Source organism: Sphingobacterium sp. BIGb0165, from assembly GCF_024810095.1.
Classification (GTDB): Bacteria; Bacteroidota; Bacteroidia; order Sphingobacteriales; family Sphingobacteriaceae; genus Sphingobacterium; species Sphingobacterium detergens.
This window is the reverse complement of record NZ_JANUEB010000002.1, coordinates 634,386-692,056: the sequence shown is the minus strand read 5'-3', so window position 1 is coordinate 692,056 and position 57,671 is coordinate 634,386. Positions and strand designations below refer to the sequence as shown.

General features: G+C 38.9%; 47 protein-coding genes (2 of these 47 cut by a window edge). 23 read left to right on the top strand and 24 right to left on the bottom strand.

The annotated features are described in order from the left end of the window. The 4 genes from M2408_RS06550 to M2408_RS06535 all read right to left on the bottom strand — a co-directional run. Positions 1 to 948 carry the 5' portion of a MutS-related protein gene (locus M2408_RS06550; protein ID WP_259180312.1) on the bottom strand. The gene continues 876 nt to the left of window position 1, outside the view, so the window shows 948 of its 1,824 coding nt (coding positions 1-948); the start codon lies at positions 946 to 948; the stop codon falls past the left edge of the window. 192 nt (positions 949 to 1,140) lie between these two features. After that, positions 1,141 to 1,797 (bottom strand): protein-L-isoaspartate(D-aspartate) O-methyltransferase, encoded by a 657-nt coding sequence (locus tag M2408_RS06545; RefSeq protein WP_259180311.1) that lies wholly within the window; start codon positions 1,795 to 1,797, stop codon positions 1,141 to 1,143. Between the two features lie 225 nt (positions 1,798 to 2,022). Continuing rightward, the gene (priA, locus tag M2408_RS06540) at positions 2,023 to 4,506 is read right to left on the bottom strand and encodes a primosomal protein N' (RefSeq protein WP_259180310.1); all 2,484 of its coding nucleotides are present in this window, start codon (positions 4,504 to 4,506) and stop codon (positions 2,023 to 2,025) included. Positions 4,507 to 4,657: 151 nt separating this feature from the next. Then, on the bottom strand, positions 4,658 to 5,047 hold the full coding sequence (locus tag M2408_RS06535; protein ID WP_120260053.1) for a DUF423 domain-containing protein: 390 nt from the start codon (positions 5,045 to 5,047) through the stop codon (positions 4,658 to 4,660). Positions 5,048 to 5,316: 269 nt separating this feature from the next. Here M2408_RS06535 and M2408_RS06530 point away from each other — a divergent pair, with 269 nt between their 5' ends. The 3 genes from M2408_RS06530 (at position 5,317) to M2408_RS06520 (ending at position 10,118) form a co-directional block, all read left to right on the top strand. Then, on the top strand, positions 5,317 to 7,956 hold the full coding sequence (locus M2408_RS06530; protein WP_259180309.1) for a hypothetical protein: 2,640 nt from the start codon (positions 5,317 to 5,319) through the stop codon (positions 7,954 to 7,956). A gap of 117 nt (positions 7,957 to 8,073) precedes the next feature. Further along, entirely contained in the window at positions 8,074 to 9,084 is a 1,011-nt protein-coding gene (locus tag M2408_RS06525; protein ID WP_259180326.1) for a bifunctional oligoribonuclease/PAP phosphatase NrnA, read from the top strand. 23 nt (positions 9,085 to 9,107) lie between these two features. Next, positions 9,108 to 10,118, top strand: coding sequence for an FKBP-type peptidyl-prolyl cis-trans isomerase (locus M2408_RS06520; protein ID WP_259180308.1), 1,011 nt, complete (start codon positions 9,108 to 9,110; stop codon positions 10,116 to 10,118). A gap of 78 nt (positions 10,119 to 10,196) precedes the next feature. On the opposite strand, the gene M2408_RS06515 is transcribed toward M2408_RS06520, so the two are convergent. From M2408_RS06515 to M2408_RS06505, 3 genes are read right to left on the bottom strand one after another with little or no spacing between them, the layout of a single operon-like run. Further along, positions 10,197 to 11,375, bottom strand: a complete 1,179-nt coding sequence (locus M2408_RS06515; protein WP_259180307.1) for an ABC transporter permease — start codon at positions 11,373 to 11,375, stop codon at positions 10,197 to 10,199. 11 nt (positions 11,376 to 11,386) lie between these two features. Beyond that, positions 11,387 to 12,343, bottom strand: coding sequence for an HlyD family secretion protein (locus M2408_RS06510; protein WP_259180306.1), 957 nt, complete (start codon positions 12,341 to 12,343; stop codon positions 11,387 to 11,389). 1 nt (position 12,344) lies between these two features. Next, positions 12,345 to 13,739 carry a TolC family protein gene (locus M2408_RS06505; RefSeq protein WP_259180305.1) on the bottom strand — a complete coding sequence of 465 codons (1,395 nt, stop codon included), beginning with the start codon at positions 13,737 to 13,739 and terminating at the stop codon, positions 12,345 to 12,347. 321 nt (positions 13,740 to 14,060) lie between these two features. On the opposite strand from M2408_RS06505, the gene M2408_RS06500 reads away from it, so the two are divergent. Beyond that, positions 14,061 to 14,828 (top strand): TatD family hydrolase, encoded by a 768-nt coding sequence (locus M2408_RS06500; RefSeq protein ID WP_259180304.1) that lies wholly within the window; start codon positions 14,061 to 14,063, stop codon positions 14,826 to 14,828. 13 nt (positions 14,829 to 14,841) lie between these two features. Next, entirely contained in the window at positions 14,842 to 15,861 is a 1,020-nt protein-coding gene (locus M2408_RS06495) for an asparaginase (RefSeq protein ID WP_259180303.1), read from the top strand. A gap of 242 nt (positions 15,862 to 16,103) precedes the next feature. Here the strand turns inward: M2408_RS06495 and M2408_RS06490 are convergent, their stop codons facing one another. The 11 genes from M2408_RS06490 to M2408_RS06440 all read right to left on the bottom strand — a co-directional run bounded on the left by M2408_RS06490 (position 16,104) and on the right by M2408_RS06440 (position 32,521). Beyond that, entirely contained in the window at positions 16,104 to 17,411 is a 1,308-nt protein-coding gene (locus tag M2408_RS06490) for a folylpolyglutamate synthase/dihydrofolate synthase family protein (protein WP_259180302.1), read from the bottom strand. An 11-nt stretch (positions 17,412 to 17,422) separates the two neighbouring features. Next, positions 17,423 to 18,250 carry an energy transducer TonB gene (locus tag M2408_RS06485; protein WP_120260060.1) on the bottom strand — a complete coding sequence of 276 codons (828 nt, stop codon included), beginning with the start codon at positions 18,248 to 18,250 and terminating at the stop codon, positions 17,423 to 17,425. Between the two features lie 58 nt (positions 18,251 to 18,308). Further along, positions 18,309 to 18,719: a biopolymer transporter ExbD gene (locus tag M2408_RS06480; RefSeq protein WP_223582106.1), complete on the bottom strand. Its 411-nt coding sequence runs from the start codon at positions 18,717 to 18,719 to the stop codon at positions 18,309 to 18,311. Then, a complete protein-coding gene (locus M2408_RS06475; protein WP_120260062.1) occupies positions 18,719 to 19,426 on the bottom strand; it encodes a MotA/TolQ/ExbB proton channel family protein in 708 nt (235 codons plus the stop codon). The genes M2408_RS06480 and M2408_RS06475 overlap by 1 nt, the downstream gene beginning before the upstream one ends. Positions 19,427 to 19,451: 25 nt before the next feature. Then, entirely contained in the window at positions 19,452 to 20,870 is a 1,419-nt protein-coding gene (locus M2408_RS06470; protein WP_259180301.1) for an SPOR domain-containing protein, read from the bottom strand. Positions 20,871 to 20,910: 40 nt separating this feature from the next. Further along, positions 20,911 to 22,662 carry a TonB-dependent receptor gene (locus M2408_RS06465; RefSeq protein WP_259180300.1) on the bottom strand — a complete coding sequence of 584 codons (1,752 nt, stop codon included), beginning with the start codon at positions 22,660 to 22,662 and terminating at the stop codon, positions 20,911 to 20,913. 6 nt (positions 22,663 to 22,668) lie between these two features. Then, positions 22,669 to 25,707: a tetratricopeptide repeat protein gene (locus tag M2408_RS06460; RefSeq protein ID WP_259180299.1), complete on the bottom strand. Its 3,039-nt coding sequence runs from the start codon at positions 25,705 to 25,707 to the stop codon at positions 22,669 to 22,671. 392 nt (positions 25,708 to 26,099) lie between these two features. After that, positions 26,100 to 27,038 (bottom strand): aspartate carbamoyltransferase catalytic subunit, encoded by a 939-nt coding sequence (locus tag M2408_RS06455; RefSeq protein WP_120260066.1) that lies wholly within the window; start codon positions 27,036 to 27,038, stop codon positions 26,100 to 26,102. Between the two features lie 98 nt (positions 27,039 to 27,136). After that, positions 27,137 to 27,700, bottom strand: coding sequence for a bifunctional pyr operon transcriptional regulator/uracil phosphoribosyltransferase PyrR (pyrR, locus tag M2408_RS06450; RefSeq protein ID WP_120260067.1), 564 nt, complete (start codon positions 27,698 to 27,700; stop codon positions 27,137 to 27,139). Positions 27,701 to 27,977: 277 nt separating this feature from the next. Further along, positions 27,978 to 29,369: an APC family permease gene (locus tag M2408_RS06445; RefSeq protein WP_244211761.1), complete on the bottom strand. Its 1,392-nt coding sequence runs from the start codon at positions 29,367 to 29,369 to the stop codon at positions 27,978 to 27,980. 137 nt (positions 29,370 to 29,506) lie between these two features. Beyond that, complete coding sequence (locus tag M2408_RS06440; protein ID WP_259180298.1) at positions 29,507 to 32,521, bottom strand: DUF2723 domain-containing protein; 3,015 nt, start codon at positions 32,519 to 32,521, stop codon at positions 29,507 to 29,509. Between the two features lie 800 nt (positions 32,522 to 33,321). Here M2408_RS06440 and M2408_RS06435 point away from each other — a divergent pair. From M2408_RS06435 to pth, 3 genes are all read left to right on the top strand, one after another. Beyond that, positions 33,322 to 34,278, top strand: a complete 957-nt coding sequence (locus M2408_RS06435; protein WP_104383969.1) for a ribose-phosphate pyrophosphokinase — start codon at positions 33,322 to 33,324, stop codon at positions 34,276 to 34,278. Positions 34,279 to 34,627: 349 nt separating this feature from the next. Continuing rightward, complete coding sequence (locus M2408_RS06430; protein WP_223582092.1) at positions 34,628 to 35,224, top strand: 50S ribosomal protein L25; 597 nt, start codon at positions 34,628 to 34,630, stop codon at positions 35,222 to 35,224. Between the two features lie 78 nt (positions 35,225 to 35,302). Next, positions 35,303 to 35,866, top strand: a complete 564-nt coding sequence (pth, locus tag M2408_RS06425; protein ID WP_259180297.1) for an aminoacyl-tRNA hydrolase — start codon at positions 35,303 to 35,305, stop codon at positions 35,864 to 35,866. Positions 35,867 to 35,914: 48 nt separating this feature from the next. On the opposite strand, the gene M2408_RS06420 is transcribed toward pth, so the two are convergent. Both M2408_RS06420 and M2408_RS06415 read right to left on the bottom strand, forming a co-directional pair. Beyond that, positions 35,915 to 38,155: a TonB-dependent receptor plug domain-containing protein gene (locus M2408_RS06420; RefSeq protein ID WP_259180296.1), complete on the bottom strand. Its 2,241-nt coding sequence runs from the start codon at positions 38,153 to 38,155 to the stop codon at positions 35,915 to 35,917. A 4-nt stretch (positions 38,156 to 38,159) separates the two neighbouring features. Continuing rightward, positions 38,160 to 38,522 carry a BlaI/MecI/CopY family transcriptional regulator gene (locus tag M2408_RS06415; RefSeq protein WP_259180295.1) on the bottom strand — a complete coding sequence of 121 codons (363 nt, stop codon included), beginning with the start codon at positions 38,520 to 38,522 and terminating at the stop codon, positions 38,160 to 38,162. Between the two features lie 317 nt (positions 38,523 to 38,839). On the opposite strand from M2408_RS06415, the gene M2408_RS06410 reads away from it, so the two are divergent. The 15 genes from M2408_RS06410 to M2408_RS06340 all read left to right on the top strand — a co-directional run bounded on the left by M2408_RS06410 (position 38,840) and on the right by M2408_RS06340 (position 55,010). Beyond that, positions 38,840 to 40,210 (top strand): hypothetical protein, encoded by a 1,371-nt coding sequence (locus M2408_RS06410; protein ID WP_259180294.1) that lies wholly within the window; start codon positions 38,840 to 38,842, stop codon positions 40,208 to 40,210. 5 nt (positions 40,211 to 40,215) lie between these two features. Beyond that, positions 40,216 to 41,223, top strand: coding sequence for an SPFH domain-containing protein (locus M2408_RS06405; RefSeq protein ID WP_259180293.1), 1,008 nt, complete (start codon positions 40,216 to 40,218; stop codon positions 41,221 to 41,223). A gap of 6 nt (positions 41,224 to 41,229) precedes the next feature. Next, on the top strand, positions 41,230 to 41,475 hold the full coding sequence (locus tag M2408_RS06400) for a hypothetical protein (RefSeq protein WP_104383962.1): 246 nt from the start codon (positions 41,230 to 41,232) through the stop codon (positions 41,473 to 41,475). A gap of 191 nt (positions 41,476 to 41,666) precedes the next feature. Next, complete coding sequence (locus M2408_RS06395) at positions 41,667 to 42,953, top strand: citrate synthase (RefSeq protein ID WP_108635060.1); 1,287 nt, start codon at positions 41,667 to 41,669, stop codon at positions 42,951 to 42,953. Positions 42,954 to 43,266: 313 nt separating this feature from the next. After that, entirely contained in the window at positions 43,267 to 44,340 is a 1,074-nt protein-coding gene (nuoH, locus tag M2408_RS06390; RefSeq protein ID WP_259180292.1) for an NADH-quinone oxidoreductase subunit NuoH, read from the top strand. Between the two features lie 3 nt (positions 44,341 to 44,343). Beyond that, positions 44,344 to 44,907, top strand: a complete 564-nt coding sequence (locus tag M2408_RS06385; protein WP_120260076.1) for an NADH-quinone oxidoreductase subunit I — start codon at positions 44,344 to 44,346, stop codon at positions 44,905 to 44,907. Between the two features lie 4 nt (positions 44,908 to 44,911). Continuing rightward, positions 44,912 to 45,454, top strand: a complete 543-nt coding sequence (locus M2408_RS06380; RefSeq protein WP_259180291.1) for an NADH-quinone oxidoreductase subunit J — start codon at positions 44,912 to 44,914, stop codon at positions 45,452 to 45,454. Further along, complete coding sequence (gene nuoK / locus M2408_RS06375; protein WP_104383957.1) at positions 45,451 to 45,759, top strand: NADH-quinone oxidoreductase subunit NuoK; 309 nt, start codon at positions 45,451 to 45,453, stop codon at positions 45,757 to 45,759. The genes M2408_RS06380 and nuoK overlap by 4 nt, the downstream gene beginning before the upstream one ends. A gap of 3 nt (positions 45,760 to 45,762) precedes the next feature. Then, positions 45,763 to 47,817 carry an NADH-quinone oxidoreductase subunit L gene (locus M2408_RS06370; protein ID WP_259180290.1) on the top strand — a complete coding sequence of 685 codons (2,055 nt, stop codon included), beginning with the start codon at positions 45,763 to 45,765 and terminating at the stop codon, positions 47,815 to 47,817. Between the two features lie 3 nt (positions 47,818 to 47,820). Beyond that, on the top strand, positions 47,821 to 49,422 hold the full coding sequence (locus M2408_RS06365) for a NuoM family protein (protein WP_259180289.1): 1,602 nt from the start codon (positions 47,821 to 47,823) through the stop codon (positions 49,420 to 49,422). A gap of 6 nt (positions 49,423 to 49,428) precedes the next feature. Beyond that, a complete protein-coding gene (locus tag M2408_RS06360) occupies positions 49,429 to 50,910 on the top strand; it encodes an NADH-quinone oxidoreductase subunit N (RefSeq protein WP_259180288.1) in 1,482 nt (493 codons plus the stop codon). A 110-nt stretch (positions 50,911 to 51,020) separates the two neighbouring features. Continuing rightward, on the top strand, positions 51,021 to 51,626 hold the full coding sequence (locus tag M2408_RS06355) for a DUF4254 domain-containing protein (protein ID WP_120260081.1): 606 nt from the start codon (positions 51,021 to 51,023) through the stop codon (positions 51,624 to 51,626). Between the two features lie 4 nt (positions 51,627 to 51,630). Next, the gene (locus M2408_RS06350) at positions 51,631 to 52,656 is read left to right on the top strand and encodes a glycosyltransferase family 9 protein (protein ID WP_259180287.1); all 1,026 of its coding nucleotides are present in this window, start codon (positions 51,631 to 51,633) and stop codon (positions 52,654 to 52,656) included. Continuing rightward, positions 52,653 to 53,882 carry a glycosyltransferase family 4 protein gene (locus tag M2408_RS06345; RefSeq protein ID WP_259180286.1) on the top strand — a complete coding sequence of 410 codons (1,230 nt, stop codon included), beginning with the start codon at positions 52,653 to 52,655 and terminating at the stop codon, positions 53,880 to 53,882. Before M2408_RS06350 ends, M2408_RS06345 begins: the two co-directional genes overlap by 4 nt. Positions 53,883 to 53,894: 12 nt before the next feature. Further along, a complete protein-coding gene (locus M2408_RS06340) occupies positions 53,895 to 55,010 on the top strand; it encodes a glycosyltransferase family 1 protein (RefSeq protein WP_259180285.1) in 1,116 nt (371 codons plus the stop codon). A 2-nt stretch (positions 55,011 to 55,012) separates the two neighbouring features. Here the strand turns inward: M2408_RS06340 and M2408_RS06335 are convergent, their stop codons facing one another. From M2408_RS06335 to M2408_RS06320, 4 genes are all read right to left on the bottom strand, one after another. Continuing rightward, positions 55,013 to 55,966: a glycosyl transferase family 90 gene (locus M2408_RS06335; RefSeq protein ID WP_259180284.1), complete on the bottom strand. Its 954-nt coding sequence runs from the start codon at positions 55,964 to 55,966 to the stop codon at positions 55,013 to 55,015. A gap of 64 nt (positions 55,967 to 56,030) precedes the next feature. Next, a complete protein-coding gene (locus M2408_RS06330; RefSeq protein ID WP_259180283.1) occupies positions 56,031 to 56,699 on the bottom strand; it encodes a glycosyltransferase family 32 protein in 669 nt (222 codons plus the stop codon). A 10-nt stretch (positions 56,700 to 56,709) separates the two neighbouring features. Continuing rightward, positions 56,710 to 57,519: a glycosyltransferase family 2 protein gene (locus tag M2408_RS06325; RefSeq protein WP_259180282.1), complete on the bottom strand. Its 810-nt coding sequence runs from the start codon at positions 57,517 to 57,519 to the stop codon at positions 56,710 to 56,712. A 24-nt stretch (positions 57,520 to 57,543) separates the two neighbouring features. Beyond that, positions 57,544 to 57,671, bottom strand: the 3' end of a protein-coding gene (locus tag M2408_RS06320) for a glycosyltransferase family 2 protein (protein WP_259180281.1). The gene runs 682 nt beyond the window's last position; 128 of the gene's 810 nt are visible here — the last part of the coding sequence; the start codon falls outside the window, past its right edge — the gene reads right to left on this strand; it ends in the stop codon at positions 57,544 to 57,546.

Here is a 57,671-nt window from a genome sequence, read left to right as displayed (position 1 = left end):
TAATTTTTTAAATGCTTTTGAAATAGGTTCAGAAAGCCCTCCCTGCTTTAATTCATCAGCCATTTCCTGTAAGGAGGCGGATTTCCATGCGTGGTTTTCTATAGCTTGTATCGCATCGGCATAGGAAGCCAATATTCCACCAATCTTGTCTATCCTGGAAGAAAATAAACCAACACTACCCGCTTTGGCGAAAGCCCAAAGAATATGAAACAAACCTAATATTGTTGCAACGGCCGCAAATTTGGAAATAAAAAAGCTTCCAACAAGCGCTAACACAAATAAAACTGGACCAACTTTGACATACATACGCATGAAAGCATTTCCAAAATTAAAATTTCGGTCCTGAAAATAATTGGACAAAAAAGTCTTAATATCGAGTTTATGATTAAGATTTGCCAGCAGTTTCGCCTGAAAATCCCATATCCATTCCGATTCACTTTCTAATTCCCGCGACGCTTCCTGATTCCGTTGGATCTGTTCTTTATCCAGAGGAGCACTTAGCCAAGATGCAAGCAAATCAATCCCCTGTTTTGTTGTTGACCGATTCAATTGGGCAAATAACGAATATGCACCGAATACGTCCATATCTGAGCTATAAGGATGATTATCATCTTCAAAGTCCTCTCCATGGGCATACATATTTACTTTTCCATCAATGATGTTTTGTTCATTGGACAAAACCTTCAAATAGGCTTCAAAATAGTTTTTCTGAAGCTCCAGCTGGCTTTGCCGGCGTACCAAATACGCAAATAGGAACAATAAGGCAAAGAAACAAAAGAACACCAAAGGAAGACTTTCCAACTGAAAAGTATAAAATAGCAAGGCTCCACCACCAAGAATTACAAAGAGTCGGCTTAAACTCAGGGTATTCACCTGCTTATTTAATTTTAAGACCGTAGAGGCAATTTCTTGGTGCTTTTGGTCGTATAATATCGTTATTGGATTCATTCTTAAATATTTTTTACTCCATCAATTGGACGAAATGCATCCTATCCAAAATCATATCTGTAACAAACTACAACTTTTAAACTGAGAGCATTCACAAGAGTAAGTAAAAACAATATATTTTCATTCACTTTTTTTGCGAAAAAAGTGAATAAGGGTCCGAAGCACCCCTAATTTTTTCGAAACAAATGTGAACTACCAGGCCTGATCACCTACCAAGGGTACAAAACGAAAAGTATCCAATTCAATGCGATCAAATTCATTTTCACCTACACGAATTATTGTCATCATTTTCTGAGACTTCTCATCCCCTACCGGAATCACAAAAATCCCACCTATTTTTAGCTGCTTCAACATGATTTCAGGCACGAATGGCGCCCCAGCAGTTACAATAATCTTATCGTAGGGAGCATGTTTTTCAATACCTTTGGAGCCATCTCCCAAAAAGAAATTAGCCTTATATCCCATATAGGGTAATACCTGAATTGTTCGTTGATAAAGGTTCTCTTGGCGTTCTATCGTATATACATCGGCACCAAGTTCGAGCAAAATACAAGTTTGATACCCTGATCCTGTTCCAATTTCCAGTACCTTATCTCCTTTTTTCACGTGGAGCAATTCGGATTGATAAGCGACAGTGTATGGTTGGGAGATCGTTTGTCCGTCACCGATTGGAAAAGCAATGTCTCGATAAGCCTGATTCCAGAAGGTTTCATCAAAAAAGAAATGACGTGGTACCTTCCCAATGGCTTCCAATACTTTTTGGTCTTCAATACCTCTTCCTTTTAGATGCTCAACCAATTTCTTGCGTGCACCTCTCTCCCGATAATTATCAATAAACTTATACGCCATGATGTTTCAAATTTACCTTTAAAAAGGGATATTTAGCCGAACTATTCACAAATCACTTAATATCAAAGCAATATACAATACTCAACGTAGACCACACAACAAATCACAACCAAATAAAAACATTATATCTATAACATTATCAAAAAGTTACATGCATTTCATCACGCAAAACTCATATCAGTTAGCACATGATCCGACGCTACGAGAACATAAAAAAACATGTCGTTAATAAGGGTCAACATCGACCTGAACACGAACGCCGCTATTGGTCTTATCAATCTCAAAATCCAATAAAACCGAACGAATCAACTCCTTTACCTTAGCAATACTAATATTTGTACGTTCGATCTTCAATGTAATTGTCTGAATAAAATTATTTCGGACACGGGAGACCAGCGGTGGTTCGGGTCCCAATACCCTAGCTCCGAGCTGTGGTCGTAAAGCAGCTGCAAAACGATTCGCGGCATCATAGCATTTTTGAAAATCCGTATGCTTAATATCAATGCGAATAAGTCGATAAAAAGGTGGGTAAAGGTAATTCTTACGTTCAGTAATTTCCGTCATAAACATCCCTTCATAATCATTGTTAACGACCTGCTCCAAGACCCTATGATTGGTCGTATAACTTTGAATAATCACCCGTCCACCTGCTTCCCGACGACCGGCTCGGCCTGCAACTTGGGAAAATAGCGAAAAGGAACGCTCATAGGCACGAAAATCAGGAAAATTAATAATGGTATCCGCATTCACAACACCGATTAAACTAACACGCCCAAAATCTAGTCCTTTGGCCACCATCTGTGTCCCAATCAGCACATCAAACTCATGCTCATCGAAAGCCGTAATAATCTTATCAAAGCCATATTTTCCTTTTGTCGAATCCAGATCCAATCGGCCTATCCGGATCTCGGGCATCAGCAATTCAAGTTCTTCTTCCACCCGCTCTGTCCCAAAGCCCTTACTTTCAATATGTGGCATTCCACAAGCTGGACAGACCCGAAGTGGTGGCTCAACATGCCCACAGTAATGGCAATGCATCATATTGGAACTTTTATGATAGGTCAAACTGACATCACAATTCACGCATTTGGCAACAAAACCACAGGTATTACATTGGATCATGGTGGTGTGGCCACGTCTATTCTGAAACAGAATAACTTGTTCCTTATTCTTAACGGCTTCTTCAATAGCTTTTAACAGTGTTCCGGAGAAATAGGAGAACATATTTTCCTTTCGCCCTTCTTCGGGAATATTGACTAGCTCAACACTCGGCAACTGCGCATTGCCATAACGCTCCAATAGTTGCACAAAGCCATACTTCTTTGCTTTAGCATTATAATAACTTTCCAACGATGGTGTTGCGGATCCCAAAAGCACCTTCGTCTGATGCAGAAAGCCGAGATAAATGGCTGTATCCCGCGCATGATAGCGCGGTGCTGGATCAAATTGCTTATATGAGCTTTCATGTTCCTCATCGACAATAATAATTCCCAAATCCTGAAACGGAAGAAATACAGAAGAACGGGCACCAATAACAACTTGAAACTCATTTTTCATCACCTTATGCCATACCTCTGCACGTTCATTATCATTGAATTTCGAATGATAAACACCAAGCTTATCACCAAAGTGCAGTTTTAATCGCGCAGTAATCTGTGCTGTCAATGCGATCTCAGGCAGAAGATACAAAGCTGATTTTCCTTCAGCTATTGCCTGTTCGATAAGTCGTATATAGAGCTGAGTTTTCCCCGAAGCAGTTACCCCATGCAATAGTGTTACCTCTTTTTCCTCAAAAGACTGTTGGATCTCATCATAGGCACGCTGTTGATTTTCATTGAATTGAAAATTAGCATCTAGTTCTATATCCTCTCCCTGAAATCTCGATACGACCTTCTCCTTCACTTCAAATACACCTTTGTCGATCAATGCCGTGATAGCACCATTACCGCAACCTGAAGCTTCTGCCAACATCGGACGTGTAATCTCTTCTGTCTTTTTGACAAGTTGCATAAATGCCAAAACTGCATCTTGCTGTTTGGGAGCACGATTGAGACTATCCAATAATTCTCGTTTGGCATCCTCATTTCTAAAGTCAGGGGCAAAACGTAAGAATGCTTTTGTTTTGGGTTTATATCTTTCTGTTATTTCCTCGGAGATAAGTACTATGCCTTTGTCAAACAATTGCTTCAATATCGGAAATACGGTTTTCTGGCCCAATAACTTCACGATATCATTGACTTTAAGTTCCCCCGCCACCTCCAGGGCCTCAATAATCAGGTATTCTTTATCCGAGAGTGTCGAACGATCAAATTCTTCTGTTATAGAAGAGATCACTTTGGTTTCACTTGCCAGTTTTAAAGCTGCTGGAAGTGCGGCCTGCATGACTTCACCCAAACTGCACATATAGTAATCTGCCAACCAATCCCACAACTTAAACTGGGCAAGGTTGACGATAGGTTTATCATCAATGATATCTAAAATATACTTTGCTTCGTATTTCAGTGGAGCTTCTTTGCTGATCGATTTCACGACCGCCGAATAAATCTTGTTTCGTCCAAATTGCACAATGACCCGAACCCCAATCTGTACCCGATCATTCCAGTCAGCCGGAATACGATAAGTATATGTTCGTGCTAGAGCTAACGGTAGAACCACATCAATAAACAAGGTATCTCTTTCACTAAAAATCGAAGACTGCGGATTGGACATAATTTCTTATTATGGGATAAAAATACAAAAAAAGCGACAGAAAGAATATGTGAGTGACCTCTCTCAAAATAAAAGCCCTCCTAGATTTTTAATCGTTGGAAGGCTCTTTATCTAAAAAGCTAGCAAGCTTTATTCTATTTAAACAGTAGGATTACGATTTATTTTTTAGTGCTGCTACAAATAAGGCTATCCAACCGATAATTAATGACAAGCCACCTAAAGGTGTTATGGGACCTAAGATAGCCGGATTTCCGAAACCCGTTATTTCCCTGATGCTAAGTATATATAAGGATCCCGAAAAAAACAAAATACCAACAATAAAAGCAATAAAGGACACCTTGATCGAATAGGTTTTCGCCCGCGAAAAAGTCGATAAAAATAACAATGCAAAGGTATGATAGAAATGATACTGATTTGCAGTTTTCCAAGTTTCGATATGATATGCACTTACCTTTCCTTCTAGACCGTGGGCGCCAAAGGCACCTAATATTACAGCTAATGCTCCCAATAACGAAGCGGCTAAAATGATTCTCTTATTCATTATTATAAAGTGAATGCTGAAAACGTGTTTCTCCGATAAATGTATTAAAAACCGAACAAAATAAGGAATATTTTGTTAAATTTATATTACAAAGCCCCAATATTGAGATGATTTTCTAGCGCTTCCCGCATATTTTTGTTAGGTTTGTTTTACAGATGAAACCATCATAAGTTTATTCAAGTTGATCGCTTCATTACTATAAAAAACAAATTGACTGAAACGTGTTCATCTATACCATTGAAGATGAGCACTCATAAATATATATTCTGATGAAGAAAACAATAATCATCACTATTCTATTGTTCATCGCTGTCATTGCGGCAACGATTTATCTTTTCGGAGATTTCAACAAAAATAATAAACAGGATTCCAAGGCCTTACAATACCTACCTGAAAATACGCTGGCCATAACATCCTTTGCCAATAACGAGACCGTAGACACGATATTTAAGGATTACGAATTATTTAAAGCCATTATAGGACAGGGAAATTTTAGTAATCTCGAGCGATTAAAAACAGAGTTATTGCAAAGTGAACAATTGACACCTTTCGTCGCTGGGCAACAGATATTACTGTCTTTTCATCAAGAAAAAGATCAGATAACACCTCTTTATAGTGTACAAGTTGGCCAGAGCCTTGACAATAACGCGCTGGCAACCCTTATCGGGCAGATCGGAAAAAATTATAAAGTTCAACCCTTTGATACGCTGGGCCAAAGATTCTTTGGACTCAATAAAGGAATAAAAGACAGTACGCTCTATTGCGCTTATTCCCATGAAATTATCTTTGCCAGTTATTCAAAACAGGTGCTTGCGCAAATTTTCGATAAGAATGTAAAAAAAATAAACACAAAGCAAATTGAATTCTTTGTCAATCACAACAATAAGAATACACCGCTCAGTTTATATTTTTTCAATGAACAGTTAGCACAGGTTGCCCGCATATTGATGAAATCCAAATTTGGCAATTACCTTAATTTAATTGATTCTCTCAAGGGACAAACTTCCTGGAATATGAATTTCAAACAGGATGCGCTTATCTTTAAGGGTGTAACTGATCTAACAGGCAGCAAAAACAGCTATCTACAATTGTTTGCCAATCAAACCGCTCAAGTACAGGCATTAGGAAACTACTTACCAAAAAATGCAGCATCCTATATTGATTTCAGTATTTCCGATGCACATAGCTTCCGTTCGGGACTCAAAGAACTGTTGATTCAGCAAAAAGAGTACGATCGCGTAAGCAAAAGCATTAAAAATCTTGAGGACGATACAAAGGTATCATTTGACAGTGTCATCGCCCCTCTTTTTAATGATGAATTTGCGCTGGCTGAATTAGACAATCAAGATGTACTGGGGCTGATCAGCATATCTGATTCGAGCTTATTCGCAAATAACTTTAAAAAATTCAGTTCATCTGTCGGTGACTCCATCTATCAATTTAAATATTCCCAGCTATTATATGCCTCTTTCGGAGAGCCGTTCAAAAGCTTTACAAGACCATACTTTACCATCGTTGATGGCATAATGGTTGTCGCAAATCGAACAGGCATCCTGAGAGATTATCGTGAATCTTTCCGTGAAAAGCAATTTCTATCGGGAACAGCAATTTTCAAAAATCACGCGGCTTTACAAAATAGCCGTAGCAATGTAACCTTCTATTTAGAACCCAAAGCAGGCAAAAGCAATATCTTAGATAATTTAAAATCTGACTATGCCAAGAATTTTAAAGATGAAGAGCAGTTTGGTTTTCAAAATTTCTACTCATGGTCCTATCAATTAAGTGGTAATCAAGGGACATTCTCGTCCAACTTATACGCTCTTTACAAAAGTGATACACGACTTGGAGGAAAACCTGAATGGACTGTCCAGCTCGAAAGCCGCATCATCAACAAACCTTGGGTTTTGGATCAAGATGGCAAAAACAAATTTATAATGATCCAGGAGCAGGATCATACTGTCCATGCGTTTTCGCCAGACGGAAAGGAACTTTGGCAAAACCTTTTCCAGGGCGAGATTTTGGGTGAACCAATTCAATTGCAAGATCTCAGCATCATTATTGTCACCAAAAGCAGACTATATCGGATCAGTCCTGATGGAAAGAATATGAATGGTTTTTCTGTCGAATTACCTTCTACGGCTAGCTATGGGGCCACAGTATCTAACTTCAATAAAGAACAACGTATCTATATTCCTGCCACAGATCGCATCTTAGCCTATTCGTTAGATGGCAAAAGAATAGAGGGATTTGAAAATAATACTGTAGACAGCCGTATACTTTTTGATCTAAAAATAACCACACTGGGGCAAACCAATTACATTATAGCGGGTACAAGCACCGCTTCTGTTTATTTTTTCAATGAAAATGGCAAGATCATTCGCAAACAAAGCTTAGATACAGACGGCGAAAGCGTTCGGAATCCGATTGGTTTAGTAGCTGCCTCAGATGAAAAAAATTCATTTGTCTATGTCGCCGATAATAAAGGCAGTATTTTCAAAGTTCCTTTTGAAGGAGAGTCAAAAAAAATTAAATTAGGCAGCTGGGGCAAAGATGCTTTCTTTAATTTTGAAGATATCAGTGGTGGTGCAGACAGAGACTTTATCATTTTGGCCAACAATAAATTGAATGCTTACAGCAGCAGAGACTCATCTTCCTATTTCGAATATAAATTCATCGAAGATGCGAGCAACAGACCTTTATTCTTTAAGCGAATTGGAAAATCCGATGTCTTGGGAGTCGGCACAGACAATCGGATGATTTATCTTTTCGGCTCAGATGGTTTAGTACAGGATGGATTCCCTATCGAAGGGTTTTCGAAATTCTATTATGGACCAATTAACTATGGCGACAATGCTAATTATTTGATTTGTATGAAAAAGGATTTTAAGGTTTACACCTACAAATTCTAAATAACTGAAAATCATTTTTTTAACCCCAAAACAAAACACAATAAGATGCGAAAGATGTTTATAAAAAATTTGTCTAATCTAAATTTTTTATAGTAGGTTTGCAGACTTAATATGACTATGCTAAAATCGGAAGAATTAAAAGAATTATTGGCTGAACCAAAGCACATTGTAATCACCACGCATTACAAACCTGACGGCGATGCATTGGGTTCATCGTTGGGATTATATTTTTGGTTAACCGCAAAAGGACATCATGTCAATCTAATCGTACCATCAGATTTTCCTGCTTTTTTAGACTGGTTACCCGGTTTGGAAAATGTACAGATTTATACGCAAAATATCAACCTACATAATCAACAGATTGAAGCTGCAGATTTATTATTCTGTTTAGACTTCAATGGCCTAGCTCGCATTCATGAGATGGGTGATCCTATTCGCCAAGCAAAAGGGATCAAATGCATGATTGATCATCATTTGGATCCGGAAGGCTTTGAAGATTATGCATTTTGGGATCCATCAGCAGCTGCAACTGCACAATTGATCTATCGCTTTTTGGTGAATGAGATGCAAGATGCGGACAACATTAGCGCTGATATGGCTACTTGTTTATATACTGGGATTATGACCGATACAGGATCTTTTCGTTTTCGCTCTACCACTTCAGAAATTCACCGTATCATCGCAACTTTGATTGATTGTGGGGCACAAAACTGGGCGATCCACGAAGAAATATACAATAGCTCTTCGGAAAGCCGACTCAAGTTCCTTGGATTTTGCCTCCTCAATCGTCTTGAAGTTATTCATGAGTATAATACGGCAGTCATTCATGTCACCAAAGAAGACCTTAATCAATTTCAGGTCATCACTGGAGATACAGAAGGTTTGGTCAATTATGCACTTTCCATTAAAGGAATTCGATTAGCTGCGTTAATTATTGACAGAAATGAACAAATTAAACTATCTTTGCGATCGATTGGAGAAGTTCCTTGTAATGAAATCTGTAAATTGTATTTCAACGGGGGAGGTCACCTCAATGCTTCAGGCGGAAATTCGAAAGATAGTCTAGCTGTTGTGATCGCAAAATTCAAATCGATTTTACCAAATTATAAAGAAATATTAACAAAATAAGATATCGTAACATACATTAGAAAATGAAGAAAGCAATTCTATTTTTCGCGGCTGCCGGTCTTTTGATGACGTCATGCCAAAAATTCAAAAAGGCTGAAGGTGGTCTTGAGTATAAAATCGTGGATGATAATGCAAAAGAGAAAGCAGTATCAGGCGATTTATTAGCAATTGACATTGTACAATCAACAGATAGAGACTCTGTAATGAGCAGCACTTACGAAATGGGTATTCCTCAGATCGTTCAATTATATCCAGATAGTATTATTGCAAAAAATCCTGGAGACCCTACAGGTCTATTCAAATATGTTGGTGAAGGTGATAGCTTGATATTCAAAATTAATTTGGATTCTATGGCAGCAAAAACACATCAACCAAAACCAGAATTTGCTGACAAGTTTTTAGTTTTCTCAATTAAAGTCAAAAAACACTTCAAAAAAGGAAAATTAACAGATCAACAATTAGGCGAACAAGTTCAAAAATATTTTGAAGAAGAATTGAACAAACACAAAACTGCTGAGCCTGCAAAATTGGATAAATACATCAAAGATAAAAGCTTAAAAACAACAAAAACAGCTTCGGGACTTCAATATGTAATCACTAAACCAGGAACAGGAGCAAATGCTAAAGTAGGTGATTCTATCCATGTTAATTATGTAGGTTCATTGACTACTGGAAAAGTATTTGATACGAACCTTCCGGATATCGCAAAGAAAGAAGGTATTTTCATGCCACAACGTCCTTATGAAGCATTGAAATTCCAATTGGGTGTTGATGGTGTTATCCCAGGATGGACTGAAGCATTCCAATTGTTTAACAAAGGTACTAAAGCAACTTTAGTAATCCCTTCATCATTGGCTTATGGCGATCGTCCTCAAGGTAAAATTCCTCCATATGCACCATTGGTATTTGAAGTTGAGGTATTGGATATCAAACCAGGAAAAGTTCCAGCTCCAACACCAGCGGCAACAATGCCAGGTGTAGTTGCTCCAACTGCTACTGCCCCTACGGCAAAAGCTCCAGCAGCAAAAAAATAATTTGGCAGATAAATTCGGCTAAGAAACAAAAGAGCCGTTCCATGTTTTGGAACGGCTCTTTTGTTTAAACGTTGTTTTTTAAACCTTCACCTGCCGATGTTTATCAGCCTGCTTTAATTTTCTTATCTTCCACCAAAGTACAGCAACCGCCAGTACAAAACTAATAATCATAATAATAGTCAGTGCGATTAACGATTTATTGGTATGATAGTTTTCAGCATGCTGGATAAATAGCAACCTAAAAATCCGAAGATAATGTGTAGAAGGAATAACATTCGCAATCGCCTGCACCCAGCCCGGCATTAGACTCGAAGGCCAAGTAAAACCACTCAGAATAAAGGCTGGTGTCGCAACCACCATTAACACTTCTGTTGATTTCAATTGGGACGGCAAAACCATACTCACAAGCACACCTATAAAACATACAGCCAACAAAAATACGAAGGTACAAAGCACAAAACGGCCAAAGTCTGCTTGGAGTGGCATTCGATAGTACTTACCAAAAACCCAATATAACAGCAATATCCCTATAGACATCAAAACATAGGGTAATATCTTTACGAGAATAAGTCCAATCGGATTGGAAACTTTCTTGACAAGATCAGCGAACGTGTTTCCCTCAAATTCTGAGGAAAAAGATAGGGCCAAGCCCAATAACAATACCTGTTGCAATACGGTAATGAGTACCCCCGGCAGCATAAAATAGAGATAATTTCCGCTTCGAATATTTTGTTTGACTATTGTTGTCTTAAAAGGTTCATACTGTTGGGCGGCCACCTTTGCCGGTACTCCACGCTTCATTTGTGATTGAATCTGTATTCCCGCCTTGAGCGTCATCGCACAGACATTGACAGCCATTAAAGCGGTATTTGAGGTTAATGTATTCGCCCCATCAACAAAGACCGTCACCTCCGGCAAACGGCTCTGTTGTACACCAGAAGCAAATCCCCTTGGGATATGAACAATTGTCGTTGCATCATATTGAATAGCTACATCCTTAGAATCAAACAAGGAAGGCAATACCTTTGCAACCTGAATACTCTCGTTGTCCGAAAGCATATCTATAAATGAACTGCTTAAAGGGCTGTTATCTTCATCCACTACAACTACAGGCATTTCGGTCACCTTGCCCTGTTGATAAACATGCCCAACCAAAACACCATACAATACCGGTGCTCCTAAAAAGAGCATCAGCAGTACTTTATTATTAAAAAAGAGCTTAAACTCCCGTTGGATTAATTCTAGAAATCTTTTCACATCCATTCACTTTAATTCACATGGAGAACCACGAGCGTTTTTGTTAACAAATCTTTTGTTCCAGCAATATCCTCAGGTACGATCTTTAATTCAAATACAGCCTGCTGCGGGTCAAAATCAGGATACGCTGAAGCGATATTGGCATAGGAATTCAATGCTTTGACACTAACGATCTTGGCTGACACCTTTTTATGGTTCAAATAAGGTATTTCAACCGTTACGACAGCACCTTTTTGTAATTTTCCGATCTGATTTTCAGGCAGTGTAAATCTAAAATAAGTAGAACGATCAAGGTATCCATTAACAATTGGATAGCCAGCCATCGCCAGTTCACCAACTTTTAGATTTATTGTCTCAATGCTCATATCCTGCGGTGCAATCACGTATTTCTCCTGTGCAGCAACATTAACCTCAGACACAGCTCCAAGCGCTCTTTCCTTTTGCCCCAATGCCATCACTTGTTGTTCTTGTCGGGCACCAGCCCTAGCTTCGGCCATTTCTGCCTGTGCAGCAAGATATTGGTTTTTAGCACCTTGATACTTTGCATAAGTCTCATCATACTTTTGCTGAGGGATCAGACTATCCTGCAATAGTGCCTCAAGTCTTCCGATTGATTTCCTCGCAAACTCGTATTGCTCTTTCAGACCATCTACCTTTGCCTGCAGTTGAACCAGCTGCCCTTTGGTAGCACCTTTGACAGCCATATTATATTGCGCATCAGCAGACTGTAGTGCCCCTTTCGCCTGTTCTTCCTTTGCGTCCACTTCAGGAATGCTCAAAATAGCCAAAGTATCACCAGCATGTACAAAATCCCCCTCTGCAACAAAGATTTTCGCAATTTTACCGGGTACTTTTGTGACTACAGTCACCTGTTCACGCTCCACTTTACCCTCAATAGGTTTTTCTTTCACTTGATTCGTACAGGAAACAAAAATAGACAAGGCTAATATCCCATATAAATTTTTCATGTTACTCATGTATAGTTTGTAATAATTTTCCAGATGTGTGTAATAATTCAACTGCAGCATTTCTTTGTTGCAAAACGTTATTAAAATAGCCCAAATTGACCTTATACCAGTCATTCTCAGCAGCCAACAATTCCGTAACATCAATCAAACCCGCTTGATATTGCTTTGCGGCCATAGATAAATTGTTTTCAGCAACCTTCAGCTGTTGTTCACCTACTTTCACTTTCTGATTTCCAGTACCATAGCCAACTTTATTTTTACGCAATAACAGATTTAGTTTCTCTTCCGTATCTTCCTTTTTTGTAGCATTAATGGTTTGATCAAGTTTGACCTGTTTGATCTTGTTATGATGCTCACCACCTGTATAAAGATCCCATTTTACTCCGAGTCCAACCAAGAGATTTGGGCTCCCCTTAATCGAATTTAGTGGAAGATTGACTGTTCCCAATAACGGTTGGTCTTTTACACTCAATTTTGAATTGAATACATTTAAGTAATTTGCCGATCCAAAGGCAAAAACTGCTGGAAGGGCACCTCCTTTTTCCTTTTTGTATAGGTATTCATAGGCCTTTGATGAAGCCTCCAAGGCTTTAAGTTCTGATCGTTGTTCGACATCATTCGGGATCTCCGATAAAAATATCGGTTTTAATCCATAATGAATTCCACTGACTTCCTGAAAAGGAACACCAGCTTCCTGTTGAATTTTTTGACAAAGGAGATCCCGGTTTCCAGCTACCTCAACTTTCTTCTCCTCTAGTTCAAGCAGAGCCAGTTTGAGTTTATCACGATCATAAGGAATAGCCAATCCATGTTGAATTGCTTTATTGACCTTTTCTTGTTCTTTTTTTAATCTTTTCTCCGAATCTACAATAAGCTTATCGACTTCGTCTAGAAGCATTAACTGATCAAAAGAAGCGATAATATCTTTTGACAGTGTCTCACGGCTTGCAGATTCTAAATATTGCTGTGCAACGGCCTTCTCTTTTAAGGCCTTTATTCCATTAGGTATTTGTAATCCTGAAAAGATAATTTGTTTCACCGAAACACCCGCATATGCCGCCTGTCCATGCATGCTAAATCCCGTCGCCCCCTCAAAAAGCCCTAAATTCAAGAGTGGAACATTCACGGTAGGAATATCCACACTACCGTTGCTATGTACATATCCGTATAGTCCTAAGGCCGATACATGTGGTAGTCTGTTCGCTTTTACACCCTCTGCCTCCAACCGTGCTTTGTCAACTTCATATGCCTTTAGTTTTAGTTCCTTATTTGTTTGGAAGGCCTTTTGAATAATATCTTTTACCGATGGGTCGACCAGCGACTGCGCATGCAGCTTATTTAAACACACAACCGATACAAAGGCAAACAACCCTATGCATAGTTTCTTATTCATCATATGATTCATTTATTCTTTAAAAAATAGGGCAACAACCGTTCTTCTGTTTAACAGCAAATAATAAAGTATGTTTTACCACATGCTATTTTTTCCAAGATAAGAAAAAAAGTATAGCCCATATATGACTCAAATTCTCCTTTTTGATTTTTCCAGCTCAATTATCCGGCAATAAGAGAATCCGTTATTAATTTTCATTTTGTTAATTAATAAGTTATCTTTGGAGAACGAATTGAAATTTTGGTAATGAAGCCTACCTCTTTATTCGATAATAATAAAAAGAAGTTTTTACCCTAATCCGCTTTTGCCTCCACGCAGAAAACTATGTTGCTTACTGATACACATACACACATTTACTACCACGCCGGTACCAATAAACTGCAAGAACATTTACAACGTTGTTTAGACAACCATATAGAAAGACTATTTTTACCAAACGTAAATAGTGCTTCCATCAAACCTGTATTTGATACGGTTGCAGCTTACCCGGAACACTGTTTTCCTATGCTAGGACTACATCCCTGTGATGTTAAGGAAAACTATGTAGACGAATTAAACAACATCCAAAAGAGCTTGGAGAATAACAAAGTCCATGCCATAGGTGAAATTGGATTAGATCTTTATTGGGATAAAAGCACATTGGAAATTCAAAAAGATGCTTTTCGAACACAAGTGCAATGGGCTAAGGACCTTAATTTACCCATCGACATTCATTGCCGAGAAGCCTTCACTGAATTATTTGAGTTGCTGGAAGAACTTCATGACGAAAAGTTGTTTGGTATACTACACTGCTTCACCGGGACATTGGAGCAAGCCCATCATGCAATTGACTTAGGTTTTGCGCTTGGCATAGGTGGTGTTGTCACCTTTAAAAAGGCAGGATTGGACAACGTCGTCAAAGAGATCGACTTAAAACATATCGTATTGGAGACAGACTCCCCTTACCTTGCCCCTGTCCCCTACCGCGGCAAAGAAAACGAAAGCAGCTACCTAGTTTATGTTGCCCAAAAAGTTGCCGATTTACATGCGATGTCCATTGAAGAGGTGGCAGAAATCACAACAGCAAATTCAAAACGTATTTTTGGTATATAATCTATAGAATCCCATGCACAATATCTTTATTATCTACACTGGCGGAACCATTGGAATGGTCAAAGACGAAACAGGCACTTTTGTACCCTTCGATTTTGAACTGATCAAGCGTAATCTCCCTGATTTAAGCCGTCTGGATTATAAATTGACCGTACACTCTTTCGAACCGATCATCGATTCTTCCAACATGAAGCCAGAGATCTGGATAGAAATGGCCCAGATCATCAAGGATAATTATGCCAATTATGATGGCTTTGTTATTTTACATGGTTCGGATACAATGGCATTTACAGCTTCTGTATTGAGTTTTATGTTAGAGGGGCTTCAAAAACCAGTAATCCTTTCGGGTTCGCAATTGCCTATTGGAGAAATCCGTACCGATGCGCGCGAGAATATGATGACGGCTTTGGAAATTGCTTCCGCAAAACAAGATGGTATTTCCATTATCCAGGAAGTATGTATCCTTTTTGACAATAAGTTATTCCGTGGAAATCGCTCTTTCAAATATAACTCAGCTAAATTTGAAGCATTCAGATCGCCCAATTACCCCGTGCTCGTGGAGGCTGGCATCCACCTTAAATACAATACGGATGCGTTATTGAATAACATTGATAAAGAATTTATCCTACATACCAAGTTAGACAACCGGGTTGCTGTATTGAAACTTTTTCCGGGAATATCTGCACAAACAATCAAATCTGTTCTTGATTCGGATGTAAGATCTATTGTGATGGAAACTTTTGGATCGGGTAATACGACTACAGACAGCTGGTTTTTGGATTTACTAAAAGGAGCTATAGAACAGGGAAAAAATATCCTTAATATTTCACAATGTAAGGTTGGCTCGGTCGAATTGGGGAGATATGAAACCTCACAAGGCCTGAAAGCCATTGGTGTATTGAATGGATATGACCTTACATTTGAAGCTGCAGTCACCAAGTTAATGTATCTTCAGGGCGAACTCGAAGATCAAAAAGAAGTTGCCTACTGGGCCGAAAAAGATATTCGTGGAGAATTGACTGTTAATGATTAGAAAAAAGTAACAAAACCTTCATCCTTTCACAAGCATCAACTGCCATGAAAATTGACGGAAGGCTCTTTCTGGACAATAAGCCGAACGTAGCGAGTTCATTGATACCTTAAAGAAAAAATACGAATCAATAAAAACTGAAAATTCAGAAAAAAAGCTGCGTAAAAATCAAGAAAAAAGGATCATAGACTGTGTAGATTAGCTTAGGCTGACAAACCCAGTATCTCTGATCCTTATTCTTTACATTATAATCCTTTATCTACTGCAACCAAGACTTCAGCCACCACAAAATTACTACCACCCACAAAAATCAGGTCGCCATCTTCATAAGCAGCTTTAGCAGCCATAAAAGCTTCCTGTACTGAGGAGTAGTCTCTCCCATGCAAATCAAATACCACAGCCTCCTCACGGAGCAAATCTGAAGGCATTGCTCTTGGCATATCCGGCGCGGAAAAATAATAAACAGCATCTTTGGGTAGATACGGTAACATGTGCGATAGATCTTTATCCCGCATAGCACCAATGACAAAGTGTAATTTGTTATAGCTGGTGCTGTTCAGATTTTTTATAACCTCATGAATTCCATCTTCATTGTGTCCTGTATCACAGATTATAAAAGGATCTTTGGATAACTGTTGCCAACGCCCCTGAATACCTGTAGTAGATTGCACCTTTTTCAAGGCTTCATGCACATGAAGGTGACTGATTTGAAATCCTTGCTTACGCAATTCGTCGACCGCCAAAAGAACACCAGCAAGGTTCTTCACCTGATATGACCCTTTGAGGTCAAGTTGATAAATTTCTTCGGCACCGTTTTCATCAATAACTTCAATACGTAGGTAATCCTGGTCGACACTCAGCATCTTTGTTTGATACACCTGGGAAGCAAATTGGATAGGAGCCTGTTCTACCTGGGCTTTATCCAAGAATACAGATGCTGTTTCAGCAGCATATTCAGAAATCACCACCGGCGTGTTTCTTTTTATAATACCCGCTTTCTCACTAGCAATCTCAGCTAATGTATTTCCAAGCATATTCATGTGGTCAAACCCGATGTTGGTGATTACAGACAGTAATGGCTGGATAATATTCGTGCTGTCCAATCGTCCACCGAGTCCTACTTCAATTACAGCAATATCGACTTTACTTTTCTCAAAATAATCAAAAGCCATCGCTACAGTAATTTCAAAAAAAGAAGGATTTACCTCTTCTATCAAAGCCTTGTGGGTTTGAACAAAATCCGTAACAAATTCCTGTTCACACATCACACCATTGACACGGATACGTTCTCTGAAATCCAGTAAATGTGGTGAAGTATAGAGCCCTGTCCTATAACCTGCTTCACTCAGTATAGCCGCAAGCATATGGGATGTAGATCCCTTTCCATTGGTACCGGCGATATGTAAGGTTTTGAATTTTTGCTGCGGGTTGTCCAGCGCGTTGCAAAGTTTGATGGTATTGTCAAGGTCTTTTTTGAAGGCCGAGGCGCCATCCCTTGTAAACATAGGTAATCGAGTATATAAATACTCGATTACCTCCTTATAAGCATTCATCTGAATGATTTTTATCTTAATCTAAAATTGAATACAATCCGCCCTGTTTGGGTATCAGGGGCATTAGGCAATTGATTTAGTCGCGCCCCTCTGACGGCACGTTCACATTTCTCCAACAAAGAAGGATCTGTGATCGTCGTACCTTTTACACCTGCACGAGCATACGTAATAACACCCTGCTTATTCACTCTGAATTCCACAGCAACCTTTCCAGCCTGTTGGCCATTATCGTCAATGCTTGGTCGTTGTGTAAAACTACGGTTCTCAATGGACAACATCATGTTGCCATTGCCGGATCCTCCTTCACCATAATTACTGGCCAAAGGATCCCCTAGTTTAGAACCCTGATTTCCGGGTGTTGTACCTGTACCATCACCAGCGCCCTTACCATTATTTTTATTCCCTTTGAAAAGCGCTTTTGCATTTGCCTGTGGCGCCACTGCTTTTGTTTCTTTGGTCGTTTCAGGCGCCTTTGACACCACCTTCTTTTCTGTTTTTGTTACAGCAGGTGCCTCTTCCAGATCCTGCGTGACGACTGCCTTTTCAGCAACTTGTTGTGTTGGCGTTGGCGTTGGGGTCTCCACAGGATCTATACGATCTGGACGCTCATTATTTGCGTTGGGATCCACAGAAGGTTCCTCCACACTCATGTAATCATCCCCCATTCCTTCAGGAGAGGTACCATAGTTGACGATCATACCGCCCATACCATACTCATCCGGTGCTTGCGCTTTAAAGACCACAAAGAAACCAATCAACAGCAGCGATGCCATGACCAATGTAGATATCCCCAAGGCCTTGGGGAAATTATTTTCTTCATGTTGAAGATGATATCTCATTGTATAAATCTCCTATATTAACATATGAGCAATAAACTTCGAAAAAGTTTAATTGTTCCTACTTATCTTTTTTTGGTTCCGTTGCCAAGACTACCTTCACTTTCAGACGATTGGCTACATCCATAACAGAAATGACATTTTGGATAGGAACAGTATTATCGACGTAAAGCATAATCGTCAATTCTTCTCCACTAGCCATTTGCGACTGGATAGCCGCCTCCAACCCTTCTACAGGAACCGGATTTTTATCAATGAAATAGCCCAATTCCTTTGTGATAGATACTGTAAGTGTCTTTTTCGCAACAGATTGCTCACCTGCACTCGACTTTGGCAACAATAGCTTGACCACTTGCGGATTCGAAACCGCCGATGCCAACAGGAAAAACAACATCAGGAAAAACATGATGTCGTTTAACGCTGAAGTATGGACTTCGGCAGATGGTTTATTTTTTCTACTTCGTAAGTTCATTATCTTCCTGGTTCATCCAATAAATCAATAAATTCTACTGCATCAGTTTCCATACGTAAAATCAATCGTTCAACCATCATATTTAAGATATGATAGCCTAAATAAGCCAAGATACCGACAGCAAGACCTGAAGCTGAAGACACCATTTTCACATATAGACCACCGGATACGGATGCGATGTCGATACCACCCGCCAATTCTACCTCATGGAAAATCCTGATTACCCCAAAGATAGTACCAACGAAACCAAGCATTGGTGCGATACCTGCGATAATACCAAGGATATTGATGTTTTTCTCCAATTTGGCAACTTCTAATTTACCAACGTTTTCAATCGCACCTTCAATATCTTTGATTGGTCTACCTACACGTAATAGGCCCTTCTGCAACATACGTCCTAAGGCCGAGTTACTGGAACGACATACAGCCAAAGCTGAGTCTAAATTTCCCGACAATACATTTGCTTTCACTTGAGACATCAAACTATTATCGTATTTGGCTGCTCTGCGAATAGTCAGATAGCGTTCAAAAAAGATAACTAATCCAATAAAGAACAGTAATAGGATTGGAACCATTATCCATCCCCCTTTGATCATCATATCGATCAAACTCATGTTTTCTGTACTAGCAGCAGCAGGTAACGGTTGTTGCGCAGCTTGATTAAACGTATCTACAGCAGCCCTTGCTGTATCTTGCACTAATGACATAATTATTAATAGTTTTATATAGTTTCTATAATGTTTCTACCCAAGCACCTTCAATTTTTTTCTCTACAGATTTTTGAGCGAGGTCAGCCTCCGCTTTTGTCATGTAGGTATTCAAGATGATTTTCTTTCTATTCCTTTTAAACTTACCCTCTACCGCGCGTGCAGTTTTATAACCTAGCGCCCGAAGACGTTTTGCCTCTTCCTCTGCCTGTGCCATTGTACGCGCTGAGCCGATAACGACCTGGTACTTCGGTTGTGCAACAGGAATAGATTCTTTGATGACAGGATCTGCCTGCAAAACCGGAGTTTTTTCAGTTGTTTTCTTTCCAGCAGTTACGGTAGTACCTTTTAATGAATCAGGAGTCGTTTTTGCCAGAGAATCCACTTTCTTTAAACTGTCCGCCACTAATGTGTTGGATGTGGTATCATTGATTGGTAAATTATTTTTCTGGACAATTGTATCACCAGCAGGTTTTAAGGCTGGTTGTGTCCCACCAAACAGTGAATTTTTCAGTCCCGGATTTGTATATAGGACGCCCACTGCAATCATGACCAATACAATGGCCGCTGTTATCCAATACCAGATTGCATTCGAATTGCGCGGTTCCTCCTCATAAATATTGGGAGCATAAGCAGAATTTGCAGCAGCAATAGCACCAACTTCCTTCTCCGCGATTTTCTCATCTTCGACAACTTCCTGGCTATCGTTCTGGTCAATCGGTGTCGAAACAGCTACAGTATCTAAAAGTTCAGCTTCAACCTTGGCTTCCTCCTCCATGGTATTTTCCACTAGCGTATCCTCCTCCACGATCGGAGCGATAGGTTCTACCAATTCGGCTACGGATTCAGTCGGCGTAAAATTGTCATCATTTTCTAAATCCTGTGGCTCTCGCTGTTCGTTTGCAGTTTCCTCTTCGGTTTCAACGTCATTCCCAACAACAGCATTTGCCTCATTAACCAATTCTTCAGCAGGTTCCGACACTAGGGCTTCCTCCGATTCAGCAAGCCCATGTTCATCCTCCCGTACCGGAATAACCGTTTCAATTTCAGGACCAACAAGATTGACAACAGGCTGAAAATTAAAGCCAGATAAATCTAAAGGCTTAAATACCAAACTTGAACCGTAGCTAATCAATAGACCAAGATCATCCAGTTTTACCTGACCAAATTGCCCTAAGTCATTTCTTAAGCTACCCACAGTATCGTCCAGAATTTGCTGCGCCTGCCCCAAACTTAAGTTTTCCTGTTGTTGAATATAATGCACGATATTGAATCCATGTTGTGCAGAATAGTCCAGTTCGACATAGGATATAGGTGGCAAAAACACATTATTCTGTTTATCAAATTGAGCCGGAGAATGAATTCTTTTGAACACACCTATTCCGGGCACGTATACTTCCGCATAGCGTCTTAATAAACTATTGATGTTTTTGCCTAGATTCATTGTTCTATGATTTAAAATGCAAATTTATAATCTTAATTCGTTAAAACGAATAATTAAGACCACCAATTACATTGAATCCCAATCTTGGGTAGTACATGTAACGCTGATATTCCTTCCCAAAGATATTATTTGCTTTCACGAAAACACCAAATTGTTTTTTAATTCGGTATTCAGCACCAGCATTTAAATCCGCAAAGGAAGCAATAGTAACCTTATGACCACTATCTGCTACGCGGCTACCATCGGTATTATAATTGTAGACATACGCATAAGTATTACCTTGGCTAGAAAGCTCTGCATCGACAAAGAATTTATCCGAGATATTGAAACGCGCATTGGCTTGCAACCTAAATTTAGGTAAGCCCCATGCCTCTTCTTCATCACTCAGATTATAGTCATCAATAAATACTTTACCACCTAGATTAACCAATTGTGATAAGCGTACATTAATCTCCCCTTCCAATCCCATATGCTTAGCTTTATTGATCTGACCATCATAGACCACATCAAAAGCCCAAGGAATATAACCATCCTGGCCATTGCCAAATGCACTATTTTTGAACAAAGGCAGTCCTTCGATCTGCTTATAAAAAACCTTTACTTTATAACCAAATGTCGCACCAGCATTCCCTTTTAGACCACCATATACATTCAATTTTTCGATGGAGTTGGCAATTCTAACGTTTGGTGCCAAATAAGGGTTTTCCTTCGCAAAGTTGCGGAATGAAGCTTGTCTCACATTACCGTTAACACCGGCAAATAAAGAGATATATTCTGGAGCTAAAGAAAAATCGGCTTCCACTGATGGGAAAACATTGAAACGGGACTCGTCACCAAATTCCGAAGTCAGGTTGGCACCCAAAGTTACGTTATAGTTGTCTCCTTTAAATCGAATGTATGGATTGATCAAAAACAAATTATTTTTCACATTCGCTGTGTCATTTTCGTTTTTGACATCGTTCATGGTCACACTCACATTAGCTCCAACATTGAAAGCACTCATGCGTTTATTCAAATATCCCGATAGGGCAAAGGAATTTTCCTTCGCTTTATAAGCATCCTTGAATAGGTAACCATCTACTTTAGCGGAGTAGCTCACAGATTGCTCATTCTTCGGATCAACATTACTTGCTAGCTCACCATTTAAATAAATATCAGTAAATGTTTGTTTGTCTGGTGATGTATTCAATAATGTTGTCCCTGGTTGGTCGAAAGTTTGACCGTAGAAATTAGTACCATATCGATTGTAACCGATTGTACCTTTTACGGTCACGGCATCCAATACACGACGTCCAAAAATACCAATGTCCTGCGTGCTAAATTTCTGACCATCGATATTCCCTTTTTGGCTTAAGTGCTTCGCAAATAATCCAAAACGTGTATTTTCAAACTGCTCGGAAGCTAAATACGCTTCGCCTAAAATGGTATTATAGTTACCCACACCAAATTTGACATAGTTACTGCTGTGTTCAAAAGGTTGTGCAAATGGAATCTCCTGCACATTCAATTGTTTCAGACCTGTATTGATATCTAATTTTTTATCAATAATATTACCATAGTTTAATTTTGGTTGATATTCCCGTTTGTTGGTCATATCAGGACTACGACGGATTTTTACAGCATCTGCAAGAATCGGTTTGTAATCACGAACAACATCAAAAGAATCAATAGTGACCGGTTTTTCAGGATCGTTCTTCTTGCCTGTTTCTTGTGCAAAAGAATTCAATCCCACGCCCATCAAAAGCGCTGCTAAGGTATATTTCTTCACATTTCTATTTTGCAACTTCTTCATTGTATCCTATTTCTTTTTGTTGTTCAATTTATTTAGACGCTCTTTTGCAGCAGGCAAAATATCATCTTTCGCATCGTAATTATCCACAATTGATTCAAGTGTTGCTTTCGCCTGGAATGCATCGCCTTTACCAGCATAAGCATCTGCCATTGTGATAAAGCTTTTTGCCACCCAATATTCATAAGAAGAGAAATTGTCAGACAAATCCATTGCCGTTTTGATACAGGCATCGTATTGTTTGTTCTCTAATTGAATGACAGCAACATTGTATTTCGCTTCAGCACCAAATACGGTACGGCTCTTCAAAGCGGCTAAGCTAAACTCTTTCATAGCCTCCGTTTTTTTGTTCTGCTTGACATAACATTTACCAGCATATAAAAACGCATTCGCGATCTCTTCCTCAGAAGACTTTTCGTAATTCTTAACAGCGTTGGTATAATTTAAAGCTTCCTTATAATCTCCAATTTGGTAATAGGAAACCATCAGGTTGTTAATTGCAAAACCATAATTAGACTTATATTCAGAAGTCAGCTCAAGTTTTTTCAACAACTGAGTTGCCTCATTATATTTCTTTTGTTTCAAATATAAATTTGATACCGAAATCAATGTACGTTCAGTATAAGGAGAAGTCCAGTCATTCAGGATAATATTGTAATCGTGTAAGGCATCTTCTGTATTTCCCAATGCTGCATTACTTTCTGCACGCACAAAACGTGCATATTTTTCTTGGTTTGGTTTCGGAAACTTATCGAAATACGCATTTACAGCTTCTACAGCGCCTTGGTAATTTCCACGGGAGAATAAAGTTGTTGCTGTCGAGAACGAACGTGAATCTTGCTCAGACTTCGAAACGTCACCCAAATTTGTTCCTGTTGCATATTTGATATATCCAGTCGCATCCCCTTTATCCAGATAGATATTCTCGATCGAGCGCATGGCCTGTCTTGCTTCGTCTGTAGATGCATATTGGTCAACAACACGTTGGAATGTTGCTAGCGCAGCATCATTATTATCCTGGTTATATTGAACCAAACCAATTGTTACCAAAGCACGTGGCACATAACTGCTTCGTGGGTATTTTTCCACCATCGATTGAAGTCCAGAAATTGCCTGATCGCTCTCACCCATTAAGAAACGAGTATAAGGAATTTCAAAAGCAATATCATCCGCATAATTCGAGTTCGGGAATTGTGCTATGACAGCATTCAATGTTGAGATCTTACCATTATTATCTCCCTGTAATCCTTGGATAACACCACGTTGGAACAAGGCATAATCTTGACTTGGTGCTTTTGAAGAAATAAGCTTATTATATTCCGTCAAGGCTCTACCATAGTTTTTTGAAGAGAAATAAGAGTCACCCAAACGCGCGATCGCATCATTACGGGTATTGACCTCTAAACCTTTTGAACCACCTGAGGCCAAGAAACGTTCAAAATAATTCGCTGCTGTATTGTAGTTTCCATTACGGAAAGCGGCATAGGCTAAAGCATAATTTGCGTAACCGTATACATCTGTTTTATTTGCACCTGGCAAACGTAAGAACTTATTGAAATTCGTTACTGCTTCACCATATTTACGCACCTCATACATCGCTTCAGCTTTCCAATAGGTGGACAAGGCGTAGATTTCTTCATCATAACGGTGTTGTTCAGAACGCATGAACAAAGAAATTGCATTTTCAAAAGCACGCTCGTTATAAAACTCCAAACCTCTGTAATACGTTACTTTTTGGTAAGCAGCATTTGCTTCTTTACCGCGTTTTGGAATAGACTCCAAAATATCGACCGCCTCACGGTAATTTTTCGTACTTAACAAGACTTCTGCCAATAAGGTTTTTGCTTCCTCTTGGCGTTTCGCTTTTGGATAAGTTTTTAGATATTCCTGTGTAGAAGCCAGAGCAACTTGGTGGAACTCCAATTCGTAAGAAAGCTTTGCGTAGTTGAACAAACCCTCTTCTTTCATGGCTGGATCAAAGTCCAGTTTTGATGCTCTAAAGAAGGCATTACGTGCAGACTGTTTGTTCCCTTTTTTCAAGAAGCTATCCCCCAAGGTAATCATAGCCGATTGGTAATAAGCATCAGGCTCTGTCATTTTTTCCAGCTCCGTAATCGCCTTATCGTAATCCTTTAATTTATAAGCGATATAACCGATCTGATAACTATCTTGGTTATTCTGAGTCTTGCCTTGATCTTGTGCCTGGAATTTATCGTAATAATCTTTTGATGTTTTTAGGTCACCTTTAATAAAGTAGGTTGCGGCGATAATACGAAACATCTCAGTCTCATTTTCCTGCTTGGTGCGCGATAAGATCGGCAATGCATAGTCCAATACATCATCGTAGCGTTTATCTAAGAAATATAGCGCCGTAATGTAGTAAGGATAACTGTTTTCAAATTCTTTGGACCCATTCAAACGCTCAAATTCATTTAAAGCAGTTTTGTATTCTGCATCTAAATAACATAAATACGCATAGTAGTAGATTGATGCTTCCTGAAATTCAGTTTTCTGATCTTTCAATCCCTCAAATAATGGTTTTGCTGTCTTATAATCTTTTGTCATAAAAGAAGCATAACCTAATTTAAAGCGATATTCTACATTCTCTTTACCAGCAAGGTTTTTACTATCGATCTTTGTAAACCACTCAATCGCTTTCACATAATCTTTTTTGGCATAATATGATTTACCGATCTGAAAATAAGCAGCTTTAGAATTGGCGCTAACAGGGAAATCTTGAATATATTTTAGGAAACGATTTTCGGCATTTGACTCCCCCAATTCCAGGGCACAAACAGCTTGGTAATACCGTACATTTTCCTTTAATAAAGATAGCTCCTCCGTCTCATCCAATTGTAGATTGGATTTCGTCCGTAAGGCCTCAACACGATCAAATTGCGCTGACGCAGAACCAAATTTCCCGCGTTCATACAATTCCATTCCTGTCTTGTAAGCCTTGTTGATTTGTTGCCATTCTGTCTGTTGCGCTAATGCTGGCGTCGCCATAACGGTTAGTGCAACTCCCACCTGGTAAATCTTCTTATACATAATATGTGAAACCTTAATATGTTATTTATCTGCAAATGTAAATGAATCTCCTTTCAAACCCTGATAAATTTGCCCTGAAATATAAATTTATCGCCTCCTCCGCCGCCATTTAAAGGTTTAAGATCAGTCAAAATTTATTAAAAATCAGTTCAAATCTCTGCAATCCTGGGAGATAGTTTTATTCATTTTACTAAATTATACTTTAATTGAGCTATTTTACACAAAAGTTATTAACATCTGTGAATAATCCAGTATTATAACGGAAATTTTGCACAAAAAATATGCCCGACCAAAAATAAAGTCAGGCATAATATTGTTGATTGAAGAATCATTCGATTTGGTTATCCCGCATCGATGACTCTGCCTTATCGGCTCCGCTATTGAAACACCAATTAACCGCGTTGTCCTGCCAATAGGTACAATACTGCCATGCGGACAGCAACTCCATTTTCAACCTGATCTAAGATAATGGAATGCTCACTATCGGCTACATCCGAAGTGATTTCAACCCCACGGTTGATTGGTCCGGGGTGCATAATTGTAATGGGCTTTTCCAAAGAATCCAAAATTTCCTTATTTAAGCCATATAGCATGGAATATTCTCTTAGGGAGGGAAAATAAGCAATATCTTGTCGTTCCAATTGGATACGTAGCATATTTGCAACATCGCACCAATTCAATGCTTTTCTCAAATCGTGCTCAACTTTTACACCTAAAGAAGTGATATGCTTTGGAATAAGGGTCGTCGGTCCACAGACCATAACTTCTGCACCCTGCTTTTGAAGGCACAGAATATTAGATAGCGCAACTCTTGAATGCGTAATATCACCGATAATAGCAACTTTACGTCCAGCAACATCACCAAAACGCTCGCGGATGGAAAAAGAGTCCAACAAAGCTTGCGTAGGGTGCTCATGTGCTCCATCGCCGGCATTCACAATTTGAGCATCGACATGTTTACTTAAAAACACACCAGCCCCAGCATAAGGATGTCGCATCACGATCATATCAACCTTCATGGCGAGGATATTATTGACTGTATCGATCAATGTCTCGCCTTTACTCACAGATGAAGATGAAGCTGCGAAATTAACGATATCTGCAGATAGTCTTTTTTCAGCAAGTTCAAAAGAAAGCCGCGTACGTGTTGAATTTTCAAAAAACACATTGGCAATGGTGATATCGCGTAAAGAAGGCACCTTTTTGATTGGTCTATTTAATACTTCTTTGAAATTACTCGCGGTATCCAGAATCAATTGGATATCTTTCTCATTTAGATCTTTGATTCCCAATAAATGGCGAGTACTTAATTGTTCTACTGCAGATGACATTTTATAGTATATTCAAGTATTTACTAATCATTTTTTAATCGAACGGTTCGTTCCCAAAGGCCAATTAGAAGCTTCAGCTATTCTTACTGAACTAGCTCCTAATCATTACCCGAAGTTTTTTTCTCCGTAACCAAGATAATGCTATCCTGATCGTCAGATTCCTTCCAATTCACAATCACTTTCTGTGAATCTATAGAATCAACTTGTATTCCAATATAATCGGGTTGAATCGGAATCTGTCTAGAGAATCGACGATCCACCAAAACAAGCAGTTCAATTCTTCTTGCCCTTCCAAATGCCTGTACAGCATCCATCGCCGCCCGAATGGTACGTCCTGTCCACAAGACATCATCAATAAAAATGACATCTTTACCTTCTACAATAAAATTGATATTTGTGCTATTTGCTAACAACGGACCAGCATTACCTTTTGTACGGAAATCATCGCGGTAAAATGTAATATCCAGATCACCGACCAAGATCGGTTTTTCGATCATGCGTTCAAGTTCTTTGACAATACGTTTAGCTAAGAAAGTTCCTCTTGGTTGAATACCTATGACGACAGCATTTGAAAAATCACCGTGATTCTCAATCAATTGACGGCATAGTCTTTGAATGGTGATTTGAAATTTTGGTCCGTCTAATAAAATCGACTGTTTCATTATGGGAATATTTGAGCAAAGCTACACTTTTTTTGACAAAAAACATGGCTTATACGCCAATTAATTTCAATATTTCAATTCTCCACAGGAGAATTAATAAGCACTAGAGCAACATGCCATTAGCGCGATTGAGCTACTCTACAGACATCGCTTCCAGAACAATCCAGCCTCTTTCCGCCCTTGACTTATTTGTTCGTTTTCTTTAACTACCCTATGGAGAAAAAGAACGTCCTCTCAGTCGTCACTAGCATATAGCCTCTATTAACAGCCCCCTCTTTTAATCATTCTTTTTATTGCCTCGTGCAAAATAATACACAGGTAATCCAATCAATACCAATATAAAACCTGGCCAGGTATACTGTGGTTTATAGATAATGAGTAGTACACAAAATACGGTACCAATCAGGAGATAGATAATTGGTGTAAAGGGAAATAAAAAGGTCTTATACGAACGTTCTATTTCAGGCTTTCGGACACGTTGAATAATAACTCCCAATACCGTAATCATATAGAATATCACAATAACGAAAGAGATCATATCCAACAAATTACCATATTGACCACTTAAACAAAGTAAGGAAGCCCATATACCCTGCAACCATAGCGATCGAGCGGGCACGTCAAATTTGTTATTGGGAATAGCCTGTTTCAGGAATAGGCCATCTTTGGCCATCGTCTGAAAAACCCGCGCTCCTGACAGCGCAAGACCATTGACACAACCAAACGTTGATATCATCACCAAGATGGCCATTGCAATCGTACCAGTATGCCCCAGCATCTTTTCAGCTGCTGCAATAGCCACGCGATCATTCGTCGCAAAAGCGATCTCTTCGCGGCTCAATGCAGAAAGATAAATGTAATTACAACAGATATACAAAATCATAACAAGACTGGTTCCGATGACAAGCGCACGAACCACATTGCGCTGCGGATTCACAATCTCGCCAGACACAAAAGTCACGTTCTCCCAGGCAACACTACTAAATACAGAACCGACCATGGCTGCGGCCAACGCCCCCATTAAAGCACCACCGGAAATCCCCATCCAGCCCTCACCTTTCAAATTTTGAAAAGCATCCCAGCTATAAGCCATATTTTCCGAAAAATGATTCTCCTTAATGAGAAACAAGCCTCCTATGATCAATAAAACCAATGCAATAATCTTTGCTGATGTAAAGAAAGACTGTACCGACTTACCACTTTTTATTCCACGGGTATTGATATACGTCAACAAGAGAATCACGCCCATAGCCAACACTTGTATCCAGGTAATCTTAAACTCTCCACGTTGAAATATTGGTGCAGCATCATTCAATTGGGGGATTAAGTAAGCCGTAAACTTCCCAAAGGCAACGGCAACCGCTGCGATCGTGCCAGTCTGTATAACAGTAAATAAACTCCAACCATATAAAAAACCTATCGGTTTCCCGAAAACTTCCGTGAGATATGTATACTGTCCACCTGCTTTGGGATACATCGAAGAGAGCTCACCATAGCAAATCGCGGCCGCCACCGTAGCAACCGCCGTCAACAACCATACGATTGCCAACCAGTATCCTGAGCCCAGTTGCCGCATCATATCACTCGACACAATAAAGATCCCACTTCCGATCATCGAGCCCATGACCAGCATAATCGCATCCCACAATTTCAGTTGACGTTTCATCATAATATCAGGTTGGTTTTATGCCGTTAAGCTAAGAAAAAATAATCAAAAAAAGAGCTGTCCTTTTTATATGCTTTTCAAAATTAAATTTTGAGCAACATACAAAAAGGACAGCTCCTTATAAAATAGGGCTTGAACGATTATTCTACACCATATTGTTGTTTATACGATTTCTCCAGCTCCGTCACTTGTTGTAGCAGCTGCTTCTCCGAAGTCGATGCCAGAATGCTCTTATATGCACCCAAAGCACGTAGTGCTGTTCCGATATTTGAATATTCCAGTTCCGCTTTCGTTTGTGCAATATCCTGATACCAGCGCATATTTTGTGTCATAAATTTCAGATTGCGATTGACAATCTCATTTGCACGTTTATTTTCACCGGTTTCATACAGGACGTTAATGATTGGAATATAGCCCAAAATATCACGCATCAAGTACACACGTTTTGGCATTTTCTCATATGTCTCAACAGCTATTTTACGCGCTTCATCTTTATGGCCTTCCATCATTAACTGTGTTGCCGTTCCACCCATCACTGTATTGGTGATCATGGTGATCATTCGATAGGATTCAGGGTCTAAATAAGAGGCATTCGCCATGTTACCCCATTGATATTTCGTGGTAATATCTTTAAATGCAGATTGAGTATCCACCAAGGTTCCCTCTGCTCCTGCAGGAGTTGCAATAGGCATCAAACGTAAGGCAAAACCTTCTTGTACCAAATATTTATCCAATCCAAGATAGTTGTCATTTGGAACAGTCGCAGCAAAATAAATTGGGCGTTTCCAGTTATTGTTCAACAAAACGTTTAGGATTGACAATTCCGCTCTGGACACATAATTTCTGTTGTAAGTCCAGCTCATCGTGTCCACAATAGATTCCTGCCATGCTTTTGGAACCACATTATTTTGCAACACAGCTTCTTTGTTTATTGGAAGGCTAAAGTTTTTGGTTGGTAAAAAGTTTTCAAATTTACCACCACGCAATTCCAGTTTATTTTTTTGGTCATCAGACAATAAAATCTGCATCACCAAATCAAGATCTACGTGACCTGGTACTTTCATATCTTGATAATACAGGACCTCACGAACACCTTTTTTGAACTTTTCGTTATCAATATTGATCGGCAAACCATCTGCCTGATTTACTTTTTGTTTCATCTGACGCATATACCAATCAGAACTCAACAAACTCAGGTTCACCACCCGTACATCTGGACGATAATTTTCAACCTCTTGTACATACCACAACGGATAGGTGTCGTTATCACCATAGGTAAACAAGATCGCATTTGGCGCACAGGAAGCTAGGTAGTTTTTCGCTAAATCACGCGCTGTTGTTTTCTCCGAACGATCATGATCATCCCAGTTTTGAAAACCTAATAACACTGGAGCACCTAATAAACAGGCGCCAGTGGCTATACCTGCGGCCATCTTACCATCAACCTTTTTGCCTAAATAATCCGCAATAGCGAATACCCCCAAACCGATCCATATCGCAAAGGCGTAGAATGAGCCCGCATAGGCATAGTCACGTTCACGTGGTTGAAGTGGACTTTGATTCAAGTACAATACAATCGCTAGACCGGTAAAGAAAAATAATAAGCCCACGATTCCGGCATCACGTTGTCTTTTACCAAAATGCCAGAATGCACCGATTAAACCGATGATCAAAGGCAAGAAATAATATTTATTATTAGAAGGATCAGTTTTCAATGAATCTGGAATAGTGTTCTGTCCGCCCACATGCATCTGGTCAACAGGTTTAGCCCCCGAGATCCAGTTCCCCTCCGTGAAGGATCCCTGTCCTTGTTGGTCATTTTGACGACCGGCAAAGTTCCAAAGAAAATAACGACCGTACATGTGTCCGATCTGATAGCTAAAGAAGAACTTTAAGTTATCCCCAAATGTCGGAGACTGGCCTTCTGGGATCTTTAGATAATCACGATAATAATCAATATGACCTTGGTCTCTTGAACTATAAACACGAGGGAAGAACATCGTCTTATCATATTTATAATCCATACCGTTCTCTACTTTCGTGTATTTATCCTTGTCTTTTCTATAGGTATAAGTCGGTGTAGCATCCACTACCTGTCCATCAAATGTAGGTCCGTTTAAAAGCGGTTCACTCGCATATTGTTCACGGCCCAAATAACTCACGAAAGAAAAAGCATTATCCGGATCACTATTATTTAAGGTAGGATTTGCTTTGGCACGTACCATGATCATTGCAAAGGAACTATAACCGAAGACAATAAATGCTGTACTGATCAAGATCAGGTTCAACATCGGTTTTACTTTTTTGATCGAGTACCAAACAGCATAAACAAAAAGAGCAATTACCAATATAAAAAACAGATTAAATCCGGATCCGAAACCCATGCCTAGACTATTCACAAAGAATAGGTCAAAATATGCGGCAGCTTTAACCGTATATTGGATGATACCCCATAAAATTAGGGCCAGCACAACCACACCGATCAAGAATGCTTTGGTTGCTCCCGAAGAAGTTACTGTTTTAGAGCGTTTAAAATAGATTACCAAGGCTATAGCAGGGATCACAAGTAAGTTCAATAAGTGAACCCCAATTGATAGTCCCATCACATAGGCTATAAAGATCAACCAGCGGTCAGAACCAGCCTCATCTGCATGGTTTTCCCATTTTAATATCCCCCAAAATACAACAGCTGTACAAAGCGAAGACATCGCATACACCTCAGATTCAACTGCGGAAAACCAAAATGTATCCGTGAATGCATAAGCCAATGCGCCGACAGCACCTGAACCAAATATTTTGATCAAGTCAGCTGAAGAATAGGACTCGCCAACTCCTTTTGCAACGACCTTCTTTGCTAACGCTGTGATCGTCCAGAACAAAAACAAAATAGTCAGACCACTACATACAGCAGACCCCACATTCATCCAAAAAGCGATCCGTGTTACATCACCTCCAGCAAGATTCGAGAAGATGTTTTGAATCATTAAGAATAAAGGTGCCCCTGGCTGGTGCACAATTTGAAGTTTAAAGGCTGAGGCGATAAACTCACCACAGTCCCACCAACTCGTCGATCGTTCGGCAGTCATGACATATGCTACTGTTGCAATGAGCGCACATATCCATCCTAAAAGATTGTTGATTTTAGTATAGTTCATAAAATGATAACTGTAAAAAGTATTATAATACGGCTCGAAAATAAGGATAAGTTAATAAGAAATGAACTTTATTCTGATTTTTTAACACATATTGATTGAAAAAATTTCATTATGCGATGCAATATTGGCTGTAAAGAAAGCCTGGCAATAGGTATCCATGAGCTTGGTCAGACCAATACCTGTACAAAAAAGCCGCAAGCATGTGGTAAATTTTAGGGCAAAACAAAAATTATTTATTTGAAAATCAAGCCCAATGCACTTTACAGTACATTTTTATTTGCAGAAATAAGAATAGTCCGTATATTTGCATCATCAAATGTGAACGACATCATCACGATAACGAACACTTTGAATTGTTTGTCCGATAGTATAAGGGTAGTACAACAGTTTTTGGTTCTGTTTGTCTTGGTTCGAATCCAGGTCGGACAACAAACAATAGAAAAGGCTTGCAATCGCAAGCCTTTTCTGCGTTATATGCAAGGCTTATTTTTTATAAAAGGTTTATATTTTTTTTAATTTGAATTTTGATTTTTAAAACAAATCTCTATCTTTGCGTCGTCAAAAAGAAAAAAACGGAAACGTTGATTTCTGAAAGACATTGTCCGATAGTATAAGGGTAGTACAACAGTTTTTGGTTCTGTTTGTCTTGGTTCGAATCCAGGTCGGACAACTTTTAAAGTTAAGAGTATATGGATTGTGCAAACAATCCATTTTTTTTAATGTTTAACTTTAAAAAATATTAGGGAATAAAAATATTGAATAAACGACAATACAATAACCCAACATAAATATACAAAACCATGCCTTTGCAATTCAACACGGTTAAATTATTTGCAGGTTCTGGCACTACAGAACTAGCCGAAAAAATCGCACAATCTTACGGGAAACCTCTAGGAGACAAAACATTATCGCGTTTTAGCGACGGTGAGATTCAACCATTCTACAATGAATCTGTTCGTGGAGCCGATGTATTTATCATCCAATCTACCAACCAACCTACCGACAATCTTTTTGAATTGTTGTTGATGACTGATGCTGCAAAGAGAGCCTCAGCGCACTACATCACTGCAGTTGTCCCTTATTTCGGTTTCGCAAGACAAGATCGAAAAGACAAACCAAGAGTTGCTATTGGCGCCAAAATGATTGCCAATCTTTTGACTGCAGCCGGAATTCACCGTATCATGACGATGGATTTACACGCTGCACAGATCCAAGGATTTTTCGATATCCCTGTTGATCACCTAGATGGCTCCATTATTTTTGTTCCTTACATCAAATCCTTAAAACTTCCAAACTTGACAATTGCTTCACCTGACATGGGTGGGTCGTACAGAGCGCGTACTTTTGCTAAATTCTTCAATGCAGAAGTTATCATCTGTGACAAACGTCGTAAACGTGCAAATGAAATCGAGTCGATGTCTATCATTGGGGATGTAACGGGTCAAGATGTTGTATTGATCGACGATATCTGCGATACTGCAGGTACACTTTCGAAAGCCGCTGCTTTGATCATGGAGAATGGTGCAAGATCTGTAAGAGCAGTTTGTACACACGCGGTGTTATCGGGCAAAGCCTATGAAACAATTGAAAATTCGGTATTGTCAGAAATGATTGTGACAGACACCATTCAATTGGATCCTGAAAAAGCAAAACAATCAACAAAAATCAAAGTGTTGTCTACAGCTGATTTGTTCGCAAAAGCAATCACTAGCGTCAACCAACATACATCTATCTCAGATTTATTTGACGTTGAATAGTCTTTTTTAGTATAGCGTATTGAGATATTAGTATTTAGACTCTTGTATGGTAAGCCTTCGGCTGAAATACTGGAGTCTTTTTAGTATTAAGTATTGAGATATGAGTATTTAGATCCTGGTATGGTAAGCCGAAGGCTAGACAGTTTGTTTTTTATTCTTGTCCCACACAATGACCCCTCAAAACAAGCATCTAAGGACAACCAAGGTTACAATTCAACAGCCCCTCCTCAAGTCAGCGACTTACAAAATAGCATCAGGGATCTTAGTCCCTCAATATCAGCAGCTATTTTTTTGATAATACCAAAAATTAAACTATCTTTGCACCTCAAAATTTATAAAAAATTAAAAGATGAAATCAATTGCTATTAGCGGTTCTGTAAGACAGAACGTAGGGAAAAGAGATGCGAAAGAGTTACGTTACCAAGGTTTAGTACCAGCAGTACTTTACGGAGGTAAAGAACAAACTGCTCTTGCTGTATCCGCAGCTGATTTGAAACCAGTTCTTTACACTGCTGACGTTGTAATCGTAGAATTAAACGTTGACGGTCAAACAAAAAGAGCTATCGTTCAAGACGCACAATTCCACCCATTAACTGATGTAGTTACTCACGTTGACTTTTTAGAATTATTTGATGATAAAGAAGTATCATTAAATATTCCTATCAAATTAACAGGAACATCTCCAGGTGTTAAAATGGGGGGTAAATTAGTTCAAAAATTACGTAATTTACGCGTAAAAGCAGTACCTGCTAACTTACCACAAGAAATTGAAGTACCAATGGAATCTTTAGAAGTTGGTAAATCATACCGTGTGGCTCAAGTTCAATTGGAAAATGCAAAAGTATTGAACAACTCTGACGATACAATCGTTTCAGTTATCATGTCTCGTGCATTGCGTCAAGCTGAACAAGAAGCAGCGAAAGCAGCTAAAGGTGGTAAAAAATAATCTGAACAAGATTTTCTATACTACAGAAAGCACCGAAATTCGGTGCTTTTTTGTTTATTAAATTTTTATTTTTGCAACATGAATTATCTTATCGTTGGATTGGGCAATATCGGCAGTGAATACGCCGACACACGACATAACATTGGCTTTATGGTTGCAGACGAATTGGTCAAACAGGCTGGTGCAAGCTTTTCTTTACTGAAATTAGCCTACTATAGTGAATTTAAACAGAGAGGCCACAATGTAACCGTCATCAAACCGACAACCTACATGAACCTCAGTGGCAAAGCGGTCAATTATTATATGCAGCAATGTAAAGTGCCTATTCAAAACGTATTGGTGATCGTCGATGATCTCGCGATCCCATTTGGTTCTCTACGCATGAAGCCTAAAGGCAGCAGCGCTGGCCACAATGGGCTTAAATCCATCGAACAGCTTTGTGGTGGAAAGGTATACCCGCGTCTACGCTTTGGCATCGGAGATAATTACCCCAAAGGTAGACAGGTTGACTATGTCCTTGGCCCTTTTGACAAAGAAGAACAAGCTGAACTACCTGCTTTAATCGATCATTCTGTCAAAATGATCCAAAGTTTTGTCAATATCGGCATCGAGCTGACCATGACAAATCTGAATACAAAATAAAAGGGACTAAGGTCCCTTTTATTTTATTACACCAAAATATTACGCTTATTAGCCCTTCCCCTTCGCAGCTTCAGCACGTTTTCTTTCGACATCAAGCTCAGTCTTGATTACGCTATTAATCTTTCCTTCCAAACTTTCGGCCTTATCATCTGTTTCTTTTAATTGAGCCGCTTTCTTCGTGGTGATGATAATTACACCATTTCCTCCCGCTGCTCCATACAAAGCTGTTGCACTTTGATTTTTAAGCACCTCCACAGACGCAATATCCGAAGCTTTCAAATCATTTATATCTATCGAGTGGATCTGACCATCCACAACAAATAATGGCGTTCCCGATGATCCACGAATTCGAATTCCATTTTTACCTCCTACAGGGGCAAAATTCAGCCCGTCCGCCATTCCTTTTGCATCAAATGTAGTCGATTTGCTTTGACTCCCATCTGTTTTGGATTTCCCTTCGAAAGTTATGGTTTTAGCCTCCTGTCTATCATCATTTTTTTTGTAATAAAGAACCGGGAGAGTCTCGTCTACTTTATTTTCAGATTTGAGTCCCTTAGCAGCTTTGCTGATTTTATCCGGATTTTCCCTTGCCCAACTTTTTGTGGTAATTAATACAACACCATACTCAGCCTCCTGACCATATTTTTCAACCGCAGAGGCCCCCTTCAACACTGTTATATTCTCTATATCGTCCGATTTGAGATCGCTTAGTAGCTCCTGATCTGCCTTTTTGCCATCAATAAAATACACCGCATCGCTTGGCTTATTATTTCTAAACTTAATCCCAATCGTCTTACCTCTCAGTTCAGTCACTTTTTTACCAATATTCGTACCTTCCTTTAATTTCAGCTCAATCACGCCATCTTTCCCAGCATCCCCATATTTATTCACAGCAGCTGGCCCTTCCAACACCGTCATTGACGCAATTGAGTTTGGGTCAAAATCATTTACATTAAAGCCTGGATTTTGAAGAACACCATCGACAAAATACCGCATTTTTGTCTGCGCGATATCTTGTTTTTGTTGCTTCTCAACTGAATTGGCTAAAATTGCGCCTCTAGAGATATCGATCGCTAGTTTGGTTTTATATTTAATTAGGGCATTATCATTAGAAAACCAATATTTTGATAGTTTTCTTTCAGGATAAGCCAAAAAGTCCGCTTTAGAAACGAGCTTATTGTCAATAAAGTACTTTAGATCTTTAGAAAAATCGATATCCGATCTGCTGATTTTTTTAAAATCGCTGGCTTGGTTAGCTTTTACGCTATGAAGGGTATCAATCTTAATCTCATTCGATCCAAAAGCTTCTTTCAATAACTTTCCCGCTTCGCCAACCATCTTCACTGACAAAGTGGAATCCCGCTGTTGATCGTCCAATTTAAGAAGCGTAGTTTCATTAGCCTTCTCAACAACTCCCTCTATGCTACCCTCCGCTTTGCTTACGGTAAATGCTGCACCCGTCAGTAAGAATACTGGCAAAAGGAAGGCATATTTACTCAGTTCTATCTTGGATGACCTTTTCCTATTCATCATCATAATGCGACGTTTTAATAGTTTAAAATTAAATTGATTGCTCAACCCTATTGAAGTGCCTTTTTTGGACACATTCAACAGGCTATATTGGTACGTCTGTTTGTCAATTCCTTTATTGAGTACCTGTTGATCAGTCAGAAACTCCAAATTTTGGCGAATGGCCCTGCGCATGAACCAGACGAAAGGATTGTACCAACAACACACCAATATCATTTCAAACAATAAAATATCCAAGCTGTGAAGGCCTTTCACATGAATATCCTCATGCTTAAAAATATCTTTCAGTTCAGCATCCATATGCTGCCCTTTATTGACATAAATCTTATTTAAAAACGAAAATGGAACAATAGGAATAAACACATTCCGAAAAAAATATGTTTTCCATTGATCCGCAGTGGAATGAAAATGAATCCTCAATAGGCTCAATAACTGAAATAGGAACTTCAACAATAACAACACTGCTCCCAAAATAAACACCATCTCCACCAATCCCGCCAATGTAAGCTTTTCTTGAACCTCCGGATCCTCAATATAAAATGAAATCTGCTCACCGACCAACCCCATGTCTAACCCGCGCTGTACAAACAATGATTTTAAATCCAAAAAAGGGTAAATAAAAGCAAATAATCCGCCTATTAAAAAATAGCCTCTATTTAATGAATAGAATGTCAAACCTTTCAATAGCCCTACATAACCCAAGTAGATTATGCTCAACAACAGATTGACTTGTATGATATAGGTCAGTAGATTTTCCATCGTACTAAGATTTGTTGTTTTTGATCAGATCCATGATCTCCTTTAACTCGTCAGCAGTCAGCTTTTCCTCTTTCACGAAAAAAGAAACCATCTCTTTGTAAGAATTCTTGAAATAATCACCCACAAAAGAATTCATAAACTTGGCTTTATAATCCTGCTCACTGACCATAGGCTCATAACGTTTTGCATTAGCATAACGCACAGCTTTCACAAAGTCCTTACGCTCCAAATTCTTTACTGTCGAGGCCAGTGTCGTATAAGGCATTTTCTCGCCCTTGACATTATCTAAGATCTCTTTAATAAAACCTCCATTTAGGCTCCAGATAGATTGCATCGCCTGCTCTTCTTGTGCTGTTAACTTTTCCATGTCTTAATCTTTCTTTACTATTCTTTCACTAATCTACGAATAATTCGTAAATACCAAAAATATATTTTTATTTATCATGTAAGCGATCTAAGCCGGTCATAGGCCAAATATTCTTTGTAACAATACAATCGGTATCATTTCTCGACGTATTTAAAATCAGTCCCATCGAATATAAGTTGACTGGCCGAAAATTTGCTATTCCTTATTTTTTATTTATAACTTTCATCTGTGGATCATATTCTTCCAATACACAAATTCCATCTTGGTAGAAATGAAATTTTAAACAGCGGTAATTCAAAACAAATACAACAAGATAAATGGCCAAAAGCATCAAAGCGATCAAATGTCCTCATTGTGGCAGCATAAAAGTCAGCACAATACGCCCCGACTATTACAAATGTGACAGTTGTGGAACGGAGTTTTTCTTAGATAGCGATGATATCAATATCAATCACAATTACAACTATCCGCGCAATAACCCGGATCAGTATAAACCAATACGTATAGTATTATTTGCTGTTGTAGGCTTTATTGCCCTCATGTTTTTAATCGGAACCTTAAGTGCCATTTTTTCCAAAAAAACTGAACCGGATTATTCGACCTATAGTTCCTCCAACACTGCCGACAAAAAAGAAGAAGCCATTACCCTAGAATGGAATTATGCCTCAAACGAATTATTTTTAGATAAAAACAATATTCCCCATATTGTCTTGGTGGGCAATGTCCGGAATTCAAAAGCAAGATTTGACGAAGGCAAAGACAATAAAGTCTATATCGGATTATTTGATCCCAAAACGGGCAAAAAGGAATGGATAAAGCCGTTGATGGATACTCCCGTCGAATTATCGAGTAGCGACGTTAAATTACAGGTCTTTGAAGACCAAAACCTCTATATCATCGTCAAATCCAAGTATATCTATCAATTGGACAGAAATAGCCTAACCTACAAAAGTGTCCTTGAAAATTATGTCAAAGATGCACCGTCACTCAGCACGGGCATTGCCAAAGTTGAATTTAAATACGAAGATTATGGATCTTCCTATCAAATTATAAACAATGAAGGACAAAATCTTGCCTATTACCCTTTAATCAATAAATCTATACCGGATAAGCAACTTTACGATGAAAGAAGGAAGAAACTTCCCAATCCGACAACAAAAACTGAGTTCACTTTTTCAAGTAAATCCAGCTATTACCCCGAGGAAAAAATTCAGTTAATCCAATACAGTTACCAATATCAATATGGATTTCCCAAAGATAGTCCGCGCTTTTCCTGGGATAAAGATTATGGCGGATCAGGCATTTTTACCGACCGCGATCCTTACAAAAAGGTACTGATCAATCCTTGGCAATTTAAAGGAGCCCGTCTGATTAGCTTTAAAGATTTCACACCGGGAAGGCTCTATTTTCAGCCTGTCGTGCTTGCTCAGAATGACAAAACACTTTTGATTGCATACAAACCAACACCTGCGGAAGATGATCCTTTACAAATACAACTATTGGATATTTCTACTGGTGCTATACAGAAAACAATCAGCACAGAACTTAAATCCATTTATGGAAATGGCTCCCTGCTCAAAGATGGTTTTATTGTCAAAGGTTCAAGCGACTATTACTATTTTGATAATAGCGGAAAACAAATCAATAAATTCGAAGGGTATAATCCCAAATTCGACTCATTAAATTAAATATTATGGGACTATTCAATCTTTTTAACAACCAACTATCAGAGGTCATTGAGTGGAAAAATCAAGACCCCCGTGTATTATGGTATAAATTTCCTTCCGAAAGAAATGAAATTAAAAATTCCAGTAAACTTATTCTTGCCCCAGGACAGGGCTGTATCCTTGTCTATGAGGGGAAAGGCGAAAGCCTACTCATAGAAGCTGGCACCTATAATTTAAAAACGGATAACCACCCTTTCTTTACCACCTTGGCCAGGTTGAGACAAAATTTTGAGTCTGAACACAAGCTGTATATTTACTTCTTTCGTACTGCAGCTATTGTCAATCAGTCTTGGGGGACAGGAAATCCAATAAAATACATTGACCCACAATATAACCTTCCGGTAGAAATAGGCTTGAATGGTACTTTTTCTTACATCATTAAAGAACCCGTACATTTCTATAAAAACATCGTTGCCAATCAAAACACAGTCAGCACAGCGGCGATTCAGGATGTTATCAATAATCGAATTCCGCAACAGATTGTCGCACAGATTGCCCAAAAAAAATTGGGTTATAATGAAATCGATAGCCAACTCCCCGTTTTGTCTATTGACATAAAAGTGGCTGTCGAACAGGATTTTAAAGATCTCGGATTAGAAATTACAGATTTTAAGATCCTAGGAACCCAGTTTGACGCTAATACACAACGTAGAATTGGTGAAATTGCGGATTTGACAACACAAAATCAGGCCGCGCAGCAAGCGGGTTTGAGTTATGTGGAATTGGAAAAATTACGCGCGCTCCGGGATGCCGCCAAAAATGAAGGTGGTCTGGCCGGCATTGGCGCACAACTGGGTGTTGGCATGGAGCTGGGGAAGCAATTTGATCTTCAAAAAGAAGAAATCAAAGACAATATACAAGAAGAAGGTGATTTTGTCGAAAAACTGCAAAAACTGCAATTACTGCTACGTGAAAACATCATCACACAGGACGAATTCGACACACTCAAAAAACAGATTCTCAACAAAATATAACCCATCATGAAATACATCTTTGGTATATTATTCACCTTGGTTATCCTATTTGTAGCTACCTATTTTCTATTAGGGCTCTGGGGTATCCATTTCCTGGATGCTGAAAATTTCAGCAAGATCCTATGGACAACAGGTATCCTTACCCTTACATCTATTATTTTGGTCTGCTTCGTTATCTTGCCTTTTTTTGGTTCGGGCAAAAACGGAAAATATGAGGATAAAGGAAAAGTCGCCCAGCGAAAAATAGATTAACGTTTTAGGTATAATAAGATAGTGTTAAATTTGAATAAACTATTTGCTTATTTGAGTAAATAGTTATTCAATATTATCCAAAATGACGCAATGATGTCATTTAAATTCCAAAAGAACTTTCAGTTTTAAATATCAAATAGTTAAATTTGTGAGATTAGCATACAAAATCAGATATAAGATAACATATAAACATGTCAGATAAAGCATCTATAAATTTAGACGGCACTTCTTATGACCTTCCGGTCATTGTCGGTACTGAAAATGAAAAAGCAGTTGATATTTCAAAATTAAGAGATCTAAGCGGATTTATTACGTTAGACCCAGGATACAAAAACACGGGTGCAACAAAAAGTGCGATTACTTTCCTTGACGGTGAAACAGGTATATTGAGATATAGAGGATATCCAATTGAGCAATTGGCAGAGAAGTCTACGTTCTTGGAAGTTGCTTATTTATTGATCTACGGAGAACTTCCGAAAAAAGAGGTATTGGAAAAATTCAGAGCTGACATCAAAAAGCAAATGATGATCCACGAAGATATGAAGAATTTCTTCGCTGGATTCCCATCCAAATCCCACCCAATGGGCCAACTTTCTTGTTTAGTGGGCGCATTATCTGCATTTTACCCTGAATCTTTAAATCCAAACTTAACTGACGAAGAAGAAGATCAAACGATCATCAATCTTTTGGCTAAAATGCCTACTATCGTTTCGTGGATTCAAAAGAAATCTTTAGGTCATCCAGTCGTTTACCCTAAAAACAATTTGGGTTATATTGACAACTTCTTGAATATGCTATTCGGCGAAGTTAACGACGAAAAAACATTCGATCCTGTTGTCATCGATGCTATGCACAAATTGCTTATTTTACATGCTGACCACGAACAAAACTGTTCGACATCAACAGTTCGTATCGTAGGCTCATCCAATGCGAATCTTTATGCTTCTGTTGCCTCAGGTATCAATGCATTATGGGGTCCTTTACATGGTGGTGCCAATCAAGCGGTAATCGAAATGTTGGAAGCTATCAAAAATGATGGTGGTGATGCAGAAAAATACCTTGCAAAAGCGAAAGATAAAAATGATCCATTCCGTTTAATGGGATTCGGTCACCGTGTATACAAAAACTTCGATCCACGTGCTAAAATTATCAAAAAAGCATGTGACGATATTTTAGAAAAATTAGGTGTTCAAGACCCAGTATTGGATATTGCTAAGAAACTAGAAGAAGCAGCGTTGAATGATCAATACTTTATCGATAGAAAACTTTATCCAAACGTCGATTTCTATTCAGGTATCATCTATCGTGCCTTAGGATTTAAAGCAGATATGTTTACAGTATTATTTGCTTTGGGTCGTCTTCCAGGATGGATCGCACAATGGAAAGAAATGCGTGAAAACAAAGAGCCTATCGGCCGTCCAAGACAAGTATATGTTGGACATACCGAACGTAATTACGTTGAGTTCTCAAATCGTTAATTCGATTGATCTCCATAAAAAAAGCATCCCAAGGGATGCTTTTTTTATGGAGATCAGGTTACAGCGTCTATTCAAAAACACTATGCGATAACATGTTATATAAACAAAAAGTGTATTATATTTATGAAAACATCATCAGCCAGAGGCTTACACAACCGAAATCTTAATACTCAAATCTAAATACGAATACCTCTATTATGTCACGATAATCTACTTGTTAAGTATATTTTAATTTTTCCCTATCGAAATTCCCTGTTTTTCGTTAAGTTTGCGTATTCATTGGACGCTTATTAAAAATCATTATAAATAAGACTTGTTAGATACAATACTACATATCTTGGTTCCCATTGCTATTTTCACCTTTATAGCAGCATTTACCTTATTTGCAGTATATGCCGAACGTAAGATTGCGGGATTTGTCCAAGATCGTCTCGGACCGATGGAAACCGGGAAATATGGCAGTCTCCAGACCATAGCCGATATCCTCAAATTGCTTCAAAAAGAATTAATCACCCCCTCTTTAGCCGATAAAATTCTCTTTAGAATTGCCCCAATTATTATTTTCGTAGCGGTCTTTACTGGATTTGCAGTTATTCCTTGGGCCAAAGATTTTATTCCGGCCAATACACATACGGGATTATTCTTTATCATGGCTATTATCTCCATTGATGCATTGGGGATTCTAATGGCTGGTTGGGGATCGAACAACAAATATTCACTGCTTGGATCCATGCGTGCAATTGCCCAAATGGTATCTTATGAAATACCTGTTGGGCTCTCATTGATTACAGTAGTGATGTTAACACAGACCTTAAACCTCAATGAAATTGCTATTGGTCAAGGCATTCTGACTAACGGAAGCATCAAGTTTTTAGGCTTTTGGGAGGTCAATGAGATAGGTGGATTCTTCGCTTGGAATATTTTCCAAGCACCACATTTAATTGTAACCTACATCATATTCTTTATCGCAACACTTGCCGAATGTAACCGAGCTCCCTTTGATATTCCGGAAGCGGAATCGGAATTGGTTGGTGGTTTTCACACCGAATATGGCGGGATTCAATTTGCCTTTATTTTCCTTGCCGAGTATGCCATGATGTTTTTGGTATCGATGCTGGGTGTTGTCCTGTTTCTAGGTGGCTGGAATACACCACTCCCTAATATTGGCGCAATACGGTTGGCCGATTGGACAACAGGCCTAGCCTGGGGAATCTTTTGGACCTTGGCCAAGTCATTATTTATTGTAGGGATACAAATGTGGATTCGGTGGACTTTACCCCGATTACGTGCCGATCAATTAATGAGCTTATGTTGGAAGGTATTGACACCCTTAGCTTTTATTTGCATGGCTATTTCTGCCATTTGGAGAATTTTAATTATAGCATAAGATATGATATTTAAGACGGCTTCCCACGCATTTCGTACGGCAATCAAAGGATTATCTTTGACTGTCAAGCACTTGTTTGGCGCTCGACGTTCGCGTCAGGAATTAAATATCAAAAACGACAACTATTTCGACCGTCAGGAGGGTATTGTTACAGTACAATATCCTGCCGAAAAAATGCCGATCCCCGAAGTCGCTCGCTATCAATTGCAAGTGGATATTGATGATTGCATCGTCTGTGACCTATGTGCTAAAGCATGTCCCGTAGATTGTATTGAAATTGAAGCGATAAAATCACCAGAAGCGATCGGAAAGACGTCCGACGGCAGCGTCAAACGGTTATATCCAGCCAAGTTCAATATTGACATGGCCAAGTGTATGTATTGTGGACTATGTACCGTTGTCTGCCCTACCGAATGCATTGTCATGACCAATGAATACGATCGTAGCTCGCAAAAATTAACCGATCTGATCTACGGATTTTCGGATATGACTGACGAACAAGTTGCACAACGAAAAGCAGAATGGACACAATTTCAAGCTGAAAAGGAGGCAGCAAAGCAAAAATAAAAACATGGAAACTATTTTATTTTATGCCTTTGCCACTCTGGCAATCGGATCTGCCCTTTTACTGGTAAATCTTAAAAATGTAGCCCGCGCCCTATTTCTATTTTTCATTGTACTCTTTGCCATGGCTGGCCTATACCTATTTGCGTTGGCAGATTTTGTAGCCATTACACAAATCATGGTGTATGTAGGCGGTGTACTGATCCTCATGCTATTTGCCTTTATGCTTTCCAACAAAGAACTATTGAAAGATCTTCAAGACAGCAGTGGCTCATTTTTGAGCATGCCCAGGTGGCAAGCAGTTGTATTGGCTATAGGTTTTCTAGTACTCATGATTTTTGGTATTACAGAATGGCATCAGTCCATTCCTACCTGGATCCAACAAGCCAAAGAAAATAATACTGAGATTATTGCTACAGATAATAATATCCAACAAATTGGATTACGATTTATGACCTTTTATGTATTACCATTTGAAGTCATATCAGTCTTTTTGATGATGGCGCTAATTGGAGCATCACATTTATCCAGAAAGGAGCGCAACAGATGATTACATTAACGCATTTTTTGGTTGTCAGTGCTTGCATCTTCTGTATCGGACTTTACACCGTTCTTTCCAAGAAAAATGCCATTATGATTTTGGTAGGTATCGAATTGATGATTAATGCGGCTATTCTAAACTTTGTAGCTTTTGGTAAATACGATAAAGTCAGTTATGGCGGACAGATTTTCGCCCTATTTGCTATTGTTCTTGCTGCTGCTGCTGTCGCAGTTGGCTTAGCATTGGTGTTAAATGTCTATAGACACTATAAAACCATCAATCCGGATGAAATCAATGAATTAAAAGATAAGTAAGAATTGGATCAACTTGCTCACATATCACCGCTATACACAGCACTGTTTACAGTCGTTGCGCCATTTATTGCATTTCTATATCAGGCAATGGCAGGCAAGCGCGATCAGTCAGGGATGATCTCCCTGATCGGCATTATCTTTAGTTTTATATTTGGCGGACTTACTTGGTTAGCAATCTGGAATAATCCGATCGTGTCTGCCCAAATAAACTGGTTTACCATTGGTGAAGCTACTTTTAAAGTCGGCATCCTATTGAATAACCTGAACGTGCTCATGCTGTTTTTGGTTCCGACAGTTGCCCTCCCTGTACACATTTATTCGAGAGCGTATATGAAAGGGGATTCGGGAATCCATCGCTATTGGATGTATCTTAGCCTCTTCTGTTTTGCTATGTTGGGATTAGTCGTTATGGATAGCCTGTTGCTCATGTATATCTTTTGGGAATTGGTAGGTTTCGCCTCCTACCTACTCATTGGTTTCTGGTTCACACGCGAAACGGCTGTACAGGCCAACAAGAAAGCATTTATAGTAAACCGCATCGGAGACCTCGGTTTTCTGATCGGCCTAGCCATTATATTTACACAGTTCAAAACCCTCAATCTGGTCGATCTTTTTGGCGAAGGAGGACTCATCTCTCAGTCTACGATCACAAGCGGACAATGGGTTTCTCCAGTCAACAGCATGGATCAAATTTGGTTAACGATAGCCGGACTGGCATTTTTCCTTGCGGCAATGGCCAAGTCAGCTCAATTTCCTTTACATGTATGGCTACCTGATGCGATGGAAGGGCCAACATCAGTATCTTCACTCATCCATGCTGCCACCATGGTCGCGGCGGGTGTATTTTTACTCGCCACAGTATTTCCGTTATTCAACGAAAGCGCATTGTTGTTTATTGCGATCATAGGTACGATTACAGCGGCCTCGGCTGCCTACTTTGCATTAGGTCAATACGATATTAAACGTATCCTGGCCTTTTCGACTATTTCACAGTTGGGTTTTATGATGGTTGGAATTGGTATTGGAACCTGGGATGCCGCACTATTCCACTTGGTCACACACGCCTTCTTTAAATGTCTCTTGTTTCTTTCCGCAGGAGCCATTATCCATGAGATGGCACATCTCAAAGCACACAGCCATCTTGATTTCGATCCACAAGATCTGAGGAACATGGGTGGACTCAAAAAATACATGCCCAAAACTTTTATCCTGATGAGTGTTGCCTCATTGGCACTAGCTGGATTTCCACTCACATCAGGCTACCTGTCCAAAGATAGTGTTATCATATCTTCCTTTGAATGGGCTTTATCAAAAGGCGACTTATACCTCATTCTCCCAATAAGTCTTATTACAGTCAGTATTCTGACCGCGTTTTATATTGGTCGCTTAATCTTTAAGGCTTTTTTCGGTGATTTCCGAATGTTGGAGCAAGTCAGGGATAAATTGCATGGAACCGTCCTGCATGAAGCACCCAAAACCATGTTGATCCCCATGTTAATATTGGGTATTTGTTGCCTATTCCCGCTATTTTCTCTCAACCCCGTATCCTATCATGACTCCTGGCTGATGCATGGTCTATTATTAGATGAATATACCTTTGCACCTAGCCATAGTGCTCACTTGATTATTCCATTGATCTTATTGATCGGCTCGGTCATCAGCTGGACAATCGGCTGGAAATGGTATGTACAAAACAAATATCCACTCAATGCATCTAGCTTTGCACTGAAAGCATCGTTCAATCAAGGTTATATCAATGAGCTATACCAATGGATATTTGTTAGTGGCACACTAAAACTGGCTAAGTTCTGTTATTGGTTTGATCGCTTTGTTGTAGATGCCCTAGTCGCTTTTATTCAGTTTATCGTCTTATCCCTCTCCCAGTTGAGTGTGTGGATAGACAAATATATTGTAGACGGCTTTGTCAATGCTGTTGCTTCTGTAGCTTACTGGACTGGTAACCAAGTTCGCTTGGTACAGAACGGCAAATTACAGACGACATTGTATTCCGTTTTTCTATTCGTTTTACTTGGTTTAATTTATCTTATATTTTTTTAGGAAATGCCTATTTTATCCTTACTGATATTTTTACCGCTTCTGGCGACGGCGTTTATCCTCGCCCTACCAACACGATATAAATCGAGTTACAAATATATTGCTTTAGCATTTACCGCAGTGCAATTTGTACTTGCCGGTATTTGTTATGTAAAATTTGACGCGAGCCAAACGGGCATCCAAGACTTGGCAGGATACCAATTTGTTGAACAACTTCCCTGGATTCGTCTGGATCTGGGCTCCATCGGAAAATTAGAGATAGATTATCTCATCGGCATAGATGGTATTTCCATGCCATTATTACTATTGAGCGCTTTTGTCATGCTGATGGCGATCGGTGCTTCTTGGAATATACAGAAAAGCCCCAAAGGATATTTCGCCTTACTTATGGTACTCAACATGGCTGTGATGGGTATTTTCTGTGCGTTGGATTTCTTCCTGTTTTATTTATTTTATGAGGTCATGCTCCTCCCACTCTATTTCCTGATTGGTATCTGGGGCGGGGCACGACGTGAATATGCCGCCATAAAATTCTTTCTCTATACGCTCTTTGGTTCGGTATTTATGCTATTGATCATTGTAGGCTTATATTTTTCAGTTATCAACCCCGTAACTGGGGCACATACCTTCAATATGATCTACATGATGAATCCCCAGAATTATTTAGGAGACTCAATCTTCGCGTGGGATGGTTATCAAGAAATATTGGGTATTTCGGCCAGATTGATTGGTTTTGTGGTGCTCTTTTTTGCTTTTGCGATCAAAGTACCGATAGTACCATTACACACCTGGCTACCTGACGCACACGTAGAGGCCCCCACACCAGTATCCATTATTTTAGCAGGTATCCTGTTGAAAATCGGTGGCTATGGTATTATCCGTATCTGCTATAGTATCTTCCCGGACATGGCGGCACTATCCAATTGGTGGCTTGGACTGATCGGCGTCATCTCCATTATCTATGGGGCGTTAAACGCCCTGACTCAAAAAGATTTAAAACGGATGATAGCCTATTCATCGGTCTCTCATATGGGTTTTGTATTGCTTGGCATAGCCTCATTGACCGCCGAAGGAGTTTCTGGTGCGATGTTCCAGATGATTTCCCATGGTTTTCTATCAGCGGCACTTTTCTTTCTTGTTGGCGTGGTTTATGACCGCGTGCATGATCGAAACATCTATAGCTTTAGAGGTTTAGCCCAGCTCATGCCCAAGTATACCGGCTATGTTGCTGTTGCTTTCTTTGCTTCATTGGGACTCCCTGGGTTCTCCGCATTTATCGGTGAAGCATTTGTTATCATCGGTTCGTTCAATGCGGCGAGTGTCGGCACAGGGCTCCCTCGCTGGATGGCCTTAGCAGGTTCAATTGGTATCCTCTTGAGTGCAGCCTATTTGCTATGGACACTTCAACGGATGTTTTTTGGAGAGATCAGACTCAAAGGTGGCGAATCTTGGGCCAATGAATTGACCGATGTCAACAGCCGTGAACAACTGATTCTATTTCCTACCTTGGCTCTTGCGCTTTTACTGGGTGTTATGCCATCCTTGGTATTTAGCAATCTAAATGCAAGTGTATTGAATCTAGTCAGCTTTATCCAACAATTTATTTAATTCAGCATGCTCGCATTCAGTCCATATATCAGTTCATTTATTGATCAAATTATCGTTAGTCTTCCCTATTTCAAACCGGAATTAACGCTGATCATTACTTTTATAGGCACTATTATCGCGAGTCTTTTCGTTGATAAATACTGGGACAAAGCATCTTTTACTTTTACAATAGCTGGATTATTGTTGAGTGGTTGTTACCTATTGGGACAAGGGTTAAGCCATGTGGAGATGGTTGGATTCTTCGACATGATCCACATTGATACATTCGCAACATCGGCACGCATGATCATCCTACTGTCGACCCTACTGATTGTAATCTTTATTCAACAACGTCATCAGCACGATCGTCCTTTGGGCGATTTGTATGCGGTTGTATTGACAGCAACTTTGGGATTGAACCTCTTGACCATGTCGAGCAACTGGCTGATGATCTTCATCGCAGTAGAAACAGTATCGATCAGCTCTTACATTATGGTCGGTTATTTTTCGTCCACTAAAGTACAATCCGAAGCAGCGATGAAATATGTCCTCTTTGGATCCATATGTGCTGCCGTAATGCTCTATGGCCTATCACTGCTTTACGGTTTCACGGGAAACTTAAATTTTGATACGCCAAGTCATATTGCAGGTCTGATGGAAGCCCCTAAGCTAATGATCAGTATTGCCCTCCTGTTTTTACTGACCGGTATTGGTTTTAAACTGAGTTTTTTCCCGTTTCATGTTTGGAGTCCTGACGTTTATCAAGGGGCACCAACCGTGATTACCACGTACCTAGCGACCGTACCTAAAATTGCTGTTGTCGTCCTGCTATCTAAGTTACTTGCTGCCTGGCTTGCAGTATCCTTTTATTTCAGTGATTTCTTGGCTTATGTTATCATCATTATAGCCATTGCGACCATGTTGATCGGTAATCTGGCGGCCCTGCGTCAACAGGATGCCAAGCGTATGATGGCCTATTCTTCTATTGGCCACACAGGTATATTGTTAATGGCAGTACTGGTCTATCAAAACAATGAGTCAAACATTTTGCTGTTCTATTTATCAATTTATGCATTGATGAATATCGCTGTTTTTATTTTTATCAACAACTTGGAGGTCAGTCTAGGTAGCACTTCAATAGACTCTTATAAAGGATTGGGCAAACAGTCCCCTCTATTGTTCACCTCATTTTCGATCGTCTTAATCGCATTGATAGGCTTGCCACCTACCGCAGGATTTGTCGGGAAGCTACTCATATTTTCAAAAGTATTCGAGCAGTATCAAAACTTCCAATCCTTTGGTTTACTTGCTTTATTAATCGTAGGGGCACTGACATCTGTAATTTCACTTTTCTATTACTTTAAGATTCCGTTGAATGCCTTCCTAAGAGACAATGTAGACCACTATTCGGTCAAGTCTAATCCTTTGCTCCTCGGCATTGGTCTATTTTGTACGATTGCAGTGATCTTGCTTGGATTATTCCCAGACATATTATTGTCTTTATTTTAAAAAAACATTTTAACTCTTTTCTCAATAGTTGGTTTTTCCCATTCATTTTACTGTTTTTATACAACACCTGAAGTTAAGGATAACTCCATAATATATTTTATATTTGTAACATGATTAGTGCAATAGCAAATCCCATTTTTCAACGTGCTATCCAGGATTACCACGTATACGATCAGATTGATCATCCAATCCAGAATCCGTATGACAAACAATCCCTAGAACATCTACTGTACCTAAAGTGCTGGATTGATACTGTTCAATGGCACATGGAAGATGTTGTACGTAATCCTGCCATTGATCCCAAGGACGGTTTATACTGGAAGCGACGCATCGATGAGTCCAATCAATACCGCACAGATACAGTAGAATATATCGACAGCTATTTTTTACAGAAATACCAAACTATCGAAACACTGCCTTCAGCGAAAATCAACACTGAAAGTCCAGCGTGGGCCATTGACAGACTATCCATTCTGGCGCTAAAGATTTATCATATGGAGCAGGAGACACTTCGCTCAGATGCTTCTGAAGCACATATTTCTGCTTGTCAGCAAAAATTGAACATCTTGCTGGAACAACGTACAGATCTTTCACAAAGTATCGACGAATTGTTGACAGCGATTGAATCAGGTGAAAAATACATGAAGGTCTATAAACAGATGAAAATGTATAACGATCCTGAACTGAACCCTGTACTTTATACATCCGGAAAATAAAGACATGTCTTTGCCGCAGCGAATCATAGTAACCCGGTTTTCGGCCATGGGCGATGTCGCCATGGTGGCTTCTGTATTGAACGAATTTTGTCAACAATACCCTACGGTAGAGATTATCATGGTGAGCCGCCATTTCTTTGCACCATTCTTTGATGGCATAAAGAATATCAAATTTCATGCAATTGAACCCAAGACAACCCATAAAGGCCTTTTGGGATTAATCAGATTAAAAAATGAGCTTACTCAATATCGTGCAGATGCTGTAGCTGACCTACATTTTAATTTACGTTCGCGCATATTAGATGTATTATTTTCTCTTTCTGGAATAAAGGTCAAACAACTGGACAAAGGTCGCGCAGAAAAGAAAGCCTTGACGCGCAAAGAAAATAAGGTTAAGCACCAATTGAAGCTAACTGTAGAGCGCTATGCAGATGTATTCCGTGCTTTAGGTTTTCACTTTGAACTAAGTCACAAATTGGCTTCTAATTTGCAGGATGTCCCCAAAGCAGCATTTAGCATGTTTGGCAATTTCGAACGAAAAAAAATTGGTATCGCGGCTTTTGCGCAACACCAATATAAAATTCTTTCACTCGTAAAGATGGGACAGATCATAGACCATCTGACACATCATGGATATGATGTATTGCTCTTTGGAGGAAGTAAGGAAGAGTTTCAAATCGCGCAAAACTGGACTGAAAGTTTTCCAAACACCTACAATACCATTGGAAAATTTACGTTGAGAGAAGAACTGGATATCATATCAAATCTGGATCTGATGATCAGCATGGATTCCTCCGGGTTGCACATGGCTTCTTTGATGGGAATACGATGTCTATCACTATGGGGCGCAACTCACCCATACGCGGGATTTACGGGTTATGGGCAGCAATATGATGACTGTATCCAAGTCGAACATCCCAACCGCCCAAGTGCTGTCTACGGCAACAAACCTTGTGATTGCGATGGTACAGAGGCGATTGATTTAATTACAGCGGAAATGGTGATCGAAAAAATAACAGCGATACGATGAGGATAGGATTAGTGGTAATTCGATATGGATTAGACATCACCGGTGGGGCGGAATTCCATTGTAGAATGTTGGCTGAGCAATTGTCAAAAAAACATGAAGTAACAGTATTAACTACGAATATCAAGTTTCTAGACAAACCCGAAATGAATTTCAATGAAGGATTAGAGCCTGTCAACGGTATTCCAGTACTCAGATTTGTTACTAATCAATCCCAAGAACATTCGTTGGCGCTTACAGAAAAAGAAAGTAAAATTTCACGAAAAATCCGTAGGTTGATTCATCGTCTCGGGCTATCGAAATTGATTTTTTCACAATTCCCTATTTGGAAATACAAAGTAGAATCCGAATCGAAGCATTTAGAAAACCATCCCTTTTATTCTTCGACTTTACTGAGCTACATAAAGGAGTTCCAAGATCAATTCGATAAGTTTATCTTTTTCACTTACGAAAATCCACTTACCGTATTTGGATCGCTAATTATACCGCAAAAATCTATCTTGATCCCAACAGCACATATGGAAAGTATGCTATTTAGAAGCATCAATACATTGGTTTTCTCACAGGTCAATCATATTGCATTCAATACCGAAAGTGAGAGAAAGATGTGCCAGGATTTATTTAGAAGCTCCCTAGCAAACAACTCAATCGTTGGTATTGGAGTCAATCAAATCGAAAATAAACTAAATAACATCGATTTAAACGAAAAATTCAACATTCAAGCCCCCTATTTACTCTATTGTGGTCGAATTACTGCTGTAAAAATCAATAATTTCATGCAGTATTTCCTCAAATTGAAAAAGGAAAGAAAAACTGACCTGCAATTTGTATTGACAGGTGAACGTCCGGCTATAGTTGAAAATCATTCCGACATTATTTATACGGGTTTTGTAAGTGAAGAAGATAAAAAATTACTAATGCAAAAAAGTTTGGCAATTATTAATCCTTCTCTAGCTGAAAGTTTATCTTTACTTACATTAGAAGCTCTTCATTTGGGTAAGCCAGTTATTGGTAACCGCAAATGTGATGTTATGGTAGAACACGAACGTAAAAGTGGCTCAGTCTTTTGCTATGATTCTTTCGAGTCATTTGCAGCCATTATCGATTATTTACAAGATCCAAAAACTAATTTCGATACCCTCAAAATAAAAGCCCAAGAATATGTACACAAACATTATAATTGGGATTTGGTATTAAGTAAATTTGAAGAAATTTTTAAAGAAAGCTAAACCAGGTCAAGCATGATAACAGTTGGATTTGATGCAAAACGATTTTTTTTCAATCGAACGGGCTTAGGCAATTACAGTAGGGACCTTATTCGAGTTTTGGAGTTGTATTATCCAGAAAACAATTATTTAAAATACACTCCAAAATTGAATTCTTCTGTTCTTTTTGAAAAGGAAAATGATGAAACAATACGTTTGCCTCAAACTAAATTAGATAAATTCTTCCCGGCATTATGGCGAAGCTCCGGTATTGTCTCAGATCTAAAAAATGATCATGTAGATCTTTTCCATGGATTGACGGGAGAGATACCACATGGTTTAAATACAAGAGAAATTAAATCCGTAGTGACCATACATGATTTAATTTTCTTACGTTATCCCGACCTTTACAAACCAATAGATCGCTGGATATATAATAAAAAATTTCGTTTCGCAGTCACTAATGCAGATCGGATAATTGCAATTAGCGAACAAACTAAATCAGATATTATCAATTATTACAACATCCCTAAGAATAAAATTGAAGTAATCTACCAAGGTTGTCATCCATGCTTTAAGGAGCCAAAGAGCCAAGCTCAAAAAGATGTCCTGAGACAACAATATAATTTACCGGATGAATTTCTGCTGAGTGTTGGGTCAATCGAAAAAAGAAAAAACGTCTTACAAATTGTCAAGGCAATGCACGATATTGACATTCCATTATTAATTATTGGAAAAGAAACCCCCTATCTAAATGAAATAAAAACTTTTATCGCTGCACATAAATTAGAAAATAAGATCATTATTAAGCAGGGATTTACTGTGGAAGAATTATCAACTATTTACGCAATGGCTTCTATTTTTATTTACCCTTCTATTTTTGAAGGATTCGGTATACCCATTATTGAGGCACTATATTCAGGAACTCCCATTATCACAACCAATTCAGGGGTATTTCCGGAAGCTGGAGGACCGTCCTCATATTATATCGATCCGTCAGATGTAGAAGAAATTAATGCTGCAATCAAAACAATTCTTACCGACACACAACTTAAGACCCTGATGATTCAACAAGGACTTCGTTATGCGCAGAAATTCAATGATGAAAAAATTGCATCTGATCTGATCGACTGTTATAAATTTCTTTTGTAATTCTATTCACCTTTCTGATCGGTATGCGCAAAGTATTTTTCCAACACCTTCAATGCGATTAAATCCTCAAGTCGTTTATCTTTGAATTGAGCAATATATTCATTTGCATTGTTCACTATACGTTTTGCCTGTTCCTTATTTTCAATATAATAATTCAGTTTATCCTCCAAATCAGAGTAGTCCTCTTTGATGCAAATAAAATGATAATCTGGAATTAATCGCCCTTCCATAAACCAGGTTTCATAAGTAGGCATTGGCATTACTGCGATAGAATTGGAGGACATGATCCATTTTAAATTTGTAGCAACATCATTTCCCTCCAGAGCCAGTATAAATTTATAATCTAAATGTCCTGTAATAGATAAGTAATTAATATCGGAAGATTTATTTGCCTTCTTAATATTACACAGCGGGTGATTGTTATACAATGAGTAGAAACGTTCACGATGTGGCTGTGAAAAACCACTCCTTCCTACCAACATATTGATTTTGTCCTCAAACAGAACATCATCATGAATAAAATTAAAGTGTCTTGATTTATCAAGTTTTAAAATGACTGAATTGCCATTATCCCCAGCAATTGGTCTACTTTTAACAATTGAAGGGAATTCCGGAATATGGATAATATCACCTGGCAGAATACTAAATTTAAGTTTAGGATTAAAAAATCTCAGATACTCTTTACTATCAAAATAATAAACTCGAATTCGTTCCGGAATATGATATTCCTCAATTGTTATTGTTCCCTTCCCTAATACGCTGTTATGAGTTAACTTGTTATAATAATCAACCCTGTCGCTAACATAAGTTGCATGTTTAATGTAATAAGCATTAGTTAATAGCCTTTTCAGTTTTAGTTGTGCAAATCGGCTTGGAATGATTTCCCTTACAATGGCTTTGATATAATAATAGATCTTATTATTTCTATTCCTCAAAAAAATTCTCTTGAAATTCATGGATAACAAATACTTAAGGCCTAAAGTACGCAAAAACAAGGGAATTTGCTGAATTAAATGCCCTTTAAATATCGGAACCAGGTTTGACAACCGGGATACGAAGTTGCAACTTCTTCCAGTGATTGGATCTATCTTTATAAATCATGATTTTACCAAGCTTATATTTAAATTTCATAATCCCTCTGTAATCATCTGCAATGCAACGGTATTTAACTTCAGGATTTTCTTTTAAAATTTCATTAATTGCTAGGGTATACACTGTCGGACCCGTCATCGCATGGACATCATGTGGAAATCTGTTCTGTTCGATATTATCCACAATCAATTCCAAGGTCCTTTTTAAAAAAGGGTGGTTCTTATCATAGATCAATGCCCATTGCGCATACAAGCTTCGGTTATTCTCATGTGTAATGACCGCAACATCATCAGCAATTAAATATTTATCTAGAGACACCAATAAATCACTGTCGAGATCCAAATAGATACCACCATATATATATAGTACAGCGTATCGAAAGAAGTCAGCTTTGGCTGCTCCAATTTGCAACCGATGGTAGGCCCTGTTGGTCCGTTCATCAAAATGTTCCAAAAAAAAAGCACTTACACGTTGATCATCATAAAACTCATAGGTATAGTCTCTATTTTTCTTTAAAAAGGATCTAATATACAGTTTAGTAAGCCAAGGAATCTTATTGTCCTTAAAGGTTTGAAATATATTTTTTGGTATTCCCATTGTTTTTTAATTATAAGAAACGAGAAAGACCGTCATCGCAAGATCTTAGCTTTTCTGATGTAGTGACTTTCAATAAAAGGTCATTTTGTGGCAGCGACTTTCTTGATTCTTCTTTATGATAAAGATGATAACCAATGGCGGCAAACTTGATTAACTGCCCTTGTATCCCAGCATTAAACAGACGTTCGACAAACTCACTATCTTCTCTTCCCCACCCCTCAAAACGATTATCAAAACCGTTAACAGCACGAATATCCTTCATATAGAATGACATATTGCAAGATCTCACTTTACTTCTATTATCCTTCAAATTTTTTAAGGTTAATCTCGCCAAAAACAGATTGCGAAAACTAGTTATCCGCTTTTCGAATCTATTTTGTTCAAATCCGGAATCAAAGAGGTTCGGATAACTTAATTTGCCTGAATTTACCGACAATTTGGAGGTTAGCCTTTGATTTAATAGTACTCGTCCACCTTGGATAAAATAACCAGGTTTCGCTAATTTAAGGTGATCCTCTACAAAATTAGGATTCATCAAGATATCACCATCAACTAATATCACATATGGCGAAATCACCTTAGCCAGTGCTTTATTTCTTATCTGTGCAACTCTAAAACCTTCATCATCCTGCCAAATATGTAAGATAGGAATTGCTGATACTTCTGCATAACGATCCACCAACTGTTTCGTCTCATCATTCGAACCATCATCTGCAACAATGATCTGGCTTGGTTGTATGCTCTGATTTAATGCAGATAATAACACCAATTCCAGCGCATCAGGTCTATTATATGTTGTAATAATAATTGAAGTTTTCAAAAGAGCACGTTAAATCGTAAAATACTATTCAGATGATTTCAGGTATTTGTTAATTCCGTTATCACAATAGGTCAAATTTAACTCTTTTGTCTTTGCAAACAAACAATTGTTGTTACCTAAGTTCTCTTTTGCGTTTATTTTATGCCAAAGAT

Excerpts from the sequence above, each read along its gene's own strand:
- M2408_RS06545 (WP_259180311.1), bottom strand. The coding sequence starts at position 1,797 with ATGGCGTATAAGTTTATTGATAATTATCGGGAGAGAGGTGCACGCAAG.
- priA (WP_259180310.1), bottom strand. The coding sequence starts at position 4,506 with ATGTCCAATCCGCAGTCTTCGATTTTTAGTGAAAGAGATACCTTGTTT.
- M2408_RS06535 (WP_120260053.1), bottom strand. The coding sequence starts at position 5,047 with ATGAATAAGAGAATCATTTTAGCCGCTTCGTTATTGGGAGCATTAGCT.
- M2408_RS06530 (WP_259180309.1), top strand. The coding sequence starts at position 5,317 with ATGAAGAAAACAATAATCATCACTATTCTATTGTTCATCGCTGTCATT.
- M2408_RS06525 (WP_259180326.1), top strand. The coding sequence starts at position 8,074 with ATGCTAAAATCGGAAGAATTAAAAGAATTATTGGCTGAACCAAAGCAC.
- M2408_RS06520 (WP_259180308.1), top strand. The coding sequence starts at position 9,108 with ATGAAGAAAGCAATTCTATTTTTCGCGGCTGCCGGTCTTTTGATGACG.
- M2408_RS06510 (WP_259180306.1), bottom strand. The coding sequence starts at position 12,343 with ATGAAAAATTTATATGGGATATTAGCCTTGTCTATTTTTGTTTCCTGT.
- M2408_RS06505 (WP_259180305.1), bottom strand. The coding sequence starts at position 13,739 with ATGATGAATAAGAAACTATGCATAGGGTTGTTTGCCTTTGTATCGGTT.
- M2408_RS06500 (WP_259180304.1), top strand. The coding sequence starts at position 14,061 with ATGTTGCTTACTGATACACATACACACATTTACTACCACGCCGGTACC.
- M2408_RS06495 (WP_259180303.1), top strand. The coding sequence starts at position 14,842 with ATGCACAATATCTTTATTATCTACACTGGCGGAACCATTGGAATGGTC.
- M2408_RS06490 (WP_259180302.1), bottom strand. The coding sequence starts at position 17,411 with ATGAATGCTTATAAGGAGGTAATCGAGTATTTATATACTCGATTACCT.
- M2408_RS06485 (WP_120260060.1), bottom strand. The coding sequence starts at position 18,250 with ATGAGATATCATCTTCAACATGAAGAAAATAATTTCCCCAAGGCCTTG.
- M2408_RS06480 (WP_223582106.1), bottom strand. The coding sequence starts at position 18,719 with ATGAACTTACGAAGTAGAAAAAATAAACCATCTGCCGAAGTCCATACT.
- M2408_RS06475 (WP_120260062.1), bottom strand. The coding sequence starts at position 19,426 with ATGTCATTAGTGCAAGATACAGCAAGGGCTGCTGTAGATACGTTTAAT.
- M2408_RS06470 (WP_259180301.1), bottom strand. The coding sequence starts at position 20,870 with ATGAATCTAGGCAAAAACATCAATAGTTTATTAAGACGCTATGCGGAA.
- M2408_RS06465 (WP_259180300.1), bottom strand. The coding sequence starts at position 22,662 with ATGAAGAAGTTGCAAAATAGAAATGTGAAGAAATATACCTTAGCAGCG.
- M2408_RS06460 (WP_259180299.1), bottom strand. The coding sequence starts at position 25,707 with ATGTATAAGAAGATTTACCAGGTGGGAGTTGCACTAACCGTTATGGCG.
- M2408_RS06455 (WP_120260066.1), bottom strand. The coding sequence starts at position 27,038 with ATGTCATCTGCAGTAGAACAATTAAGTACTCGCCATTTATTGGGAATC.
- pyrR (WP_120260067.1), bottom strand. The coding sequence starts at position 27,700 with ATGAAACAGTCGATTTTATTAGACGGACCAAAATTTCAAATCACCATT.
- M2408_RS06445 (WP_244211761.1), bottom strand. The coding sequence starts at position 29,369 with ATGATGAAACGTCAACTGAAATTGTGGGATGCGATTATGCTGGTCATG.
- M2408_RS06440 (WP_259180298.1), bottom strand. The coding sequence starts at position 32,521 with ATGAACTATACTAAAATCAACAATCTTTTAGGATGGATATGTGCGCTC.
- M2408_RS06435 (WP_104383969.1), top strand. The coding sequence starts at position 33,322 with ATGCCTTTGCAATTCAACACGGTTAAATTATTTGCAGGTTCTGGCACT.
- M2408_RS06430 (WP_223582092.1), top strand. The coding sequence starts at position 34,628 with ATGAAATCAATTGCTATTAGCGGTTCTGTAAGACAGAACGTAGGGAAA.
- pth (WP_259180297.1), top strand. The coding sequence starts at position 35,303 with ATGAATTATCTTATCGTTGGATTGGGCAATATCGGCAGTGAATACGCC.
- M2408_RS06420 (WP_259180296.1), bottom strand. The coding sequence starts at position 38,155 with ATGGAAAATCTACTGACCTATATCATACAAGTCAATCTGTTGTTGAGC.
- M2408_RS06415 (WP_259180295.1), bottom strand. The coding sequence starts at position 38,522 with ATGGAAAAGTTAACAGCACAAGAAGAGCAGGCGATGCAATCTATCTGG.
- M2408_RS06410 (WP_259180294.1), top strand. The coding sequence starts at position 38,840 with ATGGCCAAAAGCATCAAAGCGATCAAATGTCCTCATTGTGGCAGCATA.
- M2408_RS06405 (WP_259180293.1), top strand. The coding sequence starts at position 40,216 with ATGGGACTATTCAATCTTTTTAACAACCAACTATCAGAGGTCATTGAG.
- M2408_RS06400 (WP_104383962.1), top strand. The coding sequence starts at position 41,230 with ATGAAATACATCTTTGGTATATTATTCACCTTGGTTATCCTATTTGTA.
- M2408_RS06395 (WP_108635060.1), top strand. The coding sequence starts at position 41,667 with ATGTCAGATAAAGCATCTATAAATTTAGACGGCACTTCTTATGACCTT.
- M2408_RS06385 (WP_120260076.1), top strand. The coding sequence starts at position 44,344 with ATGATATTTAAGACGGCTTCCCACGCATTTCGTACGGCAATCAAAGGA.
- M2408_RS06380 (WP_259180291.1), top strand. The coding sequence starts at position 44,912 with ATGGAAACTATTTTATTTTATGCCTTTGCCACTCTGGCAATCGGATCT.
- nuoK (WP_104383957.1), top strand. The coding sequence starts at position 45,451 with ATGATTACATTAACGCATTTTTTGGTTGTCAGTGCTTGCATCTTCTGT.
- M2408_RS06365 (WP_259180289.1), top strand. The coding sequence starts at position 47,821 with ATGCCTATTTTATCCTTACTGATATTTTTACCGCTTCTGGCGACGGCG.
- M2408_RS06360 (WP_259180288.1), top strand. The coding sequence starts at position 49,429 with ATGCTCGCATTCAGTCCATATATCAGTTCATTTATTGATCAAATTATC.
- M2408_RS06355 (WP_120260081.1), top strand. The coding sequence starts at position 51,021 with ATGATTAGTGCAATAGCAAATCCCATTTTTCAACGTGCTATCCAGGAT.
- M2408_RS06350 (WP_259180287.1), top strand. The coding sequence starts at position 51,631 with ATGTCTTTGCCGCAGCGAATCATAGTAACCCGGTTTTCGGCCATGGGC.
- M2408_RS06345 (WP_259180286.1), top strand. The coding sequence starts at position 52,653 with ATGAGGATAGGATTAGTGGTAATTCGATATGGATTAGACATCACCGGT.
- M2408_RS06340 (WP_259180285.1), top strand. The coding sequence starts at position 53,895 with ATGATAACAGTTGGATTTGATGCAAAACGATTTTTTTTCAATCGAACG.
- M2408_RS06335 (WP_259180284.1), bottom strand. The coding sequence starts at position 55,966 with ATGAATTTCAAGAGAATTTTTTTGAGGAATAGAAATAATAAGATCTAT.
- M2408_RS06330 (WP_259180283.1), bottom strand. The coding sequence starts at position 56,699 with ATGGGAATACCAAAAAATATATTTCAAACCTTTAAGGACAATAAGATT.